The organism is Cyanobium sp. Cruz CV13-4-11 (assembly GCF_024346055.1).
In the GTDB taxonomy this organism is placed as follows: Bacteria; Cyanobacteriota; Cyanobacteriia; order PCC-6307; family Cyanobiaceae; genus Cyanobium.
This window is the reverse complement of record NZ_JAGQCH010000025.1, coordinates 1-42,681: the sequence shown is the minus strand read 5'-3', so window position 1 is coordinate 42,681 and position 42,681 is coordinate 1. Positions and strand designations below refer to the sequence as shown.

Below are 42,681 nucleotides of genomic sequence, written 5' to 3'. Positions count from 1 at the left end.
GGGTGATGCCGACACTGCTGCCCGATCCCTGAATCAGCAGCACAGAGCACTGCTTCTTGATCGCTCAGCGATGAGCTGTCAGAAATGCAGTCCCGCGGGGGACGTCCCGACCCCTGAACACATACAAGTTGAGGAAGAGGATGTATTGCTAAATATCACCGGTGCGTCGGTTGCTCGTTGCGCCATGGTTCCCTCACATCTGCTGCCAGCGCGGGTCAATCAGCATGTGGCGATTGTCCGCGCTGACAAGACGAAGGTTAGCCCTTTTTATTTGCTGGATGCAATCAACAGTGATTTTCACAAGCAGCAGCTTCTGGCTTTCGCGCAAGGCGGAGCTACTCGCGAAGCGCTGACCAAGGATACGATAAGTGCTTTTCAAATTACTTTGCCGCCTGCCGCGCTCATGAGTCGCTACGGGCAGATTGCAGGCAGCATTCACTTGCAGCGCGAAGTCTTGCTGCGTCAGGTTCAAAACCTCCGATTCGCGCGTGACATCTTGCTCCCCCGTCTGCTCTCCGGTCAGATCGATGTGGAGGAGTTGCCTGAGCCATGACATCGCGAGCGGCCAGATCGATACGGGCGACATCTCAGTTGCCTGTTACTTCAGGTCTTCTGCCTGTGGTTTGGCCAGTCCTTGCTCATTGGCCACGGCTGCCAGGCGTCGATCCTGGGTCCACAGGCAGCAGTGGCTCAATCGGGCAGAGGCCAACAGGTGAGCGTCGATGTAGCCAATCCCACGGCCCATCAGCCGGTCGCCCTCGATCAGTAGCAGCACTTCCGCGTCGCTGGCCACCGTCGCCGCTGGCAGGCCCTGCAGCAGCTCCAGCACCTGGGATCGGTTGCGCAGATTGCCGCAGGCCAGTTCACCGATCACCGAGGGATGGATCAGCACTTCCCCTTCCTGCAGGAACATGGCGAGGCGAGGCAGGCCATGGCGCAGATGCTCCACCCAGACGGAGGTGTCAACCAGGATCACGCCGCGCTCTGACGACGGGGGATCGGCTCCAGCTCAGGTTCGCTGCCGCCCAGTGCCGCCAGGCGTTTCGCGCTTTCCCGTTGCACCAGGGCCCGCAGGGCTTCCTTGAGCAGGGCGCTGCGTTCGAGATTTCCGCACAGCTGCTCGGCCCTGGCCAGCAGTTCGTCGTCGAGCGTCACGGTGGTGCGCATGCTTCCGCCCTGGGCTCGCATCACTCTAGGCATCATCTGATGACGTTTCCAATCCGCTTCGGCTGCGGAGGCGCATCGATGCCATGACTCCCAACCCCTACAACGAAGACCATCTGGTGGAGCAGCCCGCCCTGGCGCTGCTGTCTGAGCTGGGCTGGAACACAGCTTGCGGTCTGGAGGAAACCTTCGCGCCGGAGGGCGGCAGCCTTGGACGCCGGGATCGCCGCGAGGTGGTGTTGCTGCCGCGCCTGCGGGCCGCGCTGGAGCGTCTGAATCCAGGCCAACCGCCGCAGGCGATCGATGCAGCCATTGAGGAGCTCAGCCGCAACCGCTCTGCCATGGGCCTGGTGGCTGCCAACCGCGAGGTGTACCGCCTGCTCAAGGACGGCGTGCTGGTGTCCGTGCCTGACCTGGAACGGGGCGGCCAGAGCAAGGTGCGGCTGCGCGTCGTCGACTGGGACCGACCCTCAGAAAACGACTGGCTTGCGGTCAACCAGTTCACGATCCAGGGGGATCTCAGCAAGTGCTTGCCTGATCTTGTGGGCTTCGTGAACGGCCTGCCGCTGGTGGTATTCGAGTTCAAGAAGCCCGGCGTCTCAGCCCGCGCAGCCTTCGATGACAACCTCCGCCACTACAAGGCTGCGATCCCGCAGCTGTTCTGGAGCAATGCCTTCCTGATCGCCTCCAACGGCACCGCCAGCCGCATCGGCTCGCTGAGCGCCGACTGGGAGCGCTTCTTTGAGTGGAAGCGGATCGAAAGCGAGGACGAACCCAGGCGCGTGTCGCTGGAGGTGTTGCTGCGTGGTGTCTGCCAGCCCAAGCGCCTGCTCGACTACGTCGAGAACTTCATCCTGTTCAGTGACAGCAAGGGCGGGCTGATCAAGATTATCGCCCAGAACCACCAGTTCATCGGGGTCAACAACGCCATCGCCGCCACCCTCGAGGCACGCCGACGCGGCCATGGCCGGGCGGGGGTGTTCTGGCAGACCCAGGGCAGCGGCAAGAGCTACGCGATGGGCTTCTACAGCCAGAAGATCCAGCGCAAGGTGCCCGGCGACTGGACCTTCGTGATCGTCACCGATCGCACCGACCTCGATGAGCAGATCGCCGAGACGTTCAAGGCCGCTGGCGTGGTGTCCGAGGCCGAGGGCGATCAGTGCCACGCGGGCAGCGGCGCCCAGCTCGCAGAGCTGCTGCGCGGCAACCACCGCTACGTCTTCACCCTGATCCAGAAGTTCCGCATCCCCGAGCTGCTTTGTGATCGAACCGACGTGGTGGTGATCACCGATGAGGCCCACCGCAGCCAGTACGACACCCTGGCCATGAACATGCGGACCGCCTTACCCAAGGCGTTGTTCACCGCCTTCACGGGTACGCCGTTGATCGATGGCGAGGAGCGCACCCGCGAGGTCTTCGGTGAGTACGTCTCGATCTACGACTTCCAGCAGGCGGTGGAAGACGGGGCCACCGTGCCGTTGTTCTACGAGAACCGCACGCCTGAACTGCAGCTGGTCAATCCCGATCTCAACGACGACATCTACGCAGTGATCGAGGCCGCCGATCTCGACGGCGAGGAGGAGAAGAAGCTCGAACGGGAGCTGGGTCGTCAATACCACATCATCACCAGGGACGACCGGCTCGAAACGATCGCCCGCGACATCGTGCGCCACTTCCTCGGCCGGGGGTTCATGGGCAAGGCGATCGCGATCTCGATCGACAAGGCCACCACCCTGCGCATGCACGACAAGGTGCAGCGCCATTGGCAGGAGGAAACCGAGCGGGTGCGCGCCCTAGTGGAGCAGCTGCCGCTGGAGCCCTCTGAGGACGGGGAGGAGCTGCGCGAGCGGTTGCACATCCTCACCAGCACCGACATGGCGGTGATCGTCTCGGCCGCCCAGAACGAGATCGCCGACATGGCGGCTTTGGGTCTCGACATTGAACCCCACCGCCGCCGGCTCACGACGTCCGAGCCGCCGCTGGATCAACGCTTCAAAGACCCCACCGATCCGCTGCGGCTGGTGTTCGTCTGCGCCATGTGGCTGACCGGTTTCGATGCGCCGAGCTGCTCAACGCTCTATCTCGACAAGCCGATGCGAAACCACACCCTGATGCAGACGATCGCCAGGGCGAACCGCGTCTTCCCCGGCAAGCACAGCGGCCTGATCGTCGACTACGCCAACGTGTTCGCCTCCCTGGAGAAGGCGCTGGCCCTCTATGGCGGGCGCAATGGCGGCGGGGCCAAGCCCACCCAGGACAAGGCCGTGCTGGTGGATCAGCTGCGGCAGGTGCTGACGGACGCCGTTCACTTCTGCGCGGAGCAGCAGGTCGACATCGCCGCGATCCATGCCCAGACGGACGGCATGCAGCGCCTGCAGCTGATCGACGATGCCGTCGAGGCCTTGATCGCGCCGGAGCCGCTCAGGCAAAGGTTCCAGGAGCAGCAGCGTCTGGTGCAACTGCTGCACGCTGCGATCAAGCCCGACCCCGCTGCCCAGGAGTTTGCGGCCTCAGTCGGCGCGCTCAACAGCATCGCGGCCTCCATCCGCCTGAAGCTCAACCCCAACCCGCCCGACATCAGCGCCGTGATGAGCCAGATCGGTCAGGTGCTTGATCAGTCGATCACTGGCATCGCAATCCGCGACCAGGGCCCGCCCAGCATCGACCTCTCCAAGATCGACTTCCAGGCGCTGGCCGACAAGTTCAAGCAGAAGAAGAACAAGAAGACAGAGCTGGAGGAACTCAAGGCCCTGATCGCGGCTCACCTCGCCCGGATGGTGCAGCTCAACCCCACCCGCGCCGACTTCCGCGAAAAGTTCGAGGCCCTGATCGCCAGCTACAACGCCGGCAGCCGCAGCGTCGAGGAGGTCTACAAGCAGCTGCTGCAGCTCAGCATGCAGCTCAGTCAGGAGCAGCAGCGCCACATCCGCGAGAACCTCAGCGAGGAGGAGCTGGCGATGTTCGACATCCTGCTGCAGTCCGCACCGGATCTGTCCGACAGCGACCGCGCCAAGGTCAAGCAGTCGGCCCGGGAGCTGGTGGAGCGGATCAAGGAGCTGCTGGTGCTCAACTGGCAGCAGAAGTTTGATGCCAGGGCCAAGCTCAAGGTCGTCATTGAAGAAGCACTCGACATCGGCTTGCCTCGCGCCTACACACCGGAGCTGTACCAGCAGAAGTGCGAGGCCGTGTTCGCTCACATCGAGCAGGCTTACCCCGAACGAGACCAGAGCGTCTATGCGCCCGCTGGCTGAGGGGCCGGTCTCTGAGCCATGTCAGCCTCAGGGGTGATGCAGACCCTGAATCGGCCCCGTCGTGAGCGCATCAGACCTGGAGCCCTTCCTGCCCGACTGGATTGAGGCGGCGGCCGAAGAGGCCCGCAGCGTGGCTCTGGGGATGCTGCGCGAACGGGGGCGTGGCGCTGTTCTGGTGGGCGTGGCCCGGGTGGACGCAGCCCTGGAGGCGTTACTCAAGGCAGCCCTGGCGCCACCGCGCGGTAGCGAGTCCCTGTTCCACACCGATCGGCCGCTGGGGTCGTTCGGGGCCAAGATCGCCCTGGCGGCGAGGCTTGGGCTGATCGATGGCGCCGTCGAGCAGTCGCTCCACAATCTTCGGCGGGTACGGAATGCCTTCGCCCACTCCACCTCGGAGGTGCAGCTGGCGGATCCTCCCTACCGCGACCGCCTGCGGGAGAGCGTCGCGCTGGCAAGGCGCAATGTGCTCTGGGAGCCGATGCAGTTGATTCTCCAGAAGCACATGGCAGAGCGGGGGGAGGCCAGCCAACTGGAGAACGATCCAGGTCTGGCGGACTTCGTGCTGCTGATCACGATCCTGGTGGCCTTTCTGGAGACTGGCGCCAGCACGGTGCGGCCGCTGCAGCCCTCGTTGACGATGACGTTGGAGACAGGAATCACGCAACGCGCCGGCTTGACTCAGTAGAGCAGCCTGTTTCCTTCGTAGCGGGCCTGCAGCAGCTCCAGGCGGTGGATCAGCTTCTGCTGGCGCTGCTCCTGGCGGGTACGGGTGCTGGGGCTGCCCTCGAAGTGGGTGAGCTCGTTGCGCAGCAGGTAATCCACGAAGTCCTTGGGTTCGCAGGGCCGATTGCCCATCCACTTGTGGAAGTTGCGGTGCAGGGCTGAGCTGATCACCAGCAGGTTCTCCTCCAAGGCCGCCAGATCGGGTCGTGTGGCGGCATCGAACAGGTGATGGGCCTCCAGCTCGATCGGGTTTTGATCCGCGGCATTGGGTTTCTGCTGCGTCACCGCGCAGGCCTTGGCCTTGTTCCGTGCACGCTCCATCGCAGCCTTCACCCGGGCCTCATGGCTCTCCAGCACCTTGCGCTGCACCTCGAAGCAGTCCTCCGCCACATCGGCCACGGCCTTCACCCAGGCCTTGCGGGCTTTGGTGATGCGGCCCCGCTCGTGCATTGTGCGAGCGAGCCGGGCGATGCCGCGCTGGCTCCAGTGGCGCCCCTCCACGTCGTCGAAATCGGCGAAGTGCACGTCGATCTCCAGGCCTTCGGCGCCATCGAGACCGGCGCTCTCCTCTTCGATCCGGCGCAGGGTGCCGCTCATCCCCTTGCCGTTGGTGCCCAGCACCCGCACCACCGAGCGCTGCTGCAGAAACACCAGATCACCCTTGATCACCAGGGTGGAGCGATCCTGCGTCACCTGGATGATGCGGCGTTGCACCAGGGCACGGGTCACCCGAGCCCGGTGATGGGTGAAGAACTCCTTGAGCCGAGCCAGGAAACTGCCGCCCTCGGTCTCCTCCAGATACTTGGCGATCGCCATTACGCCCTCCTCATAGAAGCGGCGCTTGCGGGCCTGACCCGGTTCGTACTCGAAGAACTCTCCCTCGATCAGATCCCAGGCATCGTCAGGATCGGAATCGAAGAACTCACAGATCCGGTAGAGCTTGGTGACCGGGATGCCAAGCATCTTGGCGGCTTCCTTGTCGCTGAAGGCATCGCGCTCACGCCGCCGCCGTGAGCCTGCTTGAGGTGTGGATGGAGTGGTCGCCATGATCAGCGGAAAGCCAGCAAGGAATCGCGCATCTTCTGCAGCCTCTCCATCACCCGTGGATCACCACCCACATCGGGATGATGCTCCTTGGCCAGGCGGCGGAAGGCTTCTTTGATGTCATCGGCCGTGGCCGTGGATGGTTCCAAGCCAAACACATGCCAAGGCCGAAAGTTCTCCAGCACATCGATGCCATTGATGCACGTAGCGCCGCTGCGATTGCGTTCCGCCTGGGGAACACCCACCCACTCGCGGTACAGCTTCTGCCAGTCGGCCTTGGTCTTGAAATCAAAGCTGCGGCCGGCCATCGCCAGGTTGAACTCGCTGGACTGACGTAACTCCTTGGCGTTCGTGCAGCCGAACACGTTGCACACCTCGCTTTTGAGCTGGGTGAGGGTGAGCACCGGCTCAGGGAAGGGCTTGCCGTGGATGAACTCGGCAAATGCGAGCAGGGCTGAAGCATCTGGAGGCCCCTGGGCCAACAGCTCAGCAATGCGCTGCTGAACGGCAGGCCGATCCAGCTTCTTGCGCGTCGTGCCTGCAGGCGATGGTTTGGGCGTGCTGCGACTGGGCACAGGCTGAGACGGCCGGATGCAGTGCTCCAGAGATAGCGCAGCCATGGCCCGCAGCGCTGAGGAATGAGCCTGTGTTTACGAGGTGCAGCATGATCAGAGCCAAAAAGGATGCAGCCATTGCATTGAATCGCGAGCCGGCCTTGATGGGCCATGGGCTTTCCCATTGCGCCGCCTACCAGTGATGCACTCAGTGCATCGATTTCGGGCCTAGCTCTCTCTGGCTCGGTGCTCTCTGGCGTGAGTCGTGGCGGCGCCCCCGTAAAGGCCGGATGGCTCAGGCAACAGGAGGGGAACGCCTCACTTGCAATGAACCCCTTGCTGCGGCTGCTCGGCGCGGCCGCCTCCCATGGCCTGCTCACGGGCCAGATCTTGTTCTCGGCCGCGTTCGTCGGTGCCTGCGAGCTGCCCAACTGGATCCAGGCACCCCGTCAGGTGAATGCCTGCCTGGAGCGCTGGATGACGGTAAGCGCCCTGTTCTTCCCCTCCGGCATGCAGTCCGCAGTGGCGACCTACCAGCCGGCTCTGGCCCCAGGCCGGCGGGGGGTGTTCCGATGAGCCGGCCCATCCCTTCCGGTGACTACGTAGAGCACTTCGATCCAGAGCTGCCCCACCACCGGGCCTGGTTGCTGGCGGTGCTGGAACAGCTGGTGGCCCATGACCCTCAGGCCCTGGAAGAGGGCGGCACCCTGCGCCGCCTCTGGACCGCCCGACAGGAGGCAGGGTCTGCTGTCGCAACTCCATCACCGTCGCCATCACCGCCGGCCGGCGCTCCCAGCAAAGGCAATCCGCTCTCGGTACCCTGGTTCGCCCAGCTGGACTCAGCCACCGACCAGGCGCGGCGGATGTGCTTCTCGTCCAGCTGCGCCATGCTCCTGGCCTTCCTCAAGCCTGGCGTCCTCACCGGGTTCAATGGCGACGACCAGTACCTGGCCAGGGTCCGCCAGTTCGGCGACACCACCGACGCCGCAGCCCAGATCAGGGCCCTGGCCAGCTACGGCATCAAGGCCCGCTTCACCAGCCGGGCCAGTTTTGCCACCCTGGAGCAAAAGTTCGCAGCCGGCATCCCCGTCCCCTGCGGCTACCTACATCGCGGGCCGATCAGCAGTCCCGCAGGCGGTGGGCACTGGCTGATCGTCGTCGGCATCACCCAGACCCACGTGATCGTGCACGACCCGCTTGGGGAGGCGGATCTGGTGGACGGCACCACCATCGGCGGAACGGCCCGCTTCTGCCGTTACACCCGCGCCAACTTCGGGCGGCGTTGGATGGTGGAGGGAGAGGGCAGCGGCTGGGCGGTGTTGGCGGAGAGGTGATCGGCTGGCTGGCCATCGGTCCGGGTCAGGGAGGCCTGTCTTGGCCATTCGACCGATTCAGCGCTTGGACCCGGGCCTGCGGGGGATCGGCCCGACCACCGGCCGCAGGGCCTGAGGGAGTTGCAGCTGTTGATCTGCCCAGTGAGCGGTGAGAGCGGCCAGCAGGCTGATGCGGTCGCCGTGGATGCGGAGCATGGCGGTAGCTGAAAGGGCTGGCCACCAGGCTGATCCAGCCCAAAGGAATCCAGGCGGCAGGAAGCGACAACGGCCCGCAACCGATGGCACAACGGCGTCCATCATCGAGACGGTTCAGAGGCCTCGCCTGGGGGGAACTGCCTCACTGGGGCCTTGCGCCGGCCCTCTCCAGTTTGAGGCCCTCCTCTCGTCGGGCCTCCACTGGGATCGGTCCCGTCGCTGCGCCCCCGGCGCACTTCGCCATGGCCAGTTCCGCCCTGTCGCCGTTCTGCCGGCCTGAGGAGGATCCGTTCCTGCTACTCGAGTCCAGCCTGCGCTGCATCGAGCGCATCCTGCTGTTCTCCGAGGGCCAGCCGCTCCGCCGCACCTGGATTGAGCATCCCTATGGGGAGGAGGAGATCACCCTGCTTGAAGAGGAGGTGCTGCCGGCGTTGCAGCACTGCCTGCAGCGGGTGAATGAGATCGATGCCGCCCTGCAGGAGGAGCAGGATGCCCGCATCGCCATCGCCCAGCTGCAGGAGATCCAGGAGGCTGAGCGGCTGCTCGCTCAGGTCGAGGCTGATCAGCCTGCGTTGCTGAGCCGCTGAGGCTCAGGGGCCTTTGTGCCCCGGGCCGGCCGGGAGCCCTGATCCCGGTTTTTCTCCCGCACCATGGCAGCAGACTGAGACGAGGGGCTGGCGGCTGGGCGGAACCCTGCTGCGGTCGCGATCGGGACTGTGGATGCCCACACCAGGGCCGGCGGCAATCAGATCGAACCGGTTGCTGCGGGGATTGTGCCGTCGGGACGAATCGGCTGGCCGGGTCGGCAAACGCCGTCTGGGCCTGCCCCGGCGCGGGCCGGCCGGCAAGGGCTGACTTGAATCCCTCGCAGGCTCGGGCCCCTTGCCGGCCGTCTCCTTGCCGGTGCGGTTCGGCCCGGTCGTTCGCCTTCCCGGCCATGGCCTTTCCTTCCCCCTCTCGGCCCTGCTGCCCCATCCGCATCGTCTCGGTGCATCTGCTTGATGCCGCCGGCGATCTGCTGCGGGTGCTGTTCCTCGATCGCGAGGGCTACATCACCTCCCAGCCGCACTACGTGCCCCGCGCCGAGGCCCTGATCCTGGCCTCAAATCAGCAGATCGTGCTCGGGTCTCAGGCCGCCGTGCGGGTGCTCTGAGGCCACCTGCCCCTGCGGGTTCGGCCTCACGGGGCTGGCACGCAGGGGCTTGCTGCATCGGCATCGAGGCGACATAGAACTGAGCCACCTGACAGAGCCGCCCGATGGAGCTGGCACGGGTGGGGGCTTGCCCAGACAGGCCGTCAGTGGGTAGAGGCGATCAACTGCAGGCGTTTCCCTGGCCAATGGCCTGGCCGCAGAAGGCCTCTGGCTCGATGGTCCTCGGGTGGCACGGCCGGGACCGCAGACCGCCCCAGGATCCGCGCCGCTGCAAGGGTCGGGCCTGGCTCGCCGCTTGTCGTGCTGGGCGCTGATGCGCCATTGGGGAGGTGGCGAGCCCTTGACCTGCGGCGCGGTCGGGGGCGGGGTCCTGCGTCCCCTCAGCCGTGGCCTCTGCCGAGTCCCATCGCGCTGCCCTCAGCTTCCCCAGCGGCAATGCCAAAACCGGGCCGATCGCGGTCTCCAGCACCAGCCGGCTCACCTGCCCCTCCTCCTGCTCCCTGGCCGGCGAGGAGGGCTGCTATGCCGAGGCTGGCTTCCGCACCCGCCTCCACTGGGATCGGCTCAGCGCCGGGCGGCTCGGCACCACAGCAGCGGCCTTCATCCAGCAGGTGGCAGCCCTGCCGGCCGGGGTCATGTTCCGCCACTGCGTCGCGGGCGATCAGTGGCCTGATCCGGCTGATCCGCTGCGCATCGATCAGGCCCTGCTGCTCCAGCTGGCTCGGGCCACGCGGCATCTGCGGGCAGCCTGGTCCTACACCCACTTCCCCATGGGCCCTGCCAATCAGGCCACCCTGCGGCAGGCCGCTGAGCGGGGGCTGGTGGTCAATGCCTCCACCGAGTCCCGCTCCGTCGCGGCGGCGCTGCAGCGGCAGGGCATCTCGGCGGTCTGCGTCGTGCCCCCCGATGCGCCGGTGGTGTTCCGGCATGAGGGTGTGCGGTTTGTGGCCTGCCCGGCCACCAGGCCCGGCAGCAGGGTGCAGTGCAGCTCCTGCGGCGGCCGCTGGGGCTTGCCCCTCTGCGCCCAGGCCGGGCGCTCCTTTGTGGTCACCTTCCCGGCCCATGGGGCAAGGGCGGCGGCGGCGGCCAGCCACTGCAGCTGAGGGCCAGGGGCCCGTGGCCCTTCGGGATTGGCCCACCCGGGAAGCCCTTGGCTCCTCAGATCCCAGCGCCAACGCTGTGCTGCTCCTCGAAGTGCTCCTCAGCAGCCGCCTGGCGGTGGGCAATCCAGGCGTTCTGCAGGTCAATCCGCGTCACCCGGTATCCCAGACGCCGGGCCGCCAGCAGCAGTTCTTCCCGGCTGCGGCAACGGCGCAGGCTCCGCCGCAGCGACTCGCTGGCTTCCGCGTCAGTCACCAAGCGCTCCAGTTCAGGCCAGCTCATGCCCTTGCCCCGATTCCGCTCACCATGGCGTGATCGGGGGCCAGGCACCAGGTGTTCCAGAGCACACTCACGCCATGGCTGGATCGTGAGCCGGCTCCCACTCAGTAGAGAACCGTCCACCCCTTGCCCGTGGCCACCGCCAGATCAGCGGTGCTGAGCTCGTTGGTGCCGCTGTTGGAGCCGACGTCGATGCTCTGGCCGTTGCTCACATAGGCCAGGTTCTGGAAGATCGTCAGGATCGCTGCCTTGGAGAGGGCGCAGCCCCAGAAGGAGATCGTGGTGGCGATTCCCTGCAGCGGGGCCCAGGCCAGGCCGACGCAGCTGGAGAACACCCCGTTGAAGTCGCTGACGTTGCCCACTGGCAGCGCCGGCAGGTTCATCAGCCCGTAGCAGCCCGAGAAGGTGTAGGTCATCGTCTGCACCGCCTCGGTGTTCAGCAGCGGCACGGTGATCAGCCCGTAGCAGCCGGAGAACATCCCCTCCATCGTCTCCACCGCCCGCAGATCCAGCCTGGGCAGCCTGGAGAGGGTGGTGCAGCTGGAGAACATCCAGCGCATCGTCGTCACCTTGCGGGTGTCAAACGGCGGGATCGTCTCCAGTGCCTGGCAGCCGGAGAACATGCTCTCCATCGTCGTCACATTCGCCGTGTCGTACTGCGGCACGTGACGCAGGGAGGTGCAGTAGGCGAACATCTCGTGCATGTCCACCACCTCGGCGGTGTGCAGCTCCGGCGCGATCTCCAGGGCGCTGCAGTACTGGAACATCCCGCCCATCTGCTCGATCCGCTCGGCGCCGCTGATCACCACCTGCCGCAGGCTGCGGCAGTTGTAGAAGAGGTTGGCGGTGGATTCCAACGCCTCGGCATCCTCGATCCAGACCCGCTCCAGCTCCGGTGCCTCCTGGCAGGCCCACTCCAGGCTGGTGAGGGAGGTGATGCCAGCCAGGCGGAGCTGCTTGAGCAGATTGCAGCCGTACACCAGATAGGAGGCATCGCTGAGCGAGGCCATCCCCTCCAGGTTCAGCTGCCGCAGCGAGGTGCACTCGTAGAAGGCCTCGCTGGCGGTGGTCACATGCGGCAGAGGTGGCAGCTGCACGTGTTCGAGGGCATGGCAGTAGCAGAACATCCCATCCATCTCCTCCAGCGCCTCCGCCCGGTGGAGCTGAAACACCCGCAGCGCGCCGGCGTAATAGAGCAGCCAGCCGAAGTTGCTGGCGCCGCCGGCATCGTGGATGGTGATCCGTTCCACGCTGCCCAGATAGTCGTAGGTGCTGTAGCGCTCGTAGCCGCAGAACACGATGCTGGCTCCACCCTCAGCGCGGGGGAGATTCAGGGCCAGATCCAGCCAGGGGGCAGAGGCATCGTCCTGGCTGATGCTGCTGTGCCGCGGGCTCAGGTCCACCATCGTCAGGTTGGCGCCGGCCTGGGGCATGATCGTCACGATCACCTGCCGGTACCCCCGGCTGCAGCGGCTGGCAGCAGAGACTGTGTTGTAGCTGTAACGATGTTCGGCCTTGATCGGCTCGATCACCGTCTCGCCCCAGCTCCAGCTGCCATAGAAATACGAGTAGCCACCACTGGGCAGCGGTGTCGTGAGCACCAGCTCGACGTTGCCACCGTTCTCCTCGATCCGGTAGTCAGAGGCCGAGAGGCGGTTGCCGTTGCGGTAGACGAGGAAGGTGCCCTCAATCCTCTGCTGCCAGCTGGTGTTGCTCGCCGCGGTGATCCAGAAGCGATCGCCTGGGCCATAGAGGCTGTTGCCGAACCACTCCTGATGGCGGCGAATCGTCTGGGCCGGGGAGTTCACGTGCTCCACCGTGCCGTCTCCCCAATCGACGGTGTAGTTCCCGGCGGCTCGCACTGCCAGCACGTTCCCCTCGCCGGGGTAGATGGCGACCAGACCCACCAGCTTCTGCTCACCCGGCTGGATCGCCGGCAGCGGCAACCAGTCCACCGGCCGCTGCCAGGGCTCCGCCGCGTAGGGGTCCGGCGTCGGCGGCTGGCTGCCGTAGGAGATCTGCCAGGCCGGCATGGCCGGAACCGGCAGTGCCGGGGTCATCAGCGCAGCAGCAGCCGGGGTGGAGGCAGAGGAGGAGGAGCTGGTGTGGGCCATGGGGGGAAGCACTCCCCCCCTATTGCCGCGGGCTCAGCGTCCGTCCGGTCGTTCCGGCCGGCCGCCTTCCTTGCGGCGGGGCAGCTGGGGCTGGCCTGGTTTCGGCTCCTGAGCCTGCGCTTCTGCCTTGGGCAGCTCCAGGCCGTGGTGGGCATGGGCTGCCTCGGCGGTGTCGAACCACTGCCAGCCGTCATGGGGCAGCGGCAGCCGTTCCCGATCCAGGCGGCTGAGGCTGTAGTCGGGGGCGTGCACCTCGTTCGGTGCGAACTGCAGGGCCTTGTCCTGCAGGCGGTAGAAACCGCTGGTGTCAGGGCCCGTCGGCGGGGCCGTCGGGGCTGCGGGATCGGGGGTGGAAGGTGCCGCCGGTGCAGGCGACGACTCTGCAGCAGCGGGAGCACTCGTCTGCGGCGTCACCGCGGGCGAGGAATCAGCAGCGCTGCTGTCAGGTGTGGTGGTGTTGGCGGCCATGGCTTGTGGCATTCACGCTCTCTTGCCTTGCATTGGCCAAGGTCACTCCCCATCCAGGAGTTGGCCGAGGCGGCGGGAGAGGAGCATCAACTGCTCGCGCTGGCGGCGCTGCAGCAGCTCGCGGGCGGCGAGGGCATTGCCCGCCGGCACGGCCTCGTTCAGCACAGCGGCGACTGGCCGGTCGTAGAGGGCTACCAGCAGGCCGGTGGGCTGGGCCTTGGTGGTGCAGCCGATCGGGCAGACCATCAAGGTCGTGCCCCGCGGCAACTCGGCTTCATCGAGGTTGAGGGCCAGGGGCCGCTCGCTCTCGCACAGGCCCAGGGCGGCATGGCCGAGCACCTTGGCCATCGCCACGCTCACCAGGGCCTGCTGGCCCGGTTGCAAGGGGAGCTGAGGCGTGCGGCCCTCGGCGGCGAGCACCTGCAGGCTGGCGGCGCCATCCCAGTCGGCGAGCACCAAGGTGTTGAGCCCAAAGGTTTCGGCGCCGACCGCGGAGCGCAGCAGGGTGGCAACTTCTGATTGGTGGCGGGTGTAGCGCTGCTGCAGCGTCTGCCCCTGGGGGAGCATCAGCCTGCGGGCCAGATCGGGCTGGACGACCACGAGGATCCAGCCGAGGTAGAGCACCAGGCCGAGGAAGACGATGCGGCTGAGGCGATAGAGCAGCTGCCAGGGGCTGCGGGCATCGAGCACCTCCGTGATCGCCTTGTTGAGAGCATCGGTGGTGGCGCGGGTGAAGACCTCCACCCGCTCGAACAGCCTGCTCTTGGGAGTGGTCATGCAGGCCTGGTGGGCGTGGAGGTGGGAGAGATCGAGGGGGGATCAGAGGAGGGGATCGAGCCCAAAGGGGTCATCGCCATCGCTGGTGAGCACGGCGTCAGGTTCCTGCTGCTCGTCGGAGTCCGGAGCGGTGGAGGGGTGCTGCGCCTCTGTGGTGTCGGCGGCCGGGGAATGCTCCTGATCGGTCGAATCGCCGGTCGACTCCGGTTGGGCATCGGGGCGCACCTTGCGGGGCCGGCCCCGGCGACGGACAGTCGTCTCAGCCGCTGATTCGTCGGTTGACGGGTTCACCTCCGCGGCGGCCGCATCGGCTTCTGGTGCCGGCGCCAATTCCGTCTCAGCATCGGCTCCATCCGCCGGCCGATCAGCGGCTGCCAGCTCGAGATTCGATGCAGAAACTGCATTGTTTTCAACCGGAGTGGCCTGCTCCCCGTCGGGCTCCTGATCGAAGCCCAGCAGGTTCGTGGGCAGGTGGGCCATCAGATCGGGCTCGGGTTGTCGCGGCAAATCAGCCGCTGCGGCAGGGGAGATCGATTGCGCCGCAACAGGAGTGGCGCCCCCTCGGCTGTCAGAAGTGGTTGTCGCCGGAACTGGCTGCGGTGCCGATGCTGCGGGCGCAGGCCGCCCAGTGCTTCCGGTTCCCACCGGAGTTCCAGGGCGATGACCGCTGGTTCCAGGAGTAGGCCCTGACGGAGTCGCGGCCGGAGGTTGCGAGCTCACGGCGCTTGGCGTCACCACAACCGGCGTCGGGGGCGTCACCACAGCCATGCCTTCCCCGTTGCCCACCTGCCAGCCGATCGCCAGCCAGCCAGGCAGATGCACCGGCCACACGTAGCGGGTCTCGCTGCCGCGCTGGATGCGCACCATCCCCGCCTGGGCCGAGGCGGCACCAGTCGAGAGGGATGGAGTGTGGCCCTGTCGGGACGGCATGGCGCCGAGGTTGGGGAAGCGATCGCTCATCAGCTCGGCTCCCTCAGGCGGGCAGGGTGGCGGTCAGGCCCACGGTCATTCCCTCGGGAGTCGAGGGCGAGACGATGGCGCGGGCAAAGCACAGGGCCGGTGGATCGGCATTGGCGGCATCCGCCGGATCGAGCTGGATGTCTTGGCCGTTGATGTGGGCCTCCACCCGGCCTCCCTCCGCCGGAATCGCCACGCTGGCGACGCCGACGAAGGTGCCCATGCGGCCATCCCGCAGCTGGGGGGCCACCTCGAGGAGAACCGTCACCGCCTGGCTGTGGCCGGGGTGGGCGGCGATCAGCGAGAAGCGGTTGGAGGCATCGAGCTTGGTGGAGAGCTGCACCACCTCACCGCTGACGAACACCTTGTCGTGTCCGCGGCTGGCGCTGCGGTTGCTCCAGCCCACCAGCAGGGTGGCGGCATCAAGGAGGGGGATGCCCTTGGAGGGGGCCATGGTTCGGTCTCCGGGTGGAAGGAAGGAATCGAGGAGGGATCAAGGACGCCAGCCGCAATGCAGCGGCACCCCATCAAGTCAGTGGGGCGATGTTGTGGAGTCGGCCGGCGGCGCGGGGGTGCATGACGCCAAAGCCGACGTACCAGTCGATGCGGGTGCGGAAGACCGGGGCGTCGGGGACTTCGCCGAGATCACGGACGGAGATGCCGTAGCGGCCCTGAAAGGGGCCCTGCAATCCCGTCACCCCTTGATCCCCGAAGGTGCAGCAGTAGATCGAGCTGGTGCCGCCTGCCTCGCCGTAGCCGAGGACTTCCTGGCCCTGCGCGTCGCGATCGACGGTGAGGATCTGGCACTCCTGGTAGTGATGCACCATCACGCCAAGGTTGTTGGTGGAGACGTTGTAGACGCCCTGACCGACGGTGGCGCGGGCGAGGGCGTTGAGCTGGCGGCGCATCGCCTTGCTCATCACCAGATACTTCATCCCGCCGTAGGAGTTGACCGAGTCGATCAGCTCGTCGAGCTTGTCGAAATCCAGAGCGGTGGTGCCATTGTCGATCGCCATCTCCGCCCCCGGCGGCAGGCGGCGGGCGAGGCCGTCAAAGCCGCGGGCCTGGCTGGCGGTGGCATCGCCATTGATTAGGGCGGCCTCGAGAGTGAGGCGCATCGAGCGCACCTTCATCTCCACCTGGGAGGCACGGGCCTCGGGGCCCTGCAGGTCGACGATGGAGCGGTCGACATCGACGTCACCCCCGAAGAGATGCACGGCCTCGGACTGGGGATCGACGACGCCATAGCTCTGGCGGTAGCCCTCGTTCACCGCCCGGAAGCCGACGGTGGGCAGCTCCTTCTCCACGGAGTAGAAGAGGCCGCCGCCAGCGATGTTCATGAATGGCAGCCGCGCGAGCAGTTCCCCCTCGCTGAAGGTCTTGATCACCGCCAGGTGCTCCAGGCGGGTCTCGTACTTGGCTGCCTCGATCAGGGTGAGGCCCATCCGCTCTCCCGGGGGACGACCCCAGCAACGTCACGGGCTATTGCCAGAGCCGTTGAGACAGAAACGCCTGGGGGCAGAGGGGCCGCACCAGAGCGCCACAACAAGGAGCGCGCGGGGCCGGTGACTACCTGATGTGTATGGAGTGCCTAGGCTTTACACATCAGCCGCCGTCGTCAGGCCCGGAAGCATGCGCACCAACATCGTCATCGACGACGCCCTGATGCGGCAGGCGATGCAGGCCTCCGGCGCCCGCAGCAAACGCGAGGCGGTGGAGCTGGGGCTGCGCACCCTGGTGCGGCTGCAGCAGCAGGGGGAAATCCGCTCCTTCCGCGGCAAGCTCCGCTGGGATGGTGACCTGGAGGCCCAGCGGCTGGATGCCGATCCAGAGACTCCAGAGGCAGTGGATCAGGAGCTGCCGTGATCGTCGTCGACTCCTCGGTCTGGATTGATTTCTTCAATGGGGTCAACACCCCGGAGGTGGAGCGCCTCGATGGCCTGCTTGGGGTGACGCCGATCGCGATCGGTGACCTGATCCTGGTGGAGGTGGTGCAGGGCTTCCGGCAGGAGAAGGATGTGGCCACCGCCAGGCAGCTGTTCCGCTCCCTGGCACCGCTGCCGATGCTCGGCGCGCGCAATGCCTGGAAGGCAGCCGAGAACTACAGGGAGCTACGCCGTCGCGGCATCACGGTGCGCAAGACGATCGACGGGATCATCGCCACGGCCTGCATCGAAGCAAACCTGCCCCTGCTGTTCAGCGATCGGGACTTCCTGCCCTACGTGGAGCACCTGGGGCTGGAGGCCGTCTGAGGCTGCGGCTGCGAACAACCGAAGCTCGGGCTGTTCTCCGGAGGCGACCGCCGCTCTTTGGACTAGAAGCGCAACTGTCCTTGGTGAATGTAACCGTTCCCGCCGCAGTAATCGGTCTCGTACCACTGGCCTGTCCTCCCATAAACATTGATCGTCTGGCGCGACCGGATGGAGCACAGCACAGATCCATTCGGCGTAGCCCTGACATTGCTAGGCGGGTCAAACACCAGTGCTCTGCCCGCCTCGGGCTGAGAGGGCATTGCACTGGAGCCGAGATAGCTGCAGACTTTGTCCAACATCCTTTGCGTCGCGCTCGACTGAGGGCGGTTGATCTGCTTCTCGGGGAAGGTGACCCAGTAGCCAGAGCGGCAATTCGCTTGAGCGTAGATGCCTGTGCCACTAAGAAAATACTTGAAGTCAACGGACTCTGAGCTGACCTGTCGGATGCTGCCCAGATCAACATTCACTGGCTGTCCTCCTTTGGCCGTGCCAGCATAGAAATTACCGGATTGGGCATGGGATGGCGACTCGAAACTTGGCAGGAGCGAGATCAGACACGCTGCGGTGAAACCAACAGGTGCAGCAGGTCGAGTGCGCATGGTGCAGGGAAGGACTTTGGCCACTGAATCCATCAAGAGAAAGCATAGTCTTCATCACTCGACGCAACATCCATCCCAGGGATCAGCTCCCCAAGAGTGCTGGTATCCATTTGGTGGCAAGCGTTGAAGAGCCGTCCCAAGGCCATGGAACGATCTGCTCTCACTCCCACCAGGTCTCTGTGGGGGCTCCGCTCCGGCCCTCCTCATGGTCGGGGGGCGCCTCAAGGGTTGAAACATGCCCGCCGGTGCTGGCGTTGGCTGCGCTGCGCTCCGCTTTCTCAGTGGTGGACGGGCCCTTGACCCGCCCCCCGCCGGCTGAGGGGTCCTACGCGGAGCCCTCCCATGGCTTCTCTGTCCCGCAAAGCCCGCCTGCAGCAGTGCTGCTGGGAGCTGCTGGATGATCTGGCGTTCTGCAGCGAGCGCTATCCCCGTCTCTCTGAGCTGGCGGCCCAGGTGCTGTTTGAGCATCAGGCCGCCCAGCCGCCTGTGCCGGTTGATCCGGCGCTCGAGGCTCTCATTCCCTTCTGAGGGCAGGGTGCCTCAGCCGGCGGGGCTCCTCGGGGGCCCTGCCTTTCTGCTGGTCGCGACGCCAGAAGACCGCGACTGCCACCCAGCCGGAAAAAGCTTGTGGGGCACTGGGCCAGCCTCCACCGCTTGGCCACGACGATTGAGCTCTGCATGGCCTGACAGACGATCCCACCGGACCATCGACACCGCTGGCGGGAGAGGAGCACTGGCGGGGGCCGGAAGCCATCACGGTCGGCGAGGGGAAGAAGGGAAGCCCGCTGCCCCAGCTGTCTCGCCCCGGACCCGATCCATCTCCTGCAGCCCCAGGGAGCGGAGTCGTTTTCGTCAAGTTCTGCCGGGTCGCTACAGCCGAGGCCTGACGCGGGTGTCCCTCGCCTCTCTCGTGATGGCCTCCTCTTTCCCCCGCTGCGAAATCCGCCAGCTGGCTGTCTATGTCTATCCCGGTGGGATCAAGGCGCATGATGCCGAGCGCCATGTCGTCTTTTATGGCCGCCGCGGTGTTCCTGTGAAGAAGCCCCGGTTCATTCCGGCCCAGCTGGCGCATCAGCTGGCCCGCAAGCTGCAGGCCCGGCGGCTCGGCACCGTGGCGGTGCTCTGAGCAGCGGGGGCTCCGGCCCCCCTTGCGGCCGGCTGCGGGTTCGCCCGTGGCCGGCCTTTCCGGCTGTCGGCCAGACGGTGGGGCTACGTCAGCAGCAGGGCAAGCTCAGCAGAATCCCCGCAACGCGGAACGGACTATGGCGGAAGGCACCAGACGGCCATCCCTGCTCGATGGCATCGCCCGGGTGCTGCTGTGCCTGGTGTTCCTCAATGCCGTGCTGGGCAAGGTCACTGGCTTTGACCGGGTCGCTGGCGCCATCGCGGCCAAGGGTCTGCCGCTCTCACCTGTGCTGCTGGTGGCGGCGATGGCGTTGATGGCCGTGGGGTCAGTCCTGGTGATCAGCGGCCGCAAGGCGCGGCTGGGGGCGATCCTGCTGCTGGTGTTTTTGGTGCCCACGACCCTGCTGTTCCACGGCGATGTCAGCGACGCCCAGGAGCGGATTCAGCTGCTCAAGAACCTCTCGATCATGGGCGGCCTGCTGCTGGTGATCGACCGCCATCCGGACTGACGGCTCAGCCAGCAGCCTTTCTGCTGGTAGCTCTGCGCTCCGCGGCATCCATGCGTTGCGCGATCGATCGGGCCCAGCGCTCGCCGGCATCACCACCCCAGCCATCCCAGGCCTGGCGGCCTTTGCCGTAGTCGCCCCAGCTGGAACCCCGCTTGTCGACGGCATGACGGGCGAAGTATCTCACCATTCGATCCACGGTGGAGGGCGAGAGCTCCTGGCGGTTGGCGAGCTGGCGGGCGCGGACCAGGCCGACTGGGGTCATGCCGCGGTTCGACGGTGGCTGCTCGGCCCGCCGGTCCAAGGCGCGGCGGGCGGCAGCGGCGACAGGAGCTGGCGGCTGGAAGGAGATGCCGCTGTAGAAGTCCTTGCCTCGGCGCGGCATGGCGATCATGCCGCTGCGCTCTGGTCGGAACCAGTGTCCGCCTCAGGGGCAGCAGCATCGGGCTCAGAGTCAGGCTCAGCAGCGGTGGCCAGAGATTCATCGGCACAGTGGCTGTCGCCTGCGACAACCTCCAGATCAGCGGGCTCAGCCGCCGTGTCGCCGCCAGGGAGTGCAGGACTCTCGGTGTCGGTGAGCGCCGGCACGAACTGATCGATGTAGGCGCCGATGGCCTGCAGCTGGGTGTCGGCATCCTGGGCGCTGGCCCGGAGCTGGGCCATCAGCGCCTCGGCGGTAGCGGCCCGCTCCATAGCGGCAAGGGCATCACGCTGGGCGGCGGCAATGGCGGCCTCATCGGCGGCGTCATCGCTGAGGGCCTCGGCCAGTTGCTGGCGCAGGCCCGCCTCACGGGACTGGAAGCCGGCGATCACGCCGACGATGCGATCGAGCAGAGCAGTCATGGTGCGGAACGGAAAAAGGAGTGAACGAAGAAGGCGGAGGGTCACGAGACACCTCGGGGTTGAAAGCGGGGGCCTGCCCCTCAAGGCCGGCGCGAGGGAGTGCGACCGTTGACGGCGAATGAGGCCCGGTAGAGCTCGGAGGCCGACATGGCCTGGGGATTGAGCGGCTCGCCATTGCTGGCGATGCCGGAGGCGGTCATCGCTCCGGCGGCCTGCATGCCGGTGGGGCCGCGCTGCTGGAACAGGAAGCCGTAGACGGGATGGGTGCGCATCTCGTCGAGGAAGTCGGTGGTGGTCAGCGGCCGGCCGTCATCGCCCAGCAGGGGCTTGCCCTGGGAATCGAGAGGTTCCAGCACGTCCTTGCCGTCTTTGTCGGTCCCCAGGCGGAAGCAGCCCCCCAGCTGCCCCTTGAAGATGTCAAAGAACGTCCCCCGCCGATCGCCACCGGTGCGGCCCTCAGCCTGGGAGAAGGCCCGCTCCAGCAGGCGGTCCTTGCGGAGCTGCAGCACCTGCAGCTTGGCCTCATCACGCTCGGCCGCCACAGCGGCGACTTTCTGGGCAGAGGCCTCCTCCATCTGGCGTTCGCGCAGCTCCATCCGCTCCTCGAGGATCTGCTTCTGGCGCTCGGCCTCCTGGAGGCGTGCGTATTCCTCGGGGTTGATCTCCGAGAAGCGGTTCAGCTGCTGACGGAGGGTGCGGATCTCCTTCTCAAGGTGGTTGTTCTTGCGGCGCTCCGCCTTGAGCGGATCGGAGGAGCGACTGTCGTCGGTTCCGGGGTCGCTGGGAGGTGTTGCAGCCGCCGGGGGCTGAGCAGGAGCAGGCGAATCCCCGGGGAGGTTGTCGCCGCCCTGGGGATCAGCACCGCCATCGGCGCTTGAGCTGGAGGCGTAGTTGTCGTCAGCACCTGCGGCCGCAGCGGCGGCGGCATTGGTGCTGGTGGTAGGCGGAGCAGAGGTGGCAGTGGCCATGACCCATCGCGGCTGTCGTGGAGTGAGCACCCCATCGCGGGCTGTGCTCTCCGCCTATTGCCTGGTCCCCCCGATCGGCAGGCGTGGCCAGCAGAGTGGGCCGATGGAACGACCCCGCCTCGATTCGATGCGCCGCGAGACCACCGAGGCGATGGTGCGCAACATCGGCCAGGAGGTGCATGAGCTCAGGGCCGCCCTGGCCGATTGCCGCGGCGATCTGGTGGCGGAGCCCAAGGTCACGGCAGCACTGCTGGCCCACGTGCTGGTGAGCAGCCGCGAGCTGCTGCAGAACCTGCTGATCGACACGGCCCGGCGGCCCAGAAAGATCGAGCGCTGAGCTGAGATCAGACCCCCAGCCCGTGTGACAGCTCGATCTGCGCCGCCAGCCAGGCCTCCACATCCGCGGCGGTGTAGCGGATCAGGCCGCCCAGCTGGATCGGGGTGGGGCCGTAGCCGGCGGTGGCCCAGTTCTCAAGGGTGGCGACAGTGATGCCCAGGTAGGCGGCCAGGGCCTCAGGCGTGTAGAGCGGCGAGGCCATCAGGGCAGTGCCGGCTGCCGCCACGGATGCGCTGGTGCTGGTGATGGTGCGGCGGCGGGGGATGAACAGCCAGCTCCCCACCGGCAACGGGTCTGAGGCTCCAAGGAGCATCTCGGGGTTGAGGCTGCGCAGCACTGCAACGCTGGTGCCATGGCGGTCCGCCAGCACCAGCAGCGTGTCGCCGGGGGCGATGACGACGACCCGGTTGGGCTTGAGCGAGGCCGTCACCCGTTCCCCCAGCAGCGCCTGGGTCAGCGAGCCGATGCCGCCGGGGCCGTAGAGGCCGCCGAACTCCAGCACCGAGAAGCCCGCGAACTGGGCCCGGTTGGCGGGCGGAAGCGTGCCAGGGCTGGTGAGGGTGGATAGATCGCCCAGCCAGATGGCTCCGCTGCAGGGTGTTTGCAGGGTTCCGCCATCGGGGAGCAGAGGCCGATGCCCCACGGCGGTCCAGGCCACCTCACGCTCCAGCCAGTCCCAGGGATTGCTGGCCGTCGTCGGCAGCAGCACCCCGCGGGTGAGGTAGCCCTCGTAGGTGAAGTCACCGGTGTCGACGCCAGGGGAGTTCTCCTTGGAGGAGATCTGCCGCAGGCGTTTGAGGAACGCCTCGAACAGGAACCGGCCGGTGCGGGGCGATTCGAGCACCCCCGGCACCTGGTTGGCGTAGAGCAGCAGCCGGGCGTTGGCGTAGCGCTCCAGTGGTGTGCGACCAGCCTGGGCAGCAGGGATGGAGAAGGGCGCCATCGCTCAGCCCCGGGCCATCGCAACCTGGAACGGGCTGCTGCCAGCGCCAGTGCCCAGAAGGGGATCACGGCTCCAGATCGCCAGGGAGGGCAGCATCAGCAGCAGGGCCTGGCCGTGACTGGCCCGCTGCCGACGCAACAGCAGATCCAACGGCGCCGGCTGCTGGAAGCGGGTCACCACCTCCTCCCGCAGCAGATCGGTGGCGTACTCGATCACGTCGGCCTTGCTCACCGGCAGTTCCCCGTCGGCCCCGACCGCCCCGGCAATGGCGGCATTGCGCCGCACCTCGATCGGTGCCTGCAGCTGCTCCGGCGACAGGCCTGCGAGTTGCTGGTCGATCAGTCCGATGGCTGCCAGTTCGGCCTGGGCCGAGGGGATCGCCCCCGGGTGGGTCTGCAGCAGACCCGCCATGGCAGCAGCGATGGCATCCAGGGCCTGGAGCTGCACCGGAATGGAGAGGGCACGGCGGATGGCCTCCAGGTCATCCGGCTGCCAAACGGGGAGTGGAGTCGGGGTCATGCCCCCTGTTGCCGCCGGAGCCGTGACCTGGCTGTCGTCCTGGGCTCTGTGGTCAGCGGGGCTCCATCACCAGCCAGAGGTGCAGAGGCCGGAGGAGCTGGCTCCGAGTGCATCCCTGCCACCGGAACCTGCAGCGACGGCGACGACAGCGACTGCGCCGTTGCCAGCGTCAGCTGGTGGCGCAGCTCCTCCCTGGTGATCACGCCCCGGTCGTAGAGCTCGATCCACTCACCCACCTTGGGCTGGGCCTGAATCGGCGGCGCCAACGGACTCACCGACACCTGCAGGCCGGCGCCGGGATCGAGGGTTTCGCCAGTGAGCGACACCCAGTGCTCCAGCAGGGTGGAGAACAGCGAGGCCTTCTGGATCGCCAGCGACTGGAGCAGCGCATAGCTCTGGCTGGCGGTCAGGCTGATCTCCAGCTCGGTGCGGGCGGCGCCACCGCTGCTGCTGGGGATCAGGGCATCGCGGCGCATGGTCTCGTCGAGGCTCTCCAGCCAGGCCCGGTGTTCGGCGAGCGAACGCGCCCGGATCTCCACGAACTCGAAGGACGCATCCGCCGGCAGGTCCATGCAGGTGTTCGGGCCCAGCACCACCGGGCCGGCTGTGCTGTTCCCCAGGGCGTCGACCATCCCCTTGCGCACCCCCACCGGCAGAGCCGTGCGGGAGAGGAGTTCCTCGTACTCGCTCTTGCAGCGGAAGTGATTGAGGTACTGGTAGGCAAGGCCCAAGTGGGGCAGGTCCCCGTCGCCAAAGGCCGAACCATCGGAGGTGTACCAGCAGGCCGGCAACCGGATCAGCCCTGGATAGCGGGTAGAGGAGGCCGGATCGCATCGCCAGCCACTGGGCTCACTGGGGTCGGCCGTCACCGGATGCAGGCACACCTCCATGCCCGTGGCCTGGCCCTCGGCCTCGGTGAGATGCAGGCTCCGGTAACTCCAGCGGTCGGGGGCATCGGCATCGCCGAGCAGCGAGGCGATCTGCTCGCGCACCGCCGCCTCACTACCGGGCTCCACAGGCTGAAGCGGTTGGTGGCGGGGTTCCCGCCAGTGGATCCTGCTTGGCAACCCATGGCTGGAGGGTAGTTCCCAGGTGAGGGCATCGGCCCGGGGCACCAGCTGCAGCCGGGGCAGCGACAGCCGATCCCCCCGGCGCAGAGCCTCCTGGCGGTCCCCCTCACTGGGCCAGCTGTGCTCGGGGGGAAGCACCAACACCAAGGCTGCCCCGTCACGGAGGACGAGCAGATCGGCAGAGGCGAGGAAGACGCCCAGGTCCGTGCCCCGGCCATCCACATCGGTCAGCACCGTCGCCAGAGTGGCTGGGAGGTTCAGCCAGCTCCCCCGGCTGAGCATCCCGGCATAGGTGCGCAGGGCATCGCGGAAGAACCCTGAGGGGCGGGCGGCAGCAAGCCTTCGCTCATAGGCACCCTGGGGCTCCCGCTCCCCCTGGGGCAGGTACACCTGCAGACGGCTGCTGCCGTCATGGGCGGAGAGGAGGTTCCAGCAGTCGGCGGCGATCTGCAGGGAGGGCTGCAGAGCGGTCAGGCTGGGATGCTGGGTCCAGGGGGGAGAGGGGGCTGGATGCACGCGCAGCGGACCGGGCTGCTTGCTTTTGCCACCAGGATTATTCGGGCCTGTGTAGCTGGACTAACAAGTGGTTCTCGGACCAGTGAACCATGGCTATCGCTGGAGGAGTTGGTCGAAGGGTCCTTGTGCGATTCTGAGTTTCAGCCCTCAGCCTGGGCACAGTCGAAGTGGTTCTCTAAAACGAGTGGAGCGGGTTCCGTCGTTCCCGGAACCATCGAAGAGAAAGTTAGTATTGCAAGAGTAGTAGGCCTTTGTCTCGGGGGATCAGTTTGGCCAGAGATGATTTTGCTTCAAAAACAATTGAGACACTCAAAGCCAGAGTTGCGCACAGGTGCTCGAATCCAGACTGCCGCGTCCCAACATCGGCACCTTCGAACAACCAGAAAGTAAACAACATAGGTGTAGCTGCCCATATTTGCGCAGCCTCACCGGGCGGGCCTAGATATGACAGCAATATGAGCGCCGAGGAACGGAAGTCTATCGACAATGCCATCTGGCTCTGCAGTAATTGTTCAATTGATATCGACAGAGACACAAATAGGTACTCTGCAGAGAAATTAAAAGACTGGAAGAATCAAGCCGAAGAAGCCGCTAGAGCGGAGCTGGGGAAGAAGTTGCCTGGCAAAGGTGATGCAATTGATACTGTTACGGCTGCGCTAACCGGCCTCCCAAAGACCTACCTAGCGGATGCTATATCCAATGTCCATCAGGCTAGTCAAAGGTCACTGGAAAACCTCGATCCGCGCTTTCAAGTAATGACTGCATATCGTGACGGCACAACTTCAATTGGAATCTACGCGAAAGAAAACGTCGAATGTTCAATGAGAATCAGCGGCGATAGCGTAAGACATTATCTCGAGAAGTATCAATTGCTATTTGAGCATGGCAAAGACTTAGAGATCGAATCAGAGTTGATAACGATAGAAGGCTCAGCTCTGCTAAAGGAACTGCTAGAAAATGCAGACGGTACGCTAAGCATTTCTTCTCCAAAGCTGCAGGCAACTCAGAAGCTATGGCTTGCCCAAGCAGATATGTCTCGAGTGGAGACTTTTGATGATATACAAGGCGTCATTTCCTTCGGCACTAAATCATTTACCTTTGAAGGTCATGCGTGCAACAATCTTTTTAATTTGAATTATCAGAGGTCATTTGATGCAAATGATGATAGAGTCAACATAACTATGTCCCTTGGCTTCGATCAATGGGAAGGCGTCAGTATTGCATCTTTGCCATTCTTCCATAAACTAGACTCTTTGTTTAAATGCATGTCCGAAGGCTGGGAGATGTTTACCTCGTTAGAGGTGGCAGGAACTAGAGTTTTTGCTAGCAAGGGAACATGCGTGGATAAGTGGGAGTATGTGCTTGACACTGCCAGCTTGCTGCATTACATAGCATGCTGCAGGACCGTGTCTCAATATTTTTCATTGAATATTCCATTTACGGCAAGGCTCTCTTATACATCCGACGACCATCGAAAGGTCAGTGAGGTTGCAGATATTATCCAAGGCAGACAGATTTTAAATGAAGACCGTATTTCGAGTAATCCGACATGCGAATTTATAGTGGACGATGATTACGCAATTGCAACCGTATTGCAAAAAATCGATCGGCCGATAACTATACAGATTGTCGATCACAGTCCCGATGAAGTGGAAGTCTTTGGCGAGCGAATAGCTTTACCTTCAAGGGTCATCACGCTTGACAATGTTCTCCCTCATGTTCAAGCCCAGCTATCTACTTTGAAAAAGGGTGATCTGATTTTTGTCGAATGGGTTCCACAGGATGATTTCAAGTGCAGTATTTCATACAAATCCTGAAAACCCCCTCAAGGGGGAAGGTCGCCACCATCACTCAGCTTCTCCACCTCAAGCTCCTTGCCTGCAGCTCAGGGGCAGCGTTTGGGCACCAAAGACATGACTCCTGCTGACCTCGACGCGATCAGAAGCCGGATCCAGCGGGCTTCCGCTGCAGTGCGAGACGCATCAGGGAGTGGCTATCAGACCTCGTACTGGGCATCGGGGACTGACTTTATGACCAACTTCAGGGCAATTGGAGTCAAGGCACCAGAGCAACTTGAAGACGACTTCCTAAACCTCTTCATTTGGACCTGGAGCCTCAAGGATTATCTCAAATCTTGCTTTGTGACAAAAGGTCTACGAGCCAACGGTGTCGAAGAGGAAGTAAATAGATGCCAAGCCCTCACGTTTGTCGCTGACATTGCCAACAGAGCGAAGCATGGCGATCTACGCGAAAGCAGATCAGGCGAATTTGCTGAGCTGGTTGATGTCGGCTTAAATGCTCCGCAAGAATGCATTGAATCGATTGCCATCGCAGGGCCAGATATCACCCTTCAGGTCAAAGATCCACAAATGGTTAAAATCCACGCCACTGTGGCAACCAGAAGCGGAGGCCGACATGATGCGCTGGTTGTCCTGAATGAGGCTATGGAATGCTGGGAAACAAAGGTTCTTTCGCAGATTGCGGTCTAGCAACATCATTCACCCGATTCGGCCCATAGGTTCTTCATGATTGCCATGTCTTCTGGTAGAGGGTGATGATGAGCTTCAATCCAATTCCACAACCTCCATCGCCACCACCCGCTGACTGCAGGCCTCCACAATCTCCCGCCACCGCTCCGAACTGACCCCAAGTCGCTCTGGGACCTCACCCGCTGCCTGCCCCAACCTGAGCAGCTTCTGCCCCCGCGCATGCAGTTCACGCCAGGAAGCCGGCACCTTAATCAGAAAGCCCTTATCCCTCAAGAAGTGATAGACCTCGCCATTGGCGTAGGTGCGGGCATAAGGCCGGAACGGACCGCGCTCAGGCGAATAGCGACGAGAGGCCTCGATGATGCCCATCATCGCGATCTGGCGCAGATCCTCAATCGGATGGCCGGTACGACGTGAGAGGTTGGCGGCCACCTTGTCGGCGATGTCCAGGTGCTGCATCGCCAGCTCATTGGCGGCGCTGTGGCAATGTCGGGGCCGCTGGCGCCGGCGGCGCAGCACCCTGGGTGGTGGCGGGAAGGCCAGCACCAGCTGCACAGCGCTGTTGATCTCTGGCCGTGGCCTCCGCCGCCTGGGTGACGTGGGGCGGTGCCAGAGGGGCAGCAGCAGCTGGGCTTGCTGCTCGCCCCCCACCAGCAGATCGCCGTGGAACCTTGCTTGCCGTTGCAGGGTGGTGGTCATGGTTCAGCGGGAGAACACCATCGGCACCGGCGCCTGGCTGCTGCCACGGCCGCGCCAGTAGCGCTGCTCGATCCACAGCACCCCCTGGCAGAAGGCATCCACCTGGTCGTCAATGCCGCCGCGGGGCGAGAACGCGAGCATCTCCTCGACCAGGGAATCAGAGCGGGGGTGGAAGCGCACCTGGCCCGCCTCCACTAGCGGAGCCACGGCATGGGCGCGGGAGGCCTTGCTGCCCTTCGGAGGGATCGCGATCAGGCCCGGCACCTGGCGCCGCAGCAGCTGGCACACCGCCGGGCCATTGGCGGCGTCTTCGATCAGGACCGCATCGGGCCTGAGGCCCTGCCGCTCCAGTGAACCGAGCGAGGCCAGCAGGAAGCGGATCACGCCCGGCAGATCCAGCTTCTGCCGGTGCGCCCAGAGCACCTCGATCTGCAGCTCCGCCCAGGGATCGGGGGCATTCGCCCCCTCAGCGGCGTGCTGACCAGAGCGATGGGCGAGGCCAGCATTGGTGGCCAGCACCAACCCCTGGCGGCGCGCTTCTTGCAGCGGGCTGCGCTCCGGCTCCAGCAGGCCCAGCAGGCAGAAGCCGCAGGGGTCGTTGTCCTTGCCGTCCTTGAAGCTCAGGTCACAGCTCAGCACAAGCGGCGCGTACCGCTTGGGGCGACCAGGGACGCCGGGCAGCGGCGGCTGGATCCAACCCTTGCGGAACAGCAGCCCTTCCGCTGGGCTCGGTCGCTGCTGATAAAGGGCATTCCACCAGTAGCTGCCCAGCCGGGTCCGGATCTTGAGCAGTTCCGGCAGTGGGAACCGTTCCGGGCACAGCGCCTCGCCTGGCTGGCGCCAGTCGGGCACCAGCGTGCAGGTGGCCGGGAAGCGGGGGCGATCCTTGATCGGCTCCGCGATCGCCGGCAGATCGAGCACATGCCAGTGCTGCGGCGCCTCCCCCAGCTCCTGCTCCAGCAGCCAGGCCACCACGTCCTGGTGGTCCCAGCGGGTCAGCACGATCACCTGCGCCGACAGGTTCCGCTGGATCGTGCCGGCCTCATCCGCCACCTCCGCAGGTTCGGCCCGGGTCAGCCAGACGCTGCGCAGCCAGTCGATCAGCCGCTCGCGGATCACCCGCGAGGAGGCATCACCTGGGCCCTTGTACGGGTCGTCGATGATCCCCAGGCTGTAGCCCTTGCCCGTGAACGGTCCATTCACCCCCGCTGCAATGCAACCGCCCCGCTCTGGGGTGAGCCAGTTCCCCACGGCCGCCGAATCCTTGGAGAGCGGGTTGCCGGTGAGGCGGTAGTAGTGGCGGGCCTCGCGGCTGTGGGCGTAGGCCAGCTCGGCCGAGTAGGAGGCGATGGCGCAGAACAGCTGCGGGTGGCGCTGGATGAAGTACGCCGGGAAGAGCTTGGAGATCAGCAGCGATTTCCCCAGCCGCGGCGGACAGGTGACGATCAGGCGGCTCAGTTCCCCATCAGCGACGGCCTGCAGCCGCTCGATCAGCAGCTCCGCCCAGCGATGGAAGCCGTAGCGGGGGTAGGCGGCGGCGATGAAGTCCCGCAAGGACTGGGGGACTGGCGGGGGCGTGTCGTCGTCCCCCGTGGGGAAGCCGAGCAAGCCGGCGTCGCCCCAGGGATCGGCAGCGGGGTCGAGCAGTAGACCGCAGAAGCCCCCGTGACCTCCTGAGCCGCCTGTGGGAGCACCAGAGGAGCTCGTGCTGGCCTGCAGGGGCTCCCGAGTGCGAGAGGAGGCATCGATGAGGCTGGTGGCGGTTGGCATGGCCTCAGCGGGGCTCGGGGGCCTTGATCGGTGCCCGAAGCAGCCCGCCGATCTCGGCGATCACCCGGAAGGCGCCGACCGCAGCGGAAAACTGCTCGGCGTCCATCGCCCGACGGGCGCACTCGTTGATGGCAAAGATCTGCTCGGCCTGGTGGCGGCGCCGGTCCGAGATCAGCTCCTCCACCATCCGCTCGCGAGCGAGGTTGAGGTAGCGGTTGATGGTCTGCGTGTTGTTCACCCCCCAGCTTTCACGAGCTTTTTCGAAGATCAGCACCAACGGAATCCGCTGCGCGATCCATAGCTGGGACTCGGCGATGCGGCGCTCCACCTCCAGCCTTGAGGGGCGTGGCGGCGGTTGGGCCTTCTTCCCCTTGGCACGGCGGGGTGGATTGGCATGGCCGATCGGCCTGGCCGGATCGGTGGGTTCGTAGATCGGCTGACCGTTGTCGTCCTCACCGCTGGCTGCAGAGCGCAGCTCCTCAACCGGATCCAGCGGCGCTGGCTGGGGCGCCTGGGACTTCCGACGAGCGGCAGCGGTGGCGGAACGTGCGACCAAGGGCAGCGGGTCCTCAGCAGATCAACAGCCAGGCCACACCACGACCCAGTCATTCAGGACTCCCGAGAGCGTAGCCCAGTCGAGCGTTCAAGGCTTTGCATGCCCGCAGCTTGTTCTGCGGCAATGGCGTCGGCCAGGACAACGACTGCCCCGCCCAGGTGCATGAGAAGCAAACGACGTTCTGACGCTCGCCTGACGGATGGCGTCAGACCCAGGATCCCAGCCAGGCAAAGGCTTTGAAGAGCCTCCCACTACTATAATACTTATTTATACATAAATATATTTATAGATAGAGAGGCCTTTAAGTGTCTATGGAGGGGTCTCGGGAGCCCTGTCTGGCTGTAAGAGCGACAGATCCCTTGCGAAATCAGGGTTTCGCCCTTACAGCCTCTGGCAGGACGGCAAGTGCCTACCGCTCCCCCGCCTCCAGTGTCCCCAGGGGCAGCCCGACAGCGCGGGTGGAGCCGATGCCGCTGAAATGCACCGGTCCGCAACGGCTTGCCCCGGGGAGTCGCAGCAAGATCGTCGCCCAGCTGTTGCCCTAGGCCGTCTCCTCAAGGATGCGGGCGAGGCCCTCGGCGCAGTTGCTGATCAGCAGCTCCTGCCCCCTCACACGTAGGCCATGCCGGTTGAGCACATTGGCGGCCTCTTTGGGATTGATCAGCTCGATCGGGGAATGCACTGTGGCGGCCGCGATCTCCACCAGCTCCAGCACGGTGCGGGTCAGCACCCGGTCCTCGGTTTCCACCCGCAGCTGGTACTGCAGGATGCGGTTGAGGCAGCGCCGTTCATCGGCCAGTTCGGTGGCCTGGCGGTAGCTGCTCCAATCGGTGCCATCGATCAGCGACTGCGCCTGCTCCTGGGTGGGAACGAGGGATGACTGCAGGCTCCAGGCTCCAGCCAGCAGGGTGCCGTACTGATCCCCGAGCGCTTGGGAATCAAAGTGCTGCGTCGCGACGCGGCTGAACACCAACACAGCCTGGCGGATCACCGGGATCAGCGAGATGGTGCGGGCCAACAGCCGCTCCGCGTAGGCGGGCGTGATCAGTGCGTCGAGATCCCGATCCAGCGCCTGCCAATGGGCATCGCGCTCCTGCTGGGGCATCTCGGCGGGGTTGCGCAGGGTGAGCTGGGCAAAACGGCGCCGGTCTGCTCCCTGCTTGAGGCCGATGGCGATCGAGGCGAGCAGGAACATCGAGCGCACCTGAAAGCGCGCCACATCCCCGCCGGGTGAGCCCTTGACGGTGGAGGCGTGGGATTCGGAGCTCGCGACGCGGGTGAGGGCGAGGATCGCCTGAATGCGCTGCTGGTCGAGCTTCTCGTTGCACTCGGCCTCATCGAGCACAACGGGCAGGGCATCGCTGCGCAGCGACTGGCGGATCCCGGCCTCAGTGCTGCTGCCAACCACCTGCAGGCTCATGTCGCCGAGCAGAACGCCGACAAAGCGCTCGAGCAGGGTGGTCTTTCCGGAGCCGGCCGCCGCGGTGAGCCAGATGTGGGGCCGCCAGCGCAGGGCGCCGCAGATCGGCGCCAGCGCCAGCCAGCCGGCCATGAGCAGGGCAGAAGCGGGCACATCCCACCAGAAGCGATCGGCCATGGTCAGCACCGTCAAGGCCTCCTCATCGCTGAGTGGTGTGGCCTCACCCGGGCCGATCAGGGCGGCACCGCGCTGGTAGCGGAAGGCGCTCTCCAGCGGGTCGGTGATGGCCTGGGTCACGCCGTCGACAACCAGGCGATCGCCGAGGTGGAGCACGCAGCGGCCGCGGTCCCACCAGGTGCCGCGCCCGCGCAGGCGATCAGGTTCGAACATCCCCACCGCGGCCTGGCGGGAGAACAGATCGGAGGCGGCGGCCGTCCAGTTGACGCCTGTGCGGGAGGGAAAGAGGGCCTCCCAGTAGGCGACAGGCGCCAGCCGGCAGAGGTTCATGCCGCCGTGGGAAGAGGCGGCCAGCCGCAGCACCTGGCCCGTGGAGGAGGGCTGGTAGTAGTAGCCATCGCTGTCGTAACCGAGGCAGGAGAAGGGCTCTCGGCCAGAAGCTGCGGACTTGCCGGGCACAGACGCCCGGATGTGTGCAGGCCGATGGCCTGGTCGCGCCGGGCGCCGCTGCTGGTTGCTCCTGCCAGCGTCCATGGAAGGGCCCCGGCAGGGGCGGGGCCAGGGTGCTGCGGGCGCGGGTGCCTCAGGGCCCGCAGCAGGCCACTCAGAGCCCTCAGCGGCGGCCTCTGCTGCGCTCTCGGGAGAGGGCAGCAGAGGGTTCGGCTCCTCGTGCTGCACCGGCCGGCTGTGGGCCTCCAGGAATGCGAGGGTCTGCTGAGGCGTCCAGTCCGCATCCGCCAGATCCCACCCCTCCGGAAGGGCAGGGTGCTCGGAGCCATCGGGATCTGCGGTCGGCTCAGGTGGCAACACCACGAACAGGGCGTCGACCAGGGGCAGTAGCAATCCCGAGAGGGCAGCCATGGCGCTGCGGCCGGCGGCATCGGCGTCGGGCCACAGGGTGACGCGCCGGCCTGCCAGGGGCTGCCAGTCGGCGGTGTGAAGGGCACGGCTGCCGTTGCACCAGCTCACCACCACGTGATCGGGCAGCAGAGCGGCCGCCGCATCGGCGGTCTTCTCGCCCTCCACCACCAGCACCGGTGACCGGGGCCGTTGCTGCAGCTCCGGTAAGCGGTAGAGAGGCCGCGCTGCCGGCCACTCCGAGCTGTAGGGATCGCGGCGCGAGGGGAAATGCCAGCGCCCGTCCAGCCAGGTGCGGTGCACGAACACCTTGCGCCGCTTGCCGCCGCTGCTGGTTTCGAGCCGCTGGATCCAGAACAGGGTCTTCCCCTCGCCATCGCGGTAACACCACTGGCCCACAGCCCGGCCGAGCTCTGGCATCGGGGCATCCGGCGGCGGCTCGTCGGGGATGCGCGCAGGCCGCTTGGCAGGGGCAGTTGACGGCAGTGAGGCCCTGGGGGGAGTCCCATGACCGTTGCCGCTCCCTGAACCACCAGGTCGGAGTGGCGGCCGCGGGATCCGGAGCATCGGAGCGCCGTGGCGCCAGCTGCCGTTCCGGGAACCCGGAAGACCCAGATGGGCCTCGATGCGTCGTGCCGCCTCGCCGAACTCCCAGCCGGTGAGCCGAATCAGAAGGTCCATACCGTCGCCGCCACCACCGGTGTGGTCCTTGCCGCCGCACTGGTTGCAGTACCAACCGCCGGGGCCGTCATCGCGGTCCCAGCGGTAGCGATCGGTGCCACCGCAGGCGGGGCAGGGCTGATGCCGGTTCTCGAGCTGCTGCGGGCTTAGGCCTGCGAGTTCGATCAGCAGCCGGGGCCACTGGCCCTCGGCGATCTGCATCACAGAGACGCCCATGGCTCGTTGCTGGCGGGGTGAACGGCTTGGAATTGGGCCTGCGGCAGGGGTTGTGTCGGCGCTGGTGCTTGCGAGGCCATCTGGCGCTGAGCAATGGCCCGCCGCTGCAGATCGGACTTCATCAGGGCGACGATCGTGCGGCGCAGATAGGCGGCACGACTTTCCATGCCATCGGCCTGGGCATCGACCCAGGCGACGACGGAATCCGGGAGCTGGAGCTGGACGCGCTTCATGGGGAGAGAGCGACTGATCGGAGCGTAGCTCTCGCGCTCCCGAGAGCTACAATGCCCAACAGTTGCTGGCGCTCGTGGCTCTCTCCCTGCGCCCTTACCAGCAGAACGCCGTCGATCAACTGCGGCTGGCCTTCATGGCCGGCCACCGATCCGTGCTGTTTGTGCTGCCCACCGGCGGCGGCAAGACCGTGGTGTTCAGCCACATCGCCCAGCAGGCGGCAGCACGGGGCAACCGGATTGCGGTGCTGGTGCACCGGGTCGAGTTGCTGGAGCAGGCCTCCCGCTCCCTGGCGGCATTGAGCGTTGAGCACGGCCTGATCGCGTCGGGCCGCTCCATGAACCTGCGGGCGCCGGTGCAGGTGGCCTCGGTCGCCACCCTGGCCCGTCGGCTGGACATGCTCAAGCCGGAGCACTTCCAGCTGCTGGTGGTCGATGAATGCCATCACGCCAGTGCAGGCACCTGGGCCAAGGCGCTGGAGCATTTCAGCGGTGCCAAGGTTCTCGGCGTCACCGCGACTCCATGCCGCAGCGATGGTCGATCACTCGGCGCCTGGTTCTCGACCATGGTGCACGGCCCATCGCCGGCCTGGCTGACGGACAACGGCTACCTGGCCCCTGCCCGGGTCTATGCGCCACCGATCGGCTTCTCAGCACAGGGCCTGCGGCGCCGGATGGGCGATTTCGATCTGCGCCAGGCCGCCGGTGCCCTCGGCGGCAGCCGCATTCTGGGCGATGCAGTCAGCCACTACGAGCGCCATCTCTCGGGCCGCACGGCGATTGCGTTCTGCTGCTCCATCGCCCATGCCCAGGCCGTTGCGGAGGCATTCAGCGACCGGGGAATCCGGGCGGCGAGCATCGACGGCAGCCAGGACAGCAGCACGCGCCGGCAGCTGCTGGAGGAGCTGGGCAGCGGCGCCTTGCGGGTGCTCACCTCCTGCTCCCTGATCGGCGAGGGGGTGGATGTGCCGTCGGTGGGGGGCTGCATCCTGCTGCGCCCCACCCAGAGCGAAGCCCTGCACCTGCAGATGATCGGCCGCTGTCTGCGGCCCCAGGCGGGCAAGGAGGCAGTGATCCTCGATCACGTCGGCAATCTGGAGCGCCTGGGCCATCACCTCGAGGAGCGGCACTGGACGCTGCAGGGCAGCCAGCGGCGCGAGCGCCAGGCGGCGGCTGCCATCAAGGTCTGCCCCCAGTGCTTCTGCACCACCACCCGGCGGGTGAGCGCCTGCCCGGAATGCGGCCACCTGTTCCGGCCGCAGCGCAAGAAGCCGGCGGTGGTGGCCGGCTCGCTGCAGGAGGTGAGTCAGGAGCAGCTGAAGGTGCGGCGCAAGCAGGAGCAGGGTGAGGCCCATTCGATGGAGGAGCTGATCGCCCTGGGCCAGCGCCGCGGCATGAAAAACCCGCGCGGCTGGGCCCGGCACGTGCTCGCCGCCCGCCAGACGAAGGGCCATTGGAGCCGGGTGGCATGAGCGAGCAGGCGATCCAGCAGCAGATCCGCCTGGAGCTGGGGGTGGGCCCGGTGCGGCTGTGGCGCAACAACGTCGGTGCCCTGCGTGATGAGCGCGGCCGGCTGGTGACCTATGGGTTGTGCAAGGGCAGCAGCGATCTGATCGGCCTGCGCCAGCTGCGAATCGAGGAGCAGCACCTGGGCCTTGAGCTGGCGGTGTTCTGCGCGCTGGAGATCAAGGCCGCTGGCGGCCGGCCGACAGCGGAGCAGCGCCAGTTCCTGGAGGTGATCCGCAGCCGCGGCGGCCTGGCCGGTGTGGCCCGCTCGGTGGAGGAGGCGCGGCAGATCCTGCGGCTGAGCTGAGGGCGCCGACGCACCAGCCACGTGGCCGTGGCCGTGGTTGTGGTTGTGGTTGTGGTTGTGGTTGTGGTTGTGGTGGTCGTGTGGATCGTGACGATCCATGAGCACGCGCAGCCATGCGGTTCCTGCGGCTCTGCGCTCGCGACAGGCGCGAACTCCCCAGTGTTCATCCCGTCTCAGACGGTCTGAGGCAGGTAGTGGACGTCCTGGGATGTCCAGCGGAATCCGATGGACTCCCGTGGAACCGCGCTTGTCACGGCCACAAACGGGGCGAGACTGAAACAGCCGTCACTGCTGGCAGTGACGGCATGACCACGGCGGGACACCACCACCGCAACAGCGCCAGGCCGTTCAGCGCACACCGCTCTGGCGCTCTCGCGAGTCAGAATGAACCCTTGCGCCTCTCGGGAACCATGCAGGACCTGCATCACCAACTCGAACAGGCCCGCCGGACGTTCGGTCGCTTTCTGCGCAACTGGCGCAAGAGCAACGGCTGGGTGATCACCACCCCCCAGGACTGGGCCAAGGCCTGCCCCGACATCATTCCCCCGGGCTTCCGGGTCTCCAGCGGCCAGTGGGCCAACCTCGAGAACGCCCAGGTCAAGCAGGCGCAGCCCAGCACCTTCCTGCAGCTGGCGCTGCTGAACCAGGCGCTGGCCAACAAGAAGCGCGGCGCCATCCGTGATGAGCTGCTGCGCGAGCGGGTCAACGCCGGCCAGCCGATCCGCAAAGCCGACGGCACCCCCTGGGGTCCGGAGGACTGGTTCGCCTGCTACATCGGCAATCTCAAAGGCCCCGACGAGCTCTGGCCACGGGAGCAGGAACCGGATCTGGCGGAGCAGAGCGCCCAGCTGCGCTCCCTGTTTACCGCCTTGGTGGAGCAGCACAAGCTGCGGCCGATCACGGCGATGGTGCAGCTGCTCAGCCTGGCGACTGATCTGAGCACTGACCAGCAGATGGCCATCGAGGGTGGGTTGCTGCAGGAGGAGGTGCTGGCTGATTCCGATCTGGCGATCGCGGAGGAATTGCTGCGCCGCTGGCAGCAGAGCCTTACATCTGAGATGGCAGGCGCAGGCAAGCGGCGGCGCTGATTCGATGCGCGTTGCCCATAGGGCATCTTCCTTTCTCGCGAGAGGTACATCAGTGGGTAACTTGGAAACGGCGCCCCCCAGCACTCCTTCCACGCGGGCGCTGATTTCCGGTCATGTGCACCACAACCGCGGGCGCGCCACAGGCGCCGTCCCTTGAGGATCACTTCTGGCGCCAATCTGCTCTCAACCGCTCGCTCAGTCGCTGGCAGGGGCAATGGCTGCTGCCCACCGCACTCCAGCGCCTGTCCCTGGGTGATTGCGGCCTGGCCTTGACCATCAGCCGCTCGCTGCAGGGCCAGTACCTGGCGACGCTGCTGCACGCCGAGGGCGGCTCACTGGATTCGGGCTACTGCGCCAGCCCGATCGAGGCTTGCCTACTTGTTCTCGGGCTCCTGAATCCTGAAAAATGGTATCAACGATGACACTCGCTGCTTATCACCGGCATCCCGCCTGGTCCCCCACCGTTCTCAAGGCCGCCGTCACCGGCACGATGGCCGCCTGGTGGCACCGCTTCCGCCCCGGCGCTGCCCCGTTCGTCCCCTCGCCGGACATGGTCAAGGGCGATCTGGTCGATGCCCTGCTGACGCCTCCCTTTGAGATCACGGGGCGCTTTGCGGCCTACGCCACGATCGCCCGCAACACCAAGATCGGCGCCGCCAACTGCGTCGAGGCCGAGGCCGCCGGCCTCACGCCGGTCAGCCACGAGATGGTCGAGCAGGCCCAACGCATCCGCGATGCCCTCCACACCGATCCGGTGATCGGTGAGGTGCTGGAAGCGATGGATCCCGCGGCCAGCCAGCAGCCCCACTTCTGGGATGACGAGGAGGGCCGGTCCTGCCGCTGCCTGCCTGATGTGGTCACCAGCGACGGGCGGTTGTTCGACCTCAAGAAGACCCGCAGCGCCGTGCCGCGCCGCTTCTACTGGCAGGCGAAGGATCTCGCCTACGACCTGCAGCTGGCCCACCTGGCCCTCGGCCATGAACACCGCAGCGGCAGCGCGCCCACCGAGGTGGGCGTGATCGCCTTTGAGTGGGAGGAGCCATTCGACTGCAGCCTGCTGATCCTCGATGCGCAGGATCTGGCGATCGGGCTGGAGCGCCGCGAAGAGGCCTTCCGGCGGATCGCCGAGTGCCAAGCGAGCGGTGTGTGGCCGAGCCACGGCCGCCAGCCGTTCCGTCCTGTGCCTAGCGGCTCTCGCTCTGCCGAGAGCGAGGCGGCTGCGATGGAGGCTCTGGCTCTGTTCTGAGCACTCCTGGCCTGGGGCCGCTTGCCCCCGATCCAGTCGCCCCCTTCGGGGCCTCCTCCCCCTTTGTTCCCTCCCCATTCCCATCAGTCATGACCCCAACCGACACCGCACCGCCAGGTGCAGCCTCAGCACCACCCCAGCCCGGTGGAGCTGGTGCGCTGGTCCGCACCAGCGGCAGCGAGATCAGCGCCGGCGTCTTCTCAGGCATCGCAGCCTTTGAGGCGGCGCAGCGGATGGCCCAGTGCCTCTGCTCCAGCACCATGGTGCCCACGGAGTACCGCGGCCAGCAGGGGCTGGCCAACTCCCTGATCGCCCTTGAGATCGCCGGCCGCATGGGGCTCTCGCCCCTGGTGGTGATGCAGAACATGACGCCGATTCACGGGCGGCCGAGCTGGTCGAGTTCGTTCCTGATCGCCACGGTCAACGCCTCGGGCCGGTTCACACCGTTGCGCTTCCACTTCGACGACGAGGAGAACCCGAGCTGGTGTTACGCGGAGGCCTGCGACCGCAGCAGCGGCGAAACGCTCAAGGGCGAGAAGGTGAGCGTGGCGATGGCCAAGCGTGAGGGCTGGTGGAGCCGCAAGGACCGCCACGGCAACGAGACCAGCAAGTGGCAGACGATGACCGGCCAGATGCTGCGGTATCGGGCGGCGTCCTTCTGGGTGCGGGTCTATTGCCCGGAGATGAGCCTGGGCCTCACCACCCAGGAGGAGGCGCTCGATGCCAACGCCCCGGCGGCGGCGGTGCAGACGGTCACGGTGCGAGAGGTACCGCTCGCCAAGGGCAATGGAACCGGCGGAGCTGTTCCTCAACCGATCCGGCCAATGCCCTTGAGGGAGCAGGCGGTTCAGGCAGAACCCAAGGACGTCGATGACGCCGCCGGCCAGGAGGAGCAGCCAGCCAGCGACGTTGCCTCGACAGCGCCGCTCGAGACACCGGCCGCAGAAGACCAACACCCCAGCACTCCCCCGTCGGGCGAGCCGGAGGCTCAACCCGCCACACGAGCCCGTCGCGGCACCGCCCGAGGGCGTCGCAGCGTCACCGCGTCGGATGAGCCCGCGGCATCCGCGCCGGCTGCAGCTCCCCAGCCCTCGGAGCCAGTGACGGCAGGGGCCGACGGATCGGATCCAGTCACGGAGGGGACTCCAGAACTGGGAGCCATGCAGGAGCTGTTCGCCGCCGCGGCCTCACCAGCCAGCCATCACAGCAGTGGGGCGGCTCAGGTAGTAGGCCCCACTGCGGAGGCCAGCCAGGTCGCCGAGGCGCCGGAACTGCTGGAACCCACCGAACCCAGCGCCGCGGAGGTGGTGCAATCCGGGCTGCAGGAGATCCCGAGGATCGCATCGCTCCAGGCCCTGGATGGCGCCAAGGCCCGCGTCAATGCCCTGCTGGCCAGTGGCCGCATCAACGAAGACGGTGCCGAGCGGCTGTGGGCGGTGATCGATCGCCGCCGTCAGGAGCTGCAGGCCGTCAGTGAGGCGGAAGCGGAGGAAGCGCCATGAGCTTCCGCAGTCACATGCTCAGCGCCATCGGCTCCCTTGAAGCGGCGCTGCAGACGGCGGAGCAGGAGCGGGATCGGGGTGTGTTCGAGCTGGCCCGCGGCGTGCGCTCCCAGCTGCAGCTGATCCGGCTGGCGGAACGGGTTGCGCTGGTGCGGGGCCTCTGGCGCCACGCCCAGGAACTGCTGCCGCCTGGTCTGCCGCCCCAGGGGGACACCAGCCGGAGGGCGAGCTGATGGACACCTCTGTTCATCGGCCCCGCGCGCTGCGGCGTCCGCTGGGCCGTCACAAGAAGGCGGTGGCCCTGCATACCGACACCTACCTGCGGCTGCGGGCGTATGCCCAGCAACACAACCTCACCTGGAGCGGCGCGATCCATGAGCTGCTGCGCACCCATCCCCTGATCGATCTCCCCTCCCTGCTGGCGGCTCAGCAGGAAGGCCACCCCTCTGCGGAGTCCAAGCCATGAGCCTCAACACGATCACCCTGGTCGGCCACGCCGGCCGGGATCCGGAGATCCGCTTCTTTGAAAGCGGCACCGTCGTTGCGCACTTCACCGTGGCGGTGAACAAGCCGGGGCGGGACGAGCCGCCCGACTGGTTCAACATCGAGATCTGGGGCAAGCAGGCCCAGGTGGCGGCCGATTACGTCAGCAAGGGCTCGCTTGTTGGGATCGTCGGCCGGATGACCAGCGAGCAGTGGACCGACCGCAACACCGGCGAGCTGCGCAGCAAACCGCTGGTGAGGGCCGAGCGGCTGGCCCTGCTGGGCAGCAAGAACGCCATGCCACAGACCGAGGGAGCCCACTCCGCCGGTTCCGCCATCGGTGGCCAAGGCGCCAGCAGCACTGCCGCCCAGCCAGCAGGCCCGGCCCAGGGAACCGGGCGCCCACCGAGTGCGACCGGTTGGGGCGCCCCCGCCGGCGCCAGCACACCGGGAGCAGCGTCGGCACCGACCTGGACGAGCAGCGGCCCGATCAGCGCTGAGGAGGTTCCCTTCTGATGACCCACCATCACCGCGAGCTGGGCTTGCCCGCCTTCCCTCGCCCCTACCCGGTGAAGAGGGAGCAGCGCTCATCCCGCCCTGGTGACCCAGAAAGCCTGCGGCCTCTGCTGTGGACGGTGCTGCTGCTCCAGGGCCTCACCCTCCTGCTCCTGGTGGCGGGCCCATTCCCGGGCAGCCAGCTGCAAAGAGGACAGGAGCGCGCGCTGACGACGTTGGTTCCCTTCTCAGACACACCTCCGAGCGCGCCAGCTGTGACGCCGGGAGGGAGGCCATGAGTCGAGTAACAGCTGCGCAGCCCAAGGAGGTGATCACGCCAGAGGACTGGCTCGATGCACGCTCCATCGGAAGGCTGCTGAAAGTGAGCGAGAAAACGTTGTGCCGCTGGCGCAAGGCCGGCTTGTTCCAACCCGGGGTCCATTGGCGGCGCAAATTTCCCAGCGCCAATTCGCCCGTTCTCTATCACCTTCATCGCTGCAATGACGCGATGAATGAGGCCACAGCTCGAACGCCCCATCTCCTGGAAACGGACTGACGTTGACCCGCCTTCGTCTTCAAGCCCCCCTACCGGCATCACCCGGCGAGGGGGGCTTTGTCATGGCCGCGAGGTCCAGGAGGGGGCGGCGGCGTCCGTACAAATCCGTACACCAGCCCCCAGGCTGGCGAGATGACGGGGTCGAGGAAGGGCCTTGAGGAAGCCGCCATGAAGCCCGTACGGGTACAAATCGGGGCCTGACTTGGCCCAGAGATGGGCTTTGGAGGCGCTGTCCGGGCCTGTCTGGACAGGGCGTTTCGGGCCCCGTTCGTACATTTTCCGTACATCGGCCCTTTTTGGCGAAAAAAGAGGGTCCTCAGCATCGCCGAGAACCCTTGCTATCACTTGAATCGGGGCGACAGGATTCGAACCTGCGACCTAGTGCTCCCAAAGCACCCGCGCTACCAAACTGCGCCACGCCCCGCCTTTGACACCTTAGTCCACGCCCCGGCGACAGTCGCTGCAGTGACAGAAAGCCAGGCCCTGGAAGGGGACTGCGCATGGGTCTGGTGCACAGGCTTGATTGGCCCAGAGGGCTCGAGGATGGGCCATGGTGGCGGCTTCGCTTCAGCCGATTCCCTGCTGCGGCGGGTGCAGGGCTTGAGGATCAACCTGCTGAGCAGCGGTGGCAGGACATCGTCCGTCTCTCCAATACGAATCGATGCCAGGCCGAAGTCGCACTTCGTGAATGGCCGCAGGAGAGGTATTTTCTCATCATTCTCAGGGCTACTATCGGCACAGTTGATAGCTCGAACACAACCAAAGCATCCCAACCTCTGCGGGCTTTAGTACCCATCTCTAAATCAACAGCTCCGAGCAGAGCCTAACCCTCAGATATGCTGAGGCGCTGGCGCCAACAGAGATCTGTCCAGGTATTGATCAAGAATCGTTCCTGGCAACACTGGGCCCTCTGTGAAAGCCAGCCCAACAACAATGTTGTGGTTCAGAATGTTTATCCACTTCACGCAGGCAGACAGGTAAACATTCTGGAAAAGTCTGTTATCACTGACATTGAGGAAGACATGATCGTTGGCGTTGACTTCAAGTGATCCACGATGAACGATGCAGGCTCCGGTCCTGCTGATGTCACCCAGCGTCACGAAGCCTGCACTTCCCGAGGGAAGATGGATGCTCGCAGGGATTCCAGATGGCAACGCTTGTCGCAGTGAACTTCGCCGTTCCTGGGGCCGCCCTTCAATTCCTGAATGCCCCAATAACATAAATAATAGCCGACATTCATATCATTTTTTATCGGCCGCACCCTGCGTTGTCAATGGCGAATTGTCGTCAGGGATACATCACTCAGCCCCCAAGGACTAAGGAGACTCTGGAAAACCAGGCCAGCTCGCGCGAGAATGGCGGCGTAATCGCAGGCCAGGACTGGATTAATGGGCGGCAGGCAGCTCGGCTTCTCTGATTACGAGCAGACGACCGCCAAGAAGCAGACCAAGCGCGAGAAGTTCCTGGCGGAGATGGAGTCGGTCGTTCCCTGGGACGCCTTGATCGCTCTGATCGAGCCCTTTTACCCCAAGACCAGCAAGAAGGGCGGCAGGCCTCCCTATCCGCTGGCCACCATGCTGCGGGTTCATCTCCTGCAGCAGTGGTATTCG

Annotated in this window: 49 protein-coding genes, 1 tRNA gene and 1 pseudogene; 26 read left to right on the top strand and 25 right to left on the bottom strand. The window is 65.8% G+C overall.

Annotation, left to right across the window (positions count from 1 at the left end; genetic code table 11):
* A partial coding sequence (locus KBZ12_RS15685) for a hypothetical protein (protein ID WP_254958935.1) occupies positions 1–553 on the top strand: 553 nt, incomplete at its 5' end.
* A 45-nt stretch (positions 554–598) separates the two neighbouring features.
* On the opposite strand, the gene KBZ12_RS15680 is transcribed toward KBZ12_RS15685, so the two are convergent.
* On the bottom strand, positions 599–976 hold the full coding sequence (locus KBZ12_RS15680; RefSeq protein WP_254958934.1) for a type II toxin-antitoxin system VapC family toxin: 378 nt from the start codon (positions 974–976) through the stop codon (positions 599–601).
* Positions 973–1,167, bottom strand: coding sequence for a type II toxin-antitoxin system VapB family antitoxin (locus KBZ12_RS15675; RefSeq protein WP_254958933.1), 195 nt, complete (start codon positions 1,165–1,167; stop codon positions 973–975). The genes KBZ12_RS15680 and KBZ12_RS15675 overlap by 4 nt, the downstream gene beginning before the upstream one ends.
* A gap of 83 nt (positions 1,168–1,250) precedes the next feature.
* Here KBZ12_RS15675 and KBZ12_RS15670 point away from each other — a divergent pair, with 83 nt between their 5' ends.
* Both KBZ12_RS15670 and KBZ12_RS15665 read left to right on the top strand, forming a co-directional pair.
* The gene (locus KBZ12_RS15670; protein ID WP_254958932.1) at positions 1,251–4,415 is read left to right on the top strand and encodes a type I restriction endonuclease subunit R; all 3,165 of its coding nucleotides are present in this window, start codon (positions 1,251–1,253) and stop codon (positions 4,413–4,415) included.
* 61 nt (positions 4,416–4,476) lie between these two features.
* The gene (locus KBZ12_RS15665; protein ID WP_254958931.1) at positions 4,477–5,100 is read left to right on the top strand and encodes a hypothetical protein; all 624 of its coding nucleotides are present in this window, start codon (positions 4,477–4,479) and stop codon (positions 5,098–5,100) included.
* On the opposite strand, the gene KBZ12_RS15660 is transcribed toward KBZ12_RS15665, so the two are convergent.
* Both KBZ12_RS15660 and KBZ12_RS15655 read right to left on the bottom strand, forming a co-directional pair.
* On the bottom strand, positions 5,094–6,185 hold the full coding sequence (locus KBZ12_RS15660; RefSeq protein ID WP_254958930.1) for a hypothetical protein: 1,092 nt from the start codon (positions 6,183–6,185) through the stop codon (positions 5,094–5,096). The two genes, KBZ12_RS15665 and KBZ12_RS15660, sit on opposite strands and share 7 nt — an antisense overlap.
* Positions 6,186–6,187: 2 nt before the next feature.
* The gene (locus KBZ12_RS15655) at positions 6,188–6,802 is read right to left on the bottom strand and encodes a J domain-containing protein (protein ID WP_254958929.1); all 615 of its coding nucleotides are present in this window, start codon (positions 6,800–6,802) and stop codon (positions 6,188–6,190) included.
* A 261-nt stretch (positions 6,803–7,063) separates the two neighbouring features.
* Here KBZ12_RS15655 and KBZ12_RS15650 point away from each other — a divergent pair, with 261 nt between their 5' ends.
* Positions 7,064–7,312, top strand: coding sequence for a hypothetical protein (locus tag KBZ12_RS15650; protein WP_254958928.1), 249 nt, complete (start codon positions 7,064–7,066; stop codon positions 7,310–7,312).
* On the top strand, positions 7,309–8,070 hold the full coding sequence (locus tag KBZ12_RS15645; RefSeq protein ID WP_254958927.1) for a C39 family peptidase: 762 nt from the start codon (positions 7,309–7,311) through the stop codon (positions 8,068–8,070). The genes KBZ12_RS15650 and KBZ12_RS15645 overlap by 4 nt, the downstream gene beginning before the upstream one ends.
* A gap of 57 nt (positions 8,071–8,127) precedes the next feature.
* Here KBZ12_RS15645 and KBZ12_RS15640 read toward each other — a convergent pair whose 3' ends face one another.
* Entirely contained in the window at positions 8,128–8,265 is a 138-nt protein-coding gene (locus KBZ12_RS15640; protein WP_254958926.1) for a hypothetical protein, read from the bottom strand.
* 242 nt (positions 8,266–8,507) lie between these two features.
* Between KBZ12_RS15640 and KBZ12_RS15635 the strand changes: the two genes are divergently transcribed.
* The 3 genes from KBZ12_RS15635 to KBZ12_RS15625 all read left to right on the top strand — a co-directional run bounded on the left by KBZ12_RS15635 (position 8,508) and on the right by KBZ12_RS15625 (position 10,521).
* The gene (locus tag KBZ12_RS15635) at positions 8,508–8,852 is read left to right on the top strand and encodes a hypothetical protein (RefSeq protein WP_254958925.1); all 345 of its coding nucleotides are present in this window, start codon (positions 8,508–8,510) and stop codon (positions 8,850–8,852) included.
* A 350-nt stretch (positions 8,853–9,202) separates the two neighbouring features.
* Positions 9,203–9,418, top strand: coding sequence for a hypothetical protein (locus tag KBZ12_RS15630; RefSeq protein ID WP_254958924.1), 216 nt, complete (start codon positions 9,203–9,205; stop codon positions 9,416–9,418).
* Positions 9,419–9,804: 386 nt separating this feature from the next.
* Positions 9,805–10,521 carry a hypothetical protein gene (locus KBZ12_RS15625; protein ID WP_254958923.1) on the top strand — a complete coding sequence of 239 codons (717 nt, stop codon included), beginning with the start codon at positions 9,805–9,807 and terminating at the stop codon, positions 10,519–10,521.
* A 55-nt stretch (positions 10,522–10,576) separates the two neighbouring features.
* On the opposite strand, the gene KBZ12_RS15620 is transcribed toward KBZ12_RS15625, so the two are convergent.
* From KBZ12_RS15620 to KBZ12_RS15590, 7 genes are all read right to left on the bottom strand, one after another.
* A complete protein-coding gene (locus tag KBZ12_RS15620) occupies positions 10,577–10,801 on the bottom strand; it encodes a Nif11 family protein (RefSeq protein ID WP_254958922.1) in 225 nt (74 codons plus the stop codon).
* A 101-nt stretch (positions 10,802–10,902) separates the two neighbouring features.
* The gene (locus KBZ12_RS15615; protein ID WP_254958921.1) at positions 10,903–12,912 is read right to left on the bottom strand and encodes a BspA family leucine-rich repeat surface protein; all 2,010 of its coding nucleotides are present in this window, start codon (positions 12,910–12,912) and stop codon (positions 10,903–10,905) included.
* A gap of 33 nt (positions 12,913–12,945) precedes the next feature.
* Positions 12,946–13,380: a hypothetical protein gene (locus KBZ12_RS15610; protein WP_254958936.1), complete on the bottom strand. Its 435-nt coding sequence runs from the start codon at positions 13,378–13,380 to the stop codon at positions 12,946–12,948.
* A gap of 42 nt (positions 13,381–13,422) precedes the next feature.
* A complete protein-coding gene (locus KBZ12_RS15605) occupies positions 13,423–14,157 on the bottom strand; it encodes a hypothetical protein (protein ID WP_254958920.1) in 735 nt (244 codons plus the stop codon).
* 42 nt (positions 14,158–14,199) lie between these two features.
* Complete coding sequence (locus KBZ12_RS15600) at positions 14,200–14,637, bottom strand: hypothetical protein (protein WP_254958919.1); 438 nt, start codon at positions 14,635–14,637, stop codon at positions 14,200–14,202.
* Between the two features lie 493 nt (positions 14,638–15,130).
* On the bottom strand, positions 15,131–15,568 hold the full coding sequence (locus KBZ12_RS15595) for a hypothetical protein (RefSeq protein ID WP_254958918.1): 438 nt from the start codon (positions 15,566–15,568) through the stop codon (positions 15,131–15,133).
* A gap of 73 nt (positions 15,569–15,641) precedes the next feature.
* On the bottom strand, positions 15,642–16,559 hold the full coding sequence (locus KBZ12_RS15590; protein WP_254958917.1) for a major capsid protein: 918 nt from the start codon (positions 16,557–16,559) through the stop codon (positions 15,642–15,644).
* A gap of 187 nt (positions 16,560–16,746) precedes the next feature.
* Between KBZ12_RS15590 and KBZ12_RS15585 the strand changes: the two genes are divergently transcribed.
* The 5 genes from KBZ12_RS15585 to KBZ12_RS15565 all read left to right on the top strand — a co-directional run bounded on the left by KBZ12_RS15585 (position 16,747) and on the right by KBZ12_RS15565 (position 19,599).
* Positions 16,747–16,980 carry a type II toxin-antitoxin system VapB family antitoxin gene (locus KBZ12_RS15585; protein WP_254958916.1) on the top strand — a complete coding sequence of 78 codons (234 nt, stop codon included), beginning with the start codon at positions 16,747–16,749 and terminating at the stop codon, positions 16,978–16,980.
* A complete protein-coding gene (locus KBZ12_RS15580) occupies positions 16,977–17,366 on the top strand; it encodes a PIN domain nuclease (RefSeq protein ID WP_254958915.1) in 390 nt (129 codons plus the stop codon). The genes KBZ12_RS15585 and KBZ12_RS15580 overlap by 4 nt, the downstream gene beginning before the upstream one ends.
* Positions 17,367–18,307: 941 nt before the next feature.
* On the top strand, positions 18,308–18,493 hold the full coding sequence (locus tag KBZ12_RS15575) for a hypothetical protein (protein ID WP_254958914.1): 186 nt from the start codon (positions 18,308–18,310) through the stop codon (positions 18,491–18,493).
* 385 nt (positions 18,494–18,878) lie between these two features.
* Positions 18,879–19,091 carry a hypothetical protein gene (locus KBZ12_RS15570; RefSeq protein WP_254958913.1) on the top strand — a complete coding sequence of 71 codons (213 nt, stop codon included), beginning with the start codon at positions 18,879–18,881 and terminating at the stop codon, positions 19,089–19,091.
* Between the two features lie 136 nt (positions 19,092–19,227).
* Positions 19,228–19,599, top strand: coding sequence for a DoxX family protein (locus KBZ12_RS15565; RefSeq protein ID WP_254958912.1), 372 nt, complete (start codon positions 19,228–19,230; stop codon positions 19,597–19,599).
* Positions 19,600–19,603: 4 nt separating this feature from the next.
* Here KBZ12_RS15565 and KBZ12_RS15560 read toward each other — a convergent pair whose 3' ends face one another.
* The 3 genes from KBZ12_RS15560 to KBZ12_RS15550 all read right to left on the bottom strand — a co-directional run bounded on the left by KBZ12_RS15560 (position 19,604) and on the right by KBZ12_RS15550 (position 21,407).
* Entirely contained in the window at positions 19,604–19,981 is a 378-nt protein-coding gene (locus KBZ12_RS15560; protein ID WP_254958910.1) for a hypothetical protein, read from the bottom strand.
* 5 nt (positions 19,982–19,986) lie between these two features.
* Positions 19,987–20,439 carry a hypothetical protein gene (locus KBZ12_RS15555; protein ID WP_254958909.1) on the bottom strand — a complete coding sequence of 151 codons (453 nt, stop codon included), beginning with the start codon at positions 20,437–20,439 and terminating at the stop codon, positions 19,987–19,989.
* An 80-nt stretch (positions 20,440–20,519) separates the two neighbouring features.
* Positions 20,520–21,407: a hypothetical protein gene (locus KBZ12_RS15550; RefSeq protein ID WP_254958908.1), complete on the bottom strand. Its 888-nt coding sequence runs from the start codon at positions 21,405–21,407 to the stop codon at positions 20,520–20,522.
* Between the two features lie 103 nt (positions 21,408–21,510).
* Between KBZ12_RS15550 and KBZ12_RS15545 the strand changes: the two genes are divergently transcribed.
* A complete protein-coding gene (locus KBZ12_RS15545) occupies positions 21,511–21,744 on the top strand; it encodes a hypothetical protein (protein ID WP_254958906.1) in 234 nt (77 codons plus the stop codon).
* A gap of 7 nt (positions 21,745–21,751) precedes the next feature.
* Here the strand turns inward: KBZ12_RS15545 and KBZ12_RS15540 are convergent, their stop codons facing one another.
* Genes KBZ12_RS15540 through KBZ12_RS15530 form a run of 3 tightly spaced genes read right to left on the bottom strand, consistent with a single transcriptional unit; the run spans position 21,752 to position 24,792 of the window.
* On the bottom strand, positions 21,752–22,687 hold the full coding sequence (locus KBZ12_RS15540) for a helix-turn-helix domain-containing protein (protein ID WP_254958905.1): 936 nt from the start codon (positions 22,685–22,687) through the stop codon (positions 21,752–21,754).
* Between the two features lie 3 nt (positions 22,688–22,690).
* Positions 22,691–23,206, bottom strand: a complete 516-nt coding sequence (locus KBZ12_RS15535) for a hypothetical protein (protein ID WP_254958904.1) — start codon at positions 23,204–23,206, stop codon at positions 22,691–22,693.
* Positions 23,203–24,792 (bottom strand): DUF4055 domain-containing protein, encoded by a 1,590-nt coding sequence (locus KBZ12_RS15530; protein WP_254958903.1) that lies wholly within the window; start codon positions 24,790–24,792, stop codon positions 23,203–23,205. The genes KBZ12_RS15535 and KBZ12_RS15530 overlap by 4 nt, the downstream gene beginning before the upstream one ends.
* Positions 24,793–25,247: 455 nt before the next feature.
* On the opposite strand from KBZ12_RS15530, the gene KBZ12_RS15525 reads away from it, so the two are divergent.
* Both KBZ12_RS15525 and KBZ12_RS15520 read left to right on the top strand, forming a co-directional pair.
* The gene (locus KBZ12_RS15525; protein ID WP_254958902.1) at positions 25,248–26,609 is read left to right on the top strand and encodes a hypothetical protein; all 1,362 of its coding nucleotides are present in this window, start codon (positions 25,248–25,250) and stop codon (positions 26,607–26,609) included.
* Positions 26,610–26,690: 81 nt separating this feature from the next.
* Complete coding sequence (locus KBZ12_RS15520) at positions 26,691–27,281, top strand: hypothetical protein (protein WP_254958901.1); 591 nt, start codon at positions 26,691–26,693, stop codon at positions 27,279–27,281.
* 75 nt (positions 27,282–27,356) lie between these two features.
* On the opposite strand, the gene KBZ12_RS15515 is transcribed toward KBZ12_RS15520, so the two are convergent.
* The 5 genes from KBZ12_RS15515 to KBZ12_RS15495 all read right to left on the bottom strand — a co-directional run bounded on the left by KBZ12_RS15515 (position 27,357) and on the right by KBZ12_RS15495 (position 33,891).
* The gene (locus tag KBZ12_RS15515; RefSeq protein ID WP_254958900.1) at positions 27,357–27,980 is read right to left on the bottom strand and encodes a sigma-70 family RNA polymerase sigma factor; all 624 of its coding nucleotides are present in this window, start codon (positions 27,978–27,980) and stop codon (positions 27,357–27,359) included.
* Between the two features lie 3 nt (positions 27,981–27,983).
* Complete coding sequence (locus KBZ12_RS15510) at positions 27,984–29,750, bottom strand: terminase (RefSeq protein ID WP_254958899.1); 1,767 nt, start codon at positions 29,748–29,750, stop codon at positions 27,984–27,986.
* Positions 29,751–29,754: 4 nt separating this feature from the next.
* On the bottom strand, positions 29,755–30,306 hold the full coding sequence (locus KBZ12_RS15505) for a hypothetical protein (RefSeq protein WP_254958898.1): 552 nt from the start codon (positions 30,304–30,306) through the stop codon (positions 29,755–29,757).
* A gap of 541 nt (positions 30,307–30,847) precedes the next feature.
* On the bottom strand, positions 30,848–33,658 hold the full coding sequence (locus tag KBZ12_RS15500) for a primase-helicase zinc-binding domain-containing protein (RefSeq protein WP_254958897.1): 2,811 nt from the start codon (positions 33,656–33,658) through the stop codon (positions 30,848–30,850).
* Positions 33,643–33,891: a hypothetical protein gene (locus KBZ12_RS15495; protein ID WP_254958896.1), complete on the bottom strand. Its 249-nt coding sequence runs from the start codon at positions 33,889–33,891 to the stop codon at positions 33,643–33,645. The genes KBZ12_RS15500 and KBZ12_RS15495 overlap by 16 nt, the downstream gene beginning before the upstream one ends.
* A gap of 74 nt (positions 33,892–33,965) precedes the next feature.
* Here KBZ12_RS15495 and KBZ12_RS15490 point away from each other — a divergent pair, with 74 nt between their 5' ends.
* The 9 genes and pseudogenes from KBZ12_RS15490 to KBZ12_RS15450 form a co-directional block, all read left to right on the top strand.
* Positions 33,966–35,360, top strand: coding sequence for a DEAD/DEAH box helicase (locus KBZ12_RS15490; RefSeq protein WP_254958894.1), 1,395 nt, complete (start codon positions 33,966–33,968; stop codon positions 35,358–35,360).
* Entirely contained in the window at positions 35,357–35,701 is a 345-nt protein-coding gene (locus KBZ12_RS15485; RefSeq protein ID WP_254958893.1) for a VRR-NUC domain-containing protein, read from the top strand. The genes KBZ12_RS15490 and KBZ12_RS15485 overlap by 4 nt, the downstream gene beginning before the upstream one ends.
* A gap of 392 nt (positions 35,702–36,093) precedes the next feature.
* The gene (locus KBZ12_RS15480) at positions 36,094–36,789 is read left to right on the top strand and encodes a hypothetical protein (protein WP_254958892.1); all 696 of its coding nucleotides are present in this window, start codon (positions 36,094–36,096) and stop codon (positions 36,787–36,789) included.
* Between the two features lie 113 nt (positions 36,790–36,902).
* Positions 36,903–37,211 carry a hypothetical protein gene (locus tag KBZ12_RS15475; protein ID WP_254958891.1) on the top strand — a complete coding sequence of 103 codons (309 nt, stop codon included), beginning with the start codon at positions 36,903–36,905 and terminating at the stop codon, positions 37,209–37,211.
* The gene (locus tag KBZ12_RS15470; protein WP_254958890.1) at positions 37,208–38,035 is read left to right on the top strand and encodes a PD-(D/E)XK nuclease-like domain-containing protein; all 828 of its coding nucleotides are present in this window, start codon (positions 37,208–37,210) and stop codon (positions 38,033–38,035) included. The genes KBZ12_RS15475 and KBZ12_RS15470 overlap by 4 nt, the downstream gene beginning before the upstream one ends.
* An 89-nt stretch (positions 38,036–38,124) precedes the next feature.
* Positions 38,125–39,537: a recombinase RecT gene (locus tag KBZ12_RS15465; protein WP_254958889.1), complete on the top strand. Its 1,413-nt coding sequence runs from the start codon at positions 38,125–38,127 to the stop codon at positions 39,535–39,537.
* The gene (locus KBZ12_RS15460) at positions 39,534–39,770 is read left to right on the top strand and encodes a hypothetical protein (RefSeq protein ID WP_254958888.1); all 237 of its coding nucleotides are present in this window, start codon (positions 39,534–39,536) and stop codon (positions 39,768–39,770) included. Before KBZ12_RS15465 ends, KBZ12_RS15460 begins: the two co-directional genes overlap by 4 nt.
* Entirely contained in the window at positions 39,770–40,003 is a 234-nt protein-coding gene (locus KBZ12_RS15455) for a hypothetical protein (protein WP_254958887.1), read from the top strand. Before KBZ12_RS15460 ends, KBZ12_RS15455 begins: the two co-directional genes overlap by 1 nt.
* Positions 40,000–40,365, top strand: a pseudogene (locus KBZ12_RS15450) (single-stranded DNA-binding protein); the annotation flags it as partial. The gene KBZ12_RS15455 and the pseudogene KBZ12_RS15450, both read left to right, overlap by 4 nt.
* Before the next feature lie 1,056 nt (positions 40,366–41,421).
* On the opposite strand, the gene KBZ12_RS15445 reads toward KBZ12_RS15450, so the two are convergent.
* A tRNA-Pro gene (locus KBZ12_RS15445) sits at positions 41,422–41,495 on the bottom strand.
* Positions 41,496–41,901: 406 nt separating this feature from the next.
* On the bottom strand, positions 41,902–42,291 hold the full coding sequence (locus KBZ12_RS15440; protein WP_254958885.1) for a PilZ domain-containing protein: 390 nt from the start codon (positions 42,289–42,291) through the stop codon (positions 41,902–41,904).
* Between the two features lie 168 nt (positions 42,292–42,459).
* Between KBZ12_RS15440 and KBZ12_RS15435 the strand changes: the two genes are divergently transcribed.
* Positions 42,460–42,681, top strand: a 222-nt coding sequence (locus KBZ12_RS15435; RefSeq protein WP_254958884.1) for a transposase, incomplete at its 3' end; no start/stop codon positions are given.

Coding starts and splice junctions, on each gene's coding strand:
- KBZ12_RS15455 (WP_254958887.1), top strand. CDS start 39,770: ATGGACACCTCTGTTCATCGGCCCCGCGCGCTGCGGCGTCCGCTGGGC.
- KBZ12_RS15620 (WP_254958922.1), bottom strand. CDS start 10,801: ATGAGCTGGCCTGAACTGGAGCGCTTGGTGACTGACGCGGAAGCCAGC.
- KBZ12_RS15575 (WP_254958914.1), top strand. CDS start 18,308: ATGGCTTCTCTGTCCCGCAAAGCCCGCCTGCAGCAGTGCTGCTGGGAG.
- KBZ12_RS15475 (WP_254958891.1), top strand. CDS start 36,903: ATGTGCACCACAACCGCGGGCGCGCCACAGGCGCCGTCCCTTGAGGAT.
- KBZ12_RS15510 (WP_254958899.1), bottom strand. CDS start 29,750: ATGCCAACCGCCACCAGCCTCATCGATGCCTCCTCTCGCACTCGGGAG.
- KBZ12_RS15440 (WP_254958885.1), bottom strand. CDS start 42,291: ATGTTATTGGGGCATTCAGGAATTGAAGGGCGGCCCCAGGAACGGCGA.
- KBZ12_RS15650 (WP_254958928.1), top strand. CDS start 7,064: ATGAACCCCTTGCTGCGGCTGCTCGGCGCGGCCGCCTCCCATGGCCTG.
- KBZ12_RS15495 (WP_254958896.1), bottom strand. CDS start 33,891: ATGAAGCGCGTCCAGCTCCAGCTCCCGGATTCCGTCGTCGCCTGGGTC.
- KBZ12_RS15560 (WP_254958910.1), bottom strand. CDS start 19,981: ATGCCGCGCCGAGGCAAGGACTTCTACAGCGGCATCTCCTTCCAGCCG.
- KBZ12_RS15555 (WP_254958909.1), bottom strand. CDS start 20,439: ATGACTGCTCTGCTCGATCGCATCGTCGGCGTGATCGCCGGCTTCCAG.
- KBZ12_RS15565 (WP_254958912.1), top strand. CDS start 19,228: ATGGCGGAAGGCACCAGACGGCCATCCCTGCTCGATGGCATCGCCCGG.
- KBZ12_RS15640 (WP_254958926.1), bottom strand. CDS start 8,265: ATGCTCCGCATCCACGGCGACCGCATCAGCCTGCTGGCCGCTCTCACC.
- KBZ12_RS15595 (WP_254958918.1), bottom strand. CDS start 15,568: ATGGCCCCCTCCAAGGGCATCCCCCTCCTTGATGCCGCCACCCTGCTG.
- KBZ12_RS15655 (WP_254958929.1), bottom strand. CDS start 6,802: ATGGCTGCGCTATCTCTGGAGCACTGCATCCGGCCGTCTCAGCCTGTG.
- KBZ12_RS15540 (WP_254958905.1), bottom strand. CDS start 22,687: ATGGCGCCCTTCTCCATCCCTGCTGCCCAGGCTGGTCGCACACCACTG.
- KBZ12_RS15485 (WP_254958893.1), top strand. CDS start 35,357: ATGAGCGAGCAGGCGATCCAGCAGCAGATCCGCCTGGAGCTGGGGGTG.
- KBZ12_RS15630 (WP_254958924.1), top strand. CDS start 9,203: ATGGCCTTTCCTTCCCCCTCTCGGCCCTGCTGCCCCATCCGCATCGTC.
- KBZ12_RS15570 (WP_254958913.1), top strand. CDS start 18,879: ATGGCCTCCTCTTTCCCCCGCTGCGAAATCCGCCAGCTGGCTGTCTAT.
- KBZ12_RS15460 (WP_254958888.1), top strand. CDS start 39,534: ATGAGCTTCCGCAGTCACATGCTCAGCGCCATCGGCTCCCTTGAAGCG.
- KBZ12_RS15525 (WP_254958902.1), top strand. CDS start 25,248: ATGAGCGCCGAGGAACGGAAGTCTATCGACAATGCCATCTGGCTCTGC.
- KBZ12_RS15590 (WP_254958917.1), bottom strand. CDS start 16,559: ATGGGCCTCACCCTGATCGAGGCAGCCAAGTACGAGACCCGCCTGGAG.
- KBZ12_RS15660 (WP_254958930.1), bottom strand. CDS start 6,185: ATGGCGACCACTCCATCCACACCTCAAGCAGGCTCACGGCGGCGGCGT.
- KBZ12_RS15515 (WP_254958900.1), bottom strand. CDS start 27,980: ATGACCACCACCCTGCAACGGCAAGCAAGGTTCCACGGCGATCTGCTG.
- KBZ12_RS15585 (WP_254958916.1), top strand. CDS start 16,747: ATGCGCACCAACATCGTCATCGACGACGCCCTGATGCGGCAGGCGATG.
- KBZ12_RS15675 (WP_254958933.1), bottom strand. CDS start 1,167: ATGCGCACCACCGTGACGCTCGACGACGAACTGCTGGCCAGGGCCGAG.
- KBZ12_RS15645 (WP_254958927.1), top strand. CDS start 7,309: ATGAGCCGGCCCATCCCTTCCGGTGACTACGTAGAGCACTTCGATCCA.
- KBZ12_RS15550 (WP_254958908.1), bottom strand. CDS start 21,407: ATGGCCACTGCCACCTCTGCTCCGCCTACCACCAGCACCAATGCCGCC.
- KBZ12_RS15535 (WP_254958904.1), bottom strand. CDS start 23,206: ATGACCCCGACTCCACTCCCCGTTTGGCAGCCGGATGACCTGGAGGCC.
- KBZ12_RS15500 (WP_254958897.1), bottom strand. CDS start 33,658: ATGGGCGTCTCTGTGATGCAGATCGCCGAGGGCCAGTGGCCCCGGCTG.
- KBZ12_RS15605 (WP_254958920.1), bottom strand. CDS start 14,157: ATGACCACTCCCAAGAGCAGGCTGTTCGAGCGGGTGGAGGTCTTCACC.
- KBZ12_RS15635 (WP_254958925.1), top strand. CDS start 8,508: ATGGCCAGTTCCGCCCTGTCGCCGTTCTGCCGGCCTGAGGAGGATCCG.
- KBZ12_RS15610 (WP_254958936.1), bottom strand. CDS start 13,380: ATGGCCGCCAACACCACCACACCTGACAGCAGCGCTGCTGATTCCTCG.
- KBZ12_RS15600 (WP_254958919.1), bottom strand. CDS start 14,637: ATGGCCCACCTGCCCACGAACCTGCTGGGCTTCGATCAGGAGCCCGAC.
- KBZ12_RS15615 (WP_254958921.1), bottom strand. CDS start 12,912: ATGGCCCACACCAGCTCCTCCTCCTCTGCCTCCACCCCGGCTGCTGCT.
- KBZ12_RS15670 (WP_254958932.1), top strand. CDS start 1,251: ATGACTCCCAACCCCTACAACGAAGACCATCTGGTGGAGCAGCCCGCC.
- KBZ12_RS15545 (WP_254958906.1), top strand. CDS start 21,511: ATGGAACGACCCCGCCTCGATTCGATGCGCCGCGAGACCACCGAGGCG.
- KBZ12_RS15470 (WP_254958890.1), top strand. CDS start 37,208: ATGACACTCGCTGCTTATCACCGGCATCCCGCCTGGTCCCCCACCGTT.
- KBZ12_RS15465 (WP_254958889.1), top strand. CDS start 38,125: ATGACCCCAACCGACACCGCACCGCCAGGTGCAGCCTCAGCACCACCC.